Annotated in this window: 46 protein-coding genes (2 of these 46 cut by a window edge); 6 read left to right on the forward strand and 40 right to left on the reverse strand. The window is 32.5% G+C overall.

Annotated features, from left to right (window positions below):
• A protein-coding gene (locus Q0975_RS25855) for a hypothetical protein (protein WP_299442975.1) crosses the window boundary here: on the forward strand, positions 1-1,130 show its 3' portion. Its footprint begins 679 nt before the window's first position; the window shows 1,130 of its 1,809 coding nt (coding positions 680-1,809); the start codon falls outside the window, past its left edge; it ends in the stop codon at positions 1,128-1,130.
• A 7-nt stretch (positions 1,131-1,137) separates the two neighbouring features.
• Positions 1,138-2,934 (forward strand): hypothetical protein, encoded by a 1,797-nt coding sequence (locus Q0975_RS25860; protein ID WP_299442978.1) that lies wholly within the window; start codon positions 1,138-1,140, stop codon positions 2,932-2,934.
• Positions 2,935-3,042: 108 nt separating this feature from the next.
• Here Q0975_RS25860 and Q0975_RS25865 read toward each other — a convergent pair whose 3' ends face one another.
• The 18 genes from Q0975_RS25865 to Q0975_RS25950 form a co-directional block, all read right to left on the reverse strand.
• Positions 3,043-3,759, reverse strand: a complete 717-nt coding sequence (locus Q0975_RS25865; protein ID WP_299442981.1) for a DUF547 domain-containing protein — start codon at positions 3,757-3,759, stop codon at positions 3,043-3,045.
• A gap of 21 nt (positions 3,760-3,780) precedes the next feature.
• Entirely contained in the window at positions 3,781-4,728 is a 948-nt protein-coding gene (locus Q0975_RS25870; RefSeq protein WP_299442984.1) for a transporter, read from the reverse strand.
• A 319-nt stretch (positions 4,729-5,047) separates the two neighbouring features.
• A complete protein-coding gene (locus tag Q0975_RS25875; protein ID WP_299442987.1) occupies positions 5,048-5,557 on the reverse strand; it encodes a hypothetical protein in 510 nt (169 codons plus the stop codon).
• A 120-nt stretch (positions 5,558-5,677) separates the two neighbouring features.
• Positions 5,678-6,766 (reverse strand): hypothetical protein, encoded by a 1,089-nt coding sequence (locus Q0975_RS25880; protein WP_299442990.1) that lies wholly within the window; start codon positions 6,764-6,766, stop codon positions 5,678-5,680.
• 255 nt (positions 6,767-7,021) lie between these two features.
• Positions 7,022-7,390: a hypothetical protein gene (locus Q0975_RS25885; RefSeq protein ID WP_299442993.1), complete on the reverse strand. Its 369-nt coding sequence runs from the start codon at positions 7,388-7,390 to the stop codon at positions 7,022-7,024.
• Between the two features lie 68 nt (positions 7,391-7,458).
• A complete protein-coding gene (locus Q0975_RS25890) occupies positions 7,459-10,239 on the reverse strand; it encodes a hypothetical protein (protein WP_299442996.1) in 2,781 nt (926 codons plus the stop codon).
• Between the two features lie 262 nt (positions 10,240-10,501).
• Positions 10,502-11,047, reverse strand: a complete 546-nt coding sequence (locus tag Q0975_RS25895; protein ID WP_299442999.1) for a hypothetical protein — start codon at positions 11,045-11,047, stop codon at positions 10,502-10,504.
• A gap of 30 nt (positions 11,048-11,077) precedes the next feature.
• Entirely contained in the window at positions 11,078-12,325 is a 1,248-nt protein-coding gene (locus tag Q0975_RS25900) for a Dyp-type peroxidase (RefSeq protein WP_299443002.1), read from the reverse strand.
• Positions 12,326-12,335: 10 nt separating this feature from the next.
• A complete protein-coding gene (locus Q0975_RS25905) occupies positions 12,336-13,607 on the reverse strand; it encodes a hypothetical protein (protein ID WP_299443005.1) in 1,272 nt (423 codons plus the stop codon).
• Positions 13,608-13,609: 2 nt separating this feature from the next.
• Positions 13,610-15,454 (reverse strand): hypothetical protein, encoded by a 1,845-nt coding sequence (locus tag Q0975_RS25910; RefSeq protein WP_299443007.1) that lies wholly within the window; start codon positions 15,452-15,454, stop codon positions 13,610-13,612.
• Between the two features lie 438 nt (positions 15,455-15,892).
• Positions 15,893-16,750, reverse strand: coding sequence for an alpha/beta hydrolase (locus Q0975_RS25915; RefSeq protein ID WP_299443010.1), 858 nt, complete (start codon positions 16,748-16,750; stop codon positions 15,893-15,895).
• Between the two features lie 147 nt (positions 16,751-16,897).
• Complete coding sequence (locus tag Q0975_RS25920; RefSeq protein WP_299443013.1) at positions 16,898-17,332, reverse strand: hypothetical protein; 435 nt, start codon at positions 17,330-17,332, stop codon at positions 16,898-16,900.
• Positions 17,333-17,356: 24 nt separating this feature from the next.
• Positions 17,357-17,875 (reverse strand): hypothetical protein, encoded by a 519-nt coding sequence (locus Q0975_RS25925; RefSeq protein ID WP_299443016.1) that lies wholly within the window; start codon positions 17,873-17,875, stop codon positions 17,357-17,359.
• Between the two features lie 278 nt (positions 17,876-18,153).
• A complete protein-coding gene (locus tag Q0975_RS25930; RefSeq protein ID WP_299443019.1) occupies positions 18,154-18,726 on the reverse strand; it encodes a cysteine hydrolase family protein in 573 nt (190 codons plus the stop codon).
• Between the two features lie 144 nt (positions 18,727-18,870).
• Complete coding sequence (locus tag Q0975_RS25935; RefSeq protein ID WP_299443021.1) at positions 18,871-19,548, reverse strand: DUF2490 domain-containing protein; 678 nt, start codon at positions 19,546-19,548, stop codon at positions 18,871-18,873.
• A 32-nt stretch (positions 19,549-19,580) separates the two neighbouring features.
• Positions 19,581-21,524, reverse strand: a complete 1,944-nt coding sequence (locus Q0975_RS25940) for an alpha/beta fold hydrolase (RefSeq protein WP_299443023.1) — start codon at positions 21,522-21,524, stop codon at positions 19,581-19,583.
• 11 nt (positions 21,525-21,535) lie between these two features.
• Positions 21,536-24,769 (reverse strand): hypothetical protein, encoded by a 3,234-nt coding sequence (locus Q0975_RS25945; protein ID WP_299443026.1) that lies wholly within the window; start codon positions 24,767-24,769, stop codon positions 21,536-21,538.
• A gap of 18 nt (positions 24,770-24,787) precedes the next feature.
• Positions 24,788-25,561 (reverse strand): MBL fold metallo-hydrolase, encoded by a 774-nt coding sequence (locus tag Q0975_RS25950; protein WP_299443029.1) that lies wholly within the window; start codon positions 25,559-25,561, stop codon positions 24,788-24,790.
• A 113-nt stretch (positions 25,562-25,674) separates the two neighbouring features.
• On the opposite strand from Q0975_RS25950, the gene Q0975_RS25955 reads away from it, so the two are divergent.
• Positions 25,675-25,908 carry a hypothetical protein gene (locus Q0975_RS25955; RefSeq protein WP_299443032.1) on the forward strand — a complete coding sequence of 78 codons (234 nt, stop codon included), beginning with the start codon at positions 25,675-25,677 and terminating at the stop codon, positions 25,906-25,908.
• Positions 25,909-25,918: 10 nt separating this feature from the next.
• On the opposite strand, the gene Q0975_RS25960 is transcribed toward Q0975_RS25955, so the two are convergent.
• The gene (locus Q0975_RS25960; RefSeq protein WP_299443037.1) at positions 25,919-26,272 is read right to left on the reverse strand and encodes a hypothetical protein; all 354 of its coding nucleotides are present in this window, start codon (positions 26,270-26,272) and stop codon (positions 25,919-25,921) included.
• A gap of 271 nt (positions 26,273-26,543) precedes the next feature.
• Positions 26,544-27,689, reverse strand: a complete 1,146-nt coding sequence (locus Q0975_RS25965) for a serine hydrolase (RefSeq protein ID WP_299443040.1) — start codon at positions 27,687-27,689, stop codon at positions 26,544-26,546.
• 616 nt (positions 27,690-28,305) lie between these two features.
• Between Q0975_RS25965 and Q0975_RS25970 the strand changes: the two genes are divergently transcribed.
• Positions 28,306-29,841 carry a T9SS type A sorting domain-containing protein gene (locus Q0975_RS25970; protein WP_299443043.1) on the forward strand — a complete coding sequence of 512 codons (1,536 nt, stop codon included), beginning with the start codon at positions 28,306-28,308 and terminating at the stop codon, positions 29,839-29,841.
• A 138-nt stretch (positions 29,842-29,979) separates the two neighbouring features.
• Here Q0975_RS25970 and Q0975_RS25975 read toward each other — a convergent pair whose 3' ends face one another.
• On the reverse strand, positions 29,980-31,449 hold the full coding sequence (locus Q0975_RS25975; RefSeq protein ID WP_299443045.1) for a M28 family peptidase: 1,470 nt from the start codon (positions 31,447-31,449) through the stop codon (positions 29,980-29,982).
• Positions 31,450-31,670: 221 nt separating this feature from the next.
• Here Q0975_RS25975 and Q0975_RS25980 point away from each other — a divergent pair, with 221 nt between their 5' ends.
• A complete protein-coding gene (locus tag Q0975_RS25980; protein WP_299443048.1) occupies positions 31,671-32,801 on the forward strand; it encodes a VWA domain-containing protein in 1,131 nt (376 codons plus the stop codon).
• 38 nt (positions 32,802-32,839) lie between these two features.
• The gene (locus tag Q0975_RS25985) at positions 32,840-34,303 is read left to right on the forward strand and encodes a magnesium chelatase (protein ID WP_299443051.1); all 1,464 of its coding nucleotides are present in this window, start codon (positions 32,840-32,842) and stop codon (positions 34,301-34,303) included.
• A gap of 11 nt (positions 34,304-34,314) precedes the next feature.
• On the opposite strand, the gene Q0975_RS25990 is transcribed toward Q0975_RS25985, so the two are convergent.
• From Q0975_RS25990 to Q0975_RS26080, 19 genes are all read right to left on the reverse strand, one after another.
• Positions 34,315-35,136 carry a DUF1853 family protein gene (locus Q0975_RS25990; protein ID WP_299443054.1) on the reverse strand — a complete coding sequence of 274 codons (822 nt, stop codon included), beginning with the start codon at positions 35,134-35,136 and terminating at the stop codon, positions 34,315-34,317.
• 8 nt (positions 35,137-35,144) lie between these two features.
• Positions 35,145-37,205 (reverse strand): transporter substrate-binding domain-containing protein, encoded by a 2,061-nt coding sequence (locus Q0975_RS25995; RefSeq protein ID WP_299443057.1) that lies wholly within the window; start codon positions 37,203-37,205, stop codon positions 35,145-35,147.
• Positions 37,206-37,208: 3 nt separating this feature from the next.
• Positions 37,209-39,299, reverse strand: a complete 2,091-nt coding sequence (locus Q0975_RS26000; RefSeq protein ID WP_299443060.1) for a transporter substrate-binding domain-containing protein — start codon at positions 39,297-39,299, stop codon at positions 37,209-37,211.
• A gap of 130 nt (positions 39,300-39,429) precedes the next feature.
• Entirely contained in the window at positions 39,430-40,446 is a 1,017-nt protein-coding gene (locus tag Q0975_RS26005; protein WP_299443063.1) for a pirin family protein, read from the reverse strand.
• Between the two features lie 3 nt (positions 40,447-40,449).
• Positions 40,450-41,946 carry a carboxypeptidase gene (locus Q0975_RS26010; RefSeq protein ID WP_299443066.1) on the reverse strand — a complete coding sequence of 499 codons (1,497 nt, stop codon included), beginning with the start codon at positions 41,944-41,946 and terminating at the stop codon, positions 40,450-40,452.
• 29 nt (positions 41,947-41,975) lie between these two features.
• Positions 41,976-42,479: a TlpA disulfide reductase family protein gene (locus Q0975_RS26015; RefSeq protein ID WP_299443068.1), complete on the reverse strand. Its 504-nt coding sequence runs from the start codon at positions 42,477-42,479 to the stop codon at positions 41,976-41,978.
• Positions 42,480-42,538: 59 nt separating this feature from the next.
• A complete protein-coding gene (locus tag Q0975_RS26020) occupies positions 42,539-43,918 on the reverse strand; it encodes an amidohydrolase family protein (protein WP_299443071.1) in 1,380 nt (459 codons plus the stop codon).
• 11 nt (positions 43,919-43,929) lie between these two features.
• Positions 43,930-45,375: an amidohydrolase family protein gene (locus Q0975_RS26025; RefSeq protein WP_299443074.1), complete on the reverse strand. Its 1,446-nt coding sequence runs from the start codon at positions 45,373-45,375 to the stop codon at positions 43,930-43,932.
• Positions 45,347-45,808, reverse strand: coding sequence for a DUF3291 domain-containing protein (locus Q0975_RS26030; protein ID WP_299443077.1), 462 nt, complete (start codon positions 45,806-45,808; stop codon positions 45,347-45,349). Before Q0975_RS26030 ends, Q0975_RS26025 begins: the two co-directional genes overlap by 29 nt.
• A 3-nt stretch (positions 45,809-45,811) precedes the next feature.
• Positions 45,812-46,885 (reverse strand): proline iminopeptidase-family hydrolase, encoded by a 1,074-nt coding sequence (locus Q0975_RS26035; RefSeq protein WP_299443080.1) that lies wholly within the window; start codon positions 46,883-46,885, stop codon positions 45,812-45,814.
• Positions 46,886-46,896: 11 nt separating this feature from the next.
• The gene (locus tag Q0975_RS26040; protein ID WP_299443083.1) at positions 46,897-50,193 is read right to left on the reverse strand and encodes an amidohydrolase family protein; all 3,297 of its coding nucleotides are present in this window, start codon (positions 50,191-50,193) and stop codon (positions 46,897-46,899) included.
• A 110-nt stretch (positions 50,194-50,303) separates the two neighbouring features.
• Positions 50,304-50,882, reverse strand: a complete 579-nt coding sequence (locus Q0975_RS26045) for a YdeI/OmpD-associated family protein (protein ID WP_299443086.1) — start codon at positions 50,880-50,882, stop codon at positions 50,304-50,306.
• A 119-nt stretch (positions 50,883-51,001) separates the two neighbouring features.
• Positions 51,002-51,871, reverse strand: a complete 870-nt coding sequence (locus tag Q0975_RS26050; protein WP_299443089.1) for a hypothetical protein — start codon at positions 51,869-51,871, stop codon at positions 51,002-51,004.
• A gap of 404 nt (positions 51,872-52,275) precedes the next feature.
• Positions 52,276-52,800, reverse strand: coding sequence for a GNAT family N-acetyltransferase (locus tag Q0975_RS26055; RefSeq protein ID WP_299443092.1), 525 nt, complete (start codon positions 52,798-52,800; stop codon positions 52,276-52,278).
• 13 nt (positions 52,801-52,813) lie between these two features.
• On the reverse strand, positions 52,814-53,137 hold the full coding sequence (locus Q0975_RS26060; protein WP_299443094.1) for a hypothetical protein: 324 nt from the start codon (positions 53,135-53,137) through the stop codon (positions 52,814-52,816).
• Positions 53,138-53,175: 38 nt separating this feature from the next.
• Complete coding sequence (locus Q0975_RS26065) at positions 53,176-53,673, reverse strand: SRPBCC family protein (protein ID WP_299443097.1); 498 nt, start codon at positions 53,671-53,673, stop codon at positions 53,176-53,178.
• 43 nt (positions 53,674-53,716) lie between these two features.
• A complete protein-coding gene (locus tag Q0975_RS26070; protein ID WP_299443100.1) occupies positions 53,717-54,355 on the reverse strand; it encodes a class I SAM-dependent methyltransferase in 639 nt (212 codons plus the stop codon).
• A 22-nt stretch (positions 54,356-54,377) separates the two neighbouring features.
• Positions 54,378-55,541, reverse strand: coding sequence for a hypothetical protein (locus tag Q0975_RS26075; protein ID WP_299443103.1), 1,164 nt, complete (start codon positions 55,539-55,541; stop codon positions 54,378-54,380).
• A 248-nt stretch (positions 55,542-55,789) separates the two neighbouring features.
• A protein-coding gene (locus Q0975_RS26080; RefSeq protein WP_299443106.1) for a serine hydrolase crosses the window boundary here: on the reverse strand, positions 55,790-57,671 show its 3' portion. 215 nt of this gene lie beyond the right edge of the window; the window shows 1,882 of its 2,097 coding nt (coding positions 216-2,097); its start codon lies off the right edge, out of view; the stop codon is at positions 55,790-55,792.

A 57,671-nucleotide genomic window follows, 5' to 3' on the forward strand; every position in this document is an offset into this window, starting at 1 on the left:
CTAAGTTACATGTTGGAGGCCCAATCTTGTTTGATGGAACTCCCGCAGCAACAGTTCCAGGAAGTTTATACTACGATAATACAGGTAGCGGAAGCTTTCATTATATAGACAATACTAATACGGATATAACGATCAATACAGGAGCTGTGACATATGCTGGTGGATTATGGAGTATAGAGAATGGAGATGTTGTTATTAGTAATGATGTGATTATCCAAAATAGTCTTGGCCTTGGTATGGATGTATCTGCTGGTGTTGATTTTGGATTTAATACACTTATTCTTGCAGAAAATAACCTAAGAATATTATTTGATGATAGTGACGATATTTCAGGTACATTTCCTGCAAATGATTGGCAAATAGAAATCAATGAAACTTCTAATGGAGGAACTTCTCATTTTGCGATCGTTGATGTTACAGGAGCAACAACTCCTTTTAAAGTTTTTGCCGGCGCAGCAGAGAATTCTTTGTTTGTAGCAGCTAATGGTAATGTTGGAATAGGAACAAATATTCCAACGAATAAATTAGAGGTAGTAGGAACAATTAAAGCGGATTCTTTTGTAGGTGATGGTTCTGGAATTACTGGAATTGCTGCAGGTACCGGTGGAATTACTAATGTAGATGATACAACCATTGCGGCAGATAATGATGCTAATACAGTAGGAGAGATTGCTTTTCAAACGCAAAATACAACTCGAATGACGATTACGAATGCTGGATCTGTGGGTATTGGAATAACAGCTCCAACTGTACCGCTCGAAGTAAATGGAAATGTTAAAGTAGCAAATATGACTTTGGATGGTAATGCATCAATACAACTCCTTTCGATTTCACCTAATGCAGAAACATCGGCAACTACTTTTCCAACTACGTATGATGTAACTGATAAGGGATTTGTAACTCTTGATGGTCAAGCAACATCTACAATACAAGCATTTTCAGGAGGTGTAACAGGACAATCTGTAACTATTGCAGCATTAACGTCTACAGTTACATTTGAACACAATGCAGGAACAGGAGCGCAGAATTTTCAATTGGCAGGAAATGCCAATATTACGTTATCAGTAAATGGAAGTGCAACATTTATATACGATGGAACTAATTGGTATTGTGTAGGACTTAACAACTAATAAGAAGATGAAAAAGTTATTTATAACAGTATGCTTGTTGATTTGTGCTATAAGTACATACGCGCAAGCACCAGAAAAATTTAGTTATCAGGCTATTATACGAGAGGCTTCTGATGTATTGGTCATTAACACCAATGTTTCCATTCGTCTTAGTATTATAGAAGGTAGTGCAACAGGTACTACAGTGTATAGTGAAACTCATAATTCCACGACTAATTTTGCAGGAGTGATAAGTGTGTTGGTGGGAGATGGTACTATCATTTCAGGGTCATTAAGCGGAATTGATTGGGGAAGCAACTCTTACTATATTAGAACAGAAACAGATCCTACTGGCGGAACTAATTATGATATTGTAGGTACAGCTCAATTACTTAGTACTTCTTATGGTTTAAATAGTGTGAATACAGATCAAGCTCTTAGCGTAGATTACAATAATGTAACGAATACACCTGTAACAATTACAACAGAACAATCAGACAAATTAGACCTTTTGAATGTTACCAATTCAGCGAATTTAGATCAGATAAAAACAGAGGTGGCAACCAATACAACAAAGGTTTCTTTTCCTGGATTTGGAACTACTGCAGGAATAGCATTTGATATCATATGGTCAAAAATTGTGAATAATGTATTTTATAATACTGCAAAAGTAGGTATCGGTTTTACTGATGCAACAACTTTTGGTAGTGCTGTATTAGGTGTAAAAGATGGTATGATTTTAAGTAATAATGACGATGTTGTTAATACTATGACAACTCCAGGTTCTTTATTTTATGAAGGAAGTGCCAAAGGATTTATGTTTTACTATGACAATACAGGAACATTAAAATCTTTGGGTACAGGTGATATAACCTTTAATACCAGAAGTAATGTATTTATTGATGAATCTATTGTTAAAAACCGAGTAGCTATAGGAGATGATGTAACAACCGGAATGGATTTTGGAGAAAATGATATGATTATGTCTGACGATACAATAGGTATTTTATTTAGAGATACTAGTACCTCAGCAAGTTTTCCGCCAAACGATTGGTCAATCCAGATTAATGATATAGCTGACAATGGTGAAAATTACTTTGCAGTAAATGATATTGATGGAGGTAGAACTCCTTTTAGAATTATGGCAGGAGCATCTAATCAGTCTTTAGAAATTAATGCGAATGGAAGCATTAATATTGGTAATGTGGTTCCTACTGAGAAAATGGAAATAGCAGGTAATGTTACAGCAACGTCCTTTGCAGGAAGTGGCGCGAATCTTACTAATCTTGCAGGAGCAGGTACTTCCTCTACATCAAATACAGGTAGTACTACAATTATTGCAGATAATGATGCGGATACTAATGGTAGTATTATTTTTGAAACCGAACAAAATACTAAGTTTCGTATTGAAAATGATGGATCGGTAAATAATGGAACCGTAGACGCTTCAAACCTTTTGAGTATTAATGGAGATGCAAAGTTTAATGATTTGACTGCACAAACTCTTTCTGCAGGTGGAGCTGTGCAAACTTCTGTATTTACTGAAACAAATGTGGGTAATTTTACAGGGTATGATTTGACAAATAAATCTATTGTACTTTTAAATAATGGTTCTAGTGTTACTGTTTTTGGGTTTCTCGGAGGTGTAACAGGACAAAAGGTACATTTGATTAATATTCATCCTACTACTGCCATAACGATACTTCCAAGTCAGGTTATTTTACCAGCATCTTTGGGCAATCCTGTCTTGAATCAAAACGAAAGTATAAGTATGATATATAACGGATCTAGTTGGGTAGTTACCGATTTTGTAGCTACTCCTTAGTTTAGATATACTGAATAACAATAATAATAAACCCCTTTATTCACATAATGAATAAAGGGGTTTATTATTAAATACATATAAAAAAAAAGCTCCTAAGTGTAAAAGGATTTATTCTTTTTCATTTAAACTCCAATCATATTCTAAATATTCTATTGTAGATGTATTACTGATTTTTTCTTTAGCATATGTATTGATATAGCTTCTAATATCTCCATTATTAAAGTCTTTTGCATACCACTCAAATACTTTGGATATCCTAGCTTGGTTTTGAGAAATAAGATTTTTGCTGGTATCATTAATATAGTCTATAGTTCTTTCTTCTAAAGCTTGCGTAATATTTCTACCTGTGTATGCTCTATTCCATAATTTTGGTGAGGAAGTGGCAGCGCAGTTTAGTAAGAAGTGAATTCTAGGTTCATTCATTTTTCTTAAAATAGTATGCTCTATATCATCTAGACTATATTGTTCATTATTAATAGTTATTGATTTTTTCTTCCATGGATTTTCTAAATCATTTATAGAATTAACAGGATACTGATCTATGATCATTTTCATTACAATAGCATTATATAAGTTTACCCAATAAGCTAGCTTTTCAGTATCTTCAGAATTGGTAGTGGGATAATTAGTAGATAAAGATTTAAAATATGTGTCAAATAGAAATTTGTCTCTAATAAAACCATTATAATCTACTTTACCATCATTAGATACATTTAGTAATAGGAGCTGATCCCATACCATATGATCAATATGTTTTTGTGCATTAATAGTAGAACCGAAGCTTGATAATACTATAACTGCTAGTAATATATTTATCCTTTTCATTTTATTAACATCATTACTTGGTTAGTTTACTTTATATACCAATCCCAGAGATATGGAGGATGCTCTATTATAATTTCTTCCAGTCATATTAACGGTATATCCTGAAGATACACCAAAATTTTGTTTATATACAGGAATATATACGTCTAGATATAGATTGGTATAATCAACCTCTGTTTCTGGGAGTGCATTAGGTCCACCAGCATCTATAAATTCTTGTGATCCGATATCGAACCCACTCAAGGAATTTTGAACCCCTATTTTAGCATGGGTGTAAAACCATTTGTTATAGTATCCTAGTTTAGCACTATAGACCATCGCATTTGGTATTTCAAAATCAGAATTGTTCCTTAGACTATAAGCAGCTTGGAGTTCAATAAAAAGATTTGAAGAAGTTTTATATTGTAAAAAACCACATCCTTCATATGCTGTAGCTCCATTTCCTATAGAAAGTATTCCGGCTTCTTCATATCCTCCGACTGGTAAGGTAATTCCGGTTGCTCCACCAAGAGATAATTTAGAAGTATTGGATAATTTTTTATCGAATACTTTGGCTTTTAGAAAAAAACTCAAATCCTGTACGCCTTCTACTTGACTTACTCCTAAAACCGGATCTAAGGTTCCTAGTTCATTTTTTGTAGAAACATAAGGTATTGTTACCGTTGTGGATAACCAATCGGAAACACCATATTCTCCATAAATACTGACTATTGATGAAGAGATTCTACCCATATTCATGGGATTAGATTTAGTAAGAGATTCTCCACGGTAAAAGTTATCAAAACTTTTGTAAGAATATGAAGAGGCAATCGTTAGTTCCTTCTTTTTAGGAAAAAAACCATTCAATAATGTTTGGGCTGATAATGATGAAAATGATACAAAGCAAAGTATCCAAATCATCTTTTTAGAAATAGTAATCATATTATCATATAGTATTAGGTTAGTTAGGTAGTCTGTTTGTGTTGACAATAAACAAAACTACGGTTTTACCGTAATGTACAATAATTTAGTTAAAAAACAATATTTCATCGATGAAATGCATTAATTTATTGAATGTTACCAATTTAGACTTATTTATTCTTACTTTTATTTGTGTTCATTTAAATTAAAAACAAGTAAATTTCCCTTGTTTGTACGGTGCTCTTGTCAATGCTAAGAAAATAGGGTAGTGCGGTCGTAGGGAAACTGTATTAAAAAACTTCTCGGCTCTGCTCAGGTTGAAAACTTAGTATGGTAACATTTTAAAGAATGAAGTTGATAATGATCTACATGGTCGTTTATTATCGAACTATTTTAAAACAAAGAAATCATCGGATACAAAAGGACATTCTTCTAACTGTTGGATATTCATAGTCCAAGTAACAGAGGTGATTTTCCAGGAATCATTAACTAACATGAGTGACCAATATTCAGTTCCCCAATTCTTAATTTCTTCATTAACTGCTAGTGTATAATCAAATGATACGGTAGCAAATTCATCTCTAACATCCATATCAATATTATAGAATTTTTCTTCTGAACCATCGGCTAGATTTTTGTAAAATGTTTTATAATCACTAGAAGATAAAATAAAGTCTGGCCTTCTCCTTAGCACCATTTTTTTTGATAGATTTGTAAAAATAGCAGACCACGTAATAGAATCGTGCAAGAACAAGTTAGAGAATTTTTCTAAATCATTATGCTTTATAATAGATACCCTAAAGTCTTCAATAACGTGTTCTAATTTTTCCTTAGAATCTTGGGCTTGTACAAAAACAGAAGTAAATAATACAGCTAAAAATAGTTGTTTATAGTTCATAAGTATGTTTTAAATGATATATACTTACGACGATTCCTGATCCCTTTTGTTACCTAATATACCCTAATAGCGATCTATCAGATTTAATACAAACTGGATATGCTTTTTAGTATAAGATGGTTACATAATTAATTTTATATAAAGAATAATCATTATGATAGCATATACAAGAGGAAACCCATATCTAAAATATTTCTGTAATTTGATCCCATTTTTTTCTTCTTCGACGCCATTGATTCTATGGTTTATAATGACGGCTAATATCCCCAGAAATATAAAAATGTACCCAACTATAATTACATACTCTATAAAGGTGTTATAGGATAATTTAGGAAGGATGGATGCAGAATAAAAATTGAATGCAACCACAGTTAACATTAGGGTAAAACCGACACCTATCTGGGAACTAAATTCTTTTATCCAAAAAATTGAGAATGATGCCATAATGATAATAAGCAGCGGAAACAATACTTGCCATTGATAATATCCGGATAATCTTTTTGCTTTTACCTCAAAAATTACTCTGGAATAGGAATTTTTTTCGGAATTAACATCAGCATCCATATACTTATATTTTTTTGTTGTAAGGCTAACATCGCTACCTGTCAATTCCCAATCTTCACCCAAATAATCATCCGTATCATCCGCTAGGAACAACTTAGGGTTTTTAAAAATAATATGCCGATTACTATAAGAGAAAGGTTCTATCTCCACTAAATATCGCTGTGAATCAAATGGAAACTTGACATAATCCATATCCGAACTAAAGGTGCCAAAGAACCGCTGTTCGTATTCAATTTTTCCATCTGAATATATTTCGATTCTTGTGTTAGGAGTTTCCTCGCTGCCTTGTACATTGATGAGTTCAAAAGCAGGAATCCATAGTTCATTTTGCATCAATTCACTGGCTCTTGCATTTTCATAGATCATGGATTCCTTCAAGGAGTCTTTAGGCTTAAAATGAACATCGGTATCTATCCAGGAATACAATAAATATCCATCTATTTGATAGGTTTCATTTACGGAGTTGATATTGTAAATTTTATTAATACGTAGTGTTACAGAAATTTCTAAAGGACTATTATCAATAGATGTTACTGTATCTTCTTGAAAGCCAGAAAATGAATACAATAGAGGAGCAATTAATAAAAGAAAAAATGGATGAATAGATTTTACAATGGTTCTATTTTCTTTATCTTTTTTTTTCATTTTGTTTAGATACACTGTTGTGATAGTATTTGTTTTTCTTCCAAATCAAGTCACATTCTTTTAATTGTGGTTAATGTGTACGCTTATAATTTGTTACAGAATAATCCGTGAGGATTTTTCCGTCGAAAGCCAGCCGACTGATTTATAAATCAAACTTCGTTTTAACTCGCTGCCATAATAAATTATAGCCATTGTTAGCAACTGTTTTTTTTACTTTTCAACTTTCTATTTGAGCCAAGCAATTCGGAGTATTTGTCAAAAAAAAAGCTTATCTCCATAATCTATTGTATGGTATATGAGGGCTTCATTTTCAAGTTTTATATAAACATCGTTGTGCTCGTCAATTATTAAGTCAGAAATTCTTAAGCTATTGTACTTTGTACTTTTTTTAATTCCCCAATTTAGGTGGGTAACTTCCATTAATTTTTCCGATTCGTCCCACTTGTCAATCCAGTCATTACCAAATCGATATTTTTCTCCATTTTCAAGTTCTAAAACTGTTGAGAAGTAATATGGGTTTCCAAATCCGTTTAAATGTTCTATTCCTTCTCCTTGATCAGAATGAAGAACTTTAATCAGCTTTTTGCCAATCAATTCAGATTTATATTTTTCTAGTTCTTTCATTCAGTTTGGCTATTAGTAGTAGCACCCCGTAAGGTACTATTGCTTATAGGTTTTGTTGGACACAGTTTTTATTTTTTTCCTTCCCAAGTTTTTCTAATATAAATATTTATATAATCATTCTCTAGTTTTGAATCAAAGTTGTTTTTCAAAATTTCATCAAGTTTATTTTTGGTTAATTGATCGTTATAGATTTTTTCAAAATAAAATTTTGTTACGTATTCACTAATCCAATCTTTTTGAAAATCATCGTAATTAAAATTATTCATATCGATTAGCCATTCATAATACTTGTCAAGTAATTTAAATGGTTCAAACTCATTTGTAGTTGTGTCAACTTTAAATTTGAAGCAAAGATTTAATAAAGAGTTTACCCTATCAAATCGATTATCATCAATATCTGAAAACATACCTTTAAAAGAATTGCGCTTGTCATTTGGTAGTGATTCTTCGATAGCCTTTTTTAAAAGTACATTATCTAATTTTATTATATCAAATAATGAAGCGAGATAAAACAGATTAAATGAAAATTTTTCATTAAGTTTTTCTAATATGATATTTTCAATTTCTTTCTTGTAATCAGCATTTTCTATCATTTTCCAAATAGGAATAATTATTGTTTCGCTATGTTTTGCTTTACAGATATTACAATTTTCAAAAGACATTTTTTTGATTGATATAAACTGTGATTTGGATATTTTTATTTTTTCAAATGTGAAATTATCCGATAATAATTCAAAGAATTCTACATTGTGACATGAGGGGTTTTTTAAACCTATAAAGAAAAGTTTTTTGAGTAAATTTCTTTTTATTTGTTTGCCACATCTGTTTATATAATGATTAATATAATCATAGCTTAAATGATTTAGAAAGGTTTCTTTTTCTAAATAGGTAATTAGTTTTTTAGTAAATAAATTATGATAGTTTGAATCTAAATCACAAATCGAAACTAGTGTAAGAATATTTTTAAAAATGGTGTTATAATAGTCCCAAAATCTTCGATTACCTTTTTCACAGTTATTTGTGAAGGCTTCTCTTAATCCTTCATTCGAAAAGAAATTGTCTATTAGATCACCAAAAGAATCTCCACTTACTGAAGTTTTTTCGTAATGAATTTTTTTTAGTTTATATCTCTTATAGAACTTATTAATGGTTGTAGCATCTCCATAGCGCAGAATTTGATTAATTAGCCAGTCATCAAAGTTTTCTAGGCGGCTATTGTGAGATTCATTAATGCTATGTGAAGCAAATAGCCCCTCAATAAAAACCTTAAATATTTCATTAAACTCGCTAAATTTATCATATATGATATAATTTCCATTTAGGAAAGATTCTAATTTTGCATATTCGTTTATCAATATCCATATTTCACGATTAGAACTCCTGCCTCCATTTAATTGACTGTGATAATGATCTATTATTTTAGAAGTCGATATTTGTATTTTATTACGTGCATTGTCATAGAATTTATCATTTTTTAAATAATCTATAAAATCACCAACTTCATTATTTGATAATTTTGTTGCTTGATAATTTAAATTAATTTTTTTTAGTTTTTCTAACAAGACATCGTGAGAATTATCTCCGTAATAATTGTTTCTTACAAATATTGAAAGCTTAGAAGAGTTAAATAAACTTATAAATTTTGATAAATTTTGTTTTTTCTTTGTAAAGAATTCTGTTGCTTTTAATTGTTTATTTGCACTAGTTGTAAAATTCCCAATAAGATAATGTACGTAACCGCTTTCTAAAATATCTTTATCATTATATGTTTCCAAATTTTTGAAAGAATCAATAAATTTAAATTTTCGAAAACTACATTTTGGACATTGGCAATTTGTTTCATTTGAATACCTTATGGATATTCGTTCTCGAGTTTTTTCATTAGATATATTGAATATTAAATTTTTTGTTAAGCCCAATAAAATATTTTTAATTTTATTTTTATAATCTTTAACTCCTTTATAAAAATCGGCATTAGTAATTGTAATTATATTAGCTTCAGAAATATTGACAGAATTAAATAAGTCAAATAACTCTTGATTATCAGATGTTAGGCTAAAAAAAGAATAGTAAGGTTGTGAATTAGCTTTTGCTTTAAAAGGGTATTGATTACTAAATAAACTTAAAGGAAAAAATGAAACTTCTTTTTGTCTAATACTTATGTAATCAAATACTTGGTCAAGAATTGGTTTGGATTTGTCAATTAATACTTTGTCTTCAATTTCTAACTCATTTGTATTATCTACATTGGGAGGTAACATACTAATGGGTAATTCTTGTTTTAGTGAGTTAATAGCTCTACCTATATCAGCAAAATATGATACCTTGATATTTGAAAAACCTTCAATTATTTCAGGATGTATTTCTAACTCTATATTGTTTGGAGCACCAAATTCGTTTTTGTTTGCCGATATGAAAAGAAATTCTTGATTTTCTTCCTTAAAGTGCTCAATAGTAGAAAAAATTATGTAAGCATCTTTTGTGCTATCTAATTTATTGTGAAAAGGTGCTTTTTTTGATATTGTTCTATCGCTACATAAAATTTTTATATTATTCGGGACACTTAAAATTTTCGAATTAGCTAATAAATTATCAATTATTTCGATTTGTTCATCTATATTCTGAATATTTGGTTCTAACTTTTCAGGAATAGTTAATTTCTCTTTTTTTACTACTTCTAACGTGTGTTTATATTTTGTGTTTAATGAGTCTGAAAATCTTTTTTTTTGTTTTACCTTATGTTTGTTCCACTCCTCAATAATTATTTCATGACTGATTATATTTATACATTCATTGCTTTCCCAAAATTCTAAATGAGGTAAAAGGTTATTAGTATCTTCTGTTAACAAATCAATCCAGCTACAGGTGTCAATAAGAATATTCTTCATTTACGTTTGATTTGTTGTTTTCTAAATTGCTTCAAATGAACGCGAACGCTTCATATATGTGTCGTAGCAGGGCAAAACGTTACCTTGCTTTTTGATTTTTCTGCACATTGATTGCTAACTTTTACTTTCTGCAAACATTGCGTCTTACCAAAAACACAAAGACCTTTCGTTTAAAACTCTAACTGCTTACTAGGATCACATATTTTGTGTTGTAACACGTTTTTCATTCAATAAATTGTGCCCTAATTCGATCAATTAATTGATCCTTATATTGCCAAAGGATTAGATAGTTCGGAGAGTTAATTCCTCCCAAAATGTTTATTTCGTTTCGCAAAAAGTCCGTCAATTCTGGAATACTAACCGAATCATCGGGGTCAGTTGTATATTTTAAATATGCAGGAATATGAATTCCAAAAACTCTGTCAGTAACCAGGTAGTTTATATCTCTTATGATTCCAAAGAATAGCGTATTATCACCTATTAGTCCTTGATTACGTGAAAGATTTAAAGCCAGATTCGCTTTATTGATTTCCGTCACATATCGTTCCAATTGATCAATCATACTTGCTTTTGCCTCTACACTATATCTTTTGTCATCGATTTCAACTATTTGATTTTCCAAATCGTCAATTTGAACGCTTACGTTTTCCAACTCTTGAACAAATTGAATTCTTTCTAGTTCATTGGTCCAAATATCAATCCTTAATTGTAAATCGTTTGCAATTCTTTTTGCTTCAATAAGTTCCCTTAACAACTCTAGTTCATTCATTTTTGGAATTTTTTGTTTTGTTCAAATGTGTTATACATTGTTAGCTACCGTTTCTTCCTCAAATAGTTCATAACCAGGAATTTTACCAAATAAATTCATGGGAGGTATTAGATATACACCACCTGAAACAACTTCGAGTAAGTTTTTTAAATTGCCTTGTTCATTTTCATAACCTCCAAAATTGATATTTCCAAGCCATGATGGTTGAGTCAACATTCTTGTTACCCTTTCAGGGGTGTCTTGAAAACTAATAAAATTTAGACCTGCTGAATATCCTGGAGATTTTTCATTTGCTTCTAAAAACTCATAACCTTGCCTAAAAATTCTTAATGAATTTCTATCTGAAACAGGACCTCTATGTTGATTTGCTCTTTGCACGTGGCTAACTTTTACTGTTTCATCAGTGGTAATTGGAGGTTCAAAAAAATCATTATTTATAATTTCTCCATTTGAATCTCTATCAACTATTGATGAAGATCCCGATAAGGGACAACCATTTTCTACATGGGGCTTACCATTTTCTATTTTATCGATAGGACAGCCAGAACCTTTTTTTCTTCCAACCAATAATTCTTGCTTATCTAAAGGTATTGTATTCCATTTTTCTATATCAACGTTTATTCTTAGAAAAAACATATAAGTACCATTTTCAACCCATCCATCTTGACTAATTCCGGGTTTAATAGAAACAACATCCTTTCTTTCAGAACCACTTTTTAAGTTTGAAATTCCGTCATGGAAGCCAATCCAACTTCTTGAATCTTCTCTATGAAATCCAGTATAGAATTTAGATACTGAAGAAATGGAGTCATATTCCTCTTTATTCATCTCGTTTATAGAATATACGATCGCTCGATTTACAGCTAAAACTGAATTTGCCGTAAACTGCACCATTATATCTTCTGTAGCATTATTTTTAGTTACGTTTTCTGCATACGAGAGCCCAGATCCCCTCAAAATTTTGCCGCCTCCTGAAGCTTTTGGAGATCTTAATTTTCCATTACTTAACAATCCTTGAGGAGCATCTTTAAGTAATGAAAATTTGTCAAAAATGTTTTTGCCATATCCTATCGTACAAGTCAAACCACTTGCGGGTATAGGCACATTAGGCACATACGGATCTATACCAGATTTTAGTTTTTCATATAGATCCCAAAGATTTGAAAGTATATTGTAAACTTTATCTACTTTGGCTTCATCATCTAGTTTAATAAACATTATTCCTAGATGTTGTCCCGGTTTAACACCATTTTGCCAAAAAATTCCTTCTTGAAGCATAATCTAAATTTTATTCTATTTTTCTGAATGACTTCTTTATACTAAGTAATCTTTCCCTGTGATATTCATTTTCAAGACTATTAATTCGGTCACAAATGGAAGCTTCATTGCATTTTATTTCCGAGTCTGAAGCTTTTACTTCCACATATTCGTCTTCCTGAATTTCAGTTTGGTCTCCTATTAGAACAAATGGTCCAACTTCAATTAATTGTGCTATTTGGAATCCACCTGTTAACTTAACATCTTCTCCATTTTCTTCAACTTTTAAATCATCGAGATAAATATCTTCAGAATCTGAAGGACCAAACTCTAATCTTTGTTTGCCTCTACTATACTTTACCCATTCATTAGGTATTTGTTCATCATTATAACTAAAGGCATTTTGTTTAAATGTTTGAATATACATACCTATTGGGTCAGCAAAACCAACGGGTTTACCTTCATAAACATTATCATAAGCACCTATTGCAGCTGCTGGATCAGCATGTCTACAGGCTAAATGCTCAACACCATATTCTCTAAATATTTGTTCTTCTTTCGCCTTTACAAACTCTCCATCTTTCTTTGTTCTGTAGGGATGTGCCCCAAACATTAATATGTATAGTAAATCGTCTAACCCATTGATTGGATGAGTCATAAACAAAGCATTTTTGGTATTTAATTCTCCGATGGGTTGATCTGGTACACCCATATTCTTCAGCTCAGAATCTTTGCCACTTCCCGCTGTCTGTTTTGCAAAATGAAAACGCCTCATTTTTTCTGTCAAAAGAAATGGGTTGTCTATCCCATATAGATCTTGCCAACTAGGCTCAAATCCCAGAATGGAGGTTGCTATATTTTTTAATCGAAAAGGGGAATGAATCGCTAGAAAAAGCCAATACTCTCTGAGTTCGGTTGTAAACTGTACTCTTTTTGGTCGCAAAGTTCCAGTTTTATCAGTTCTCATGATTATTGAATATTCGCAATATTCATTATGAAGATTGTGCCTGCCTTTCACTCCCCAGTCAGATAGTCTTTTTGCAACAGATATATCTTTACAGAATGTTGGTTCGGCTGGATCTGCAAACCAAGTCACTGATGCGCCATTCTGATTAGGGAATTTTGAAAAATCCAATTCAAAAAATCTAGACTGTAGGTAGTCTAAATTGTCATATTGCGATTTAATTTCCTCGTTCCATAATTTTAATAGTCTCTCAACCTCTTTTTTATCTTTTGGTTTTGTGTCTAGATATTCGAAAGTTAGATTATCTACTCTACCTGGTGAGTTGTACTTTATTTCCATATTTAAATATTTAGATTTTTTAAAATTAAATCCGGTTTGTGATTTAGTATTCGTTCAATTCCTTCTTGGGTTAAATTAGCATTGTAAAGCGTAATTTTTTTTAATTCATTAAAGTGGTTTAAAACTGTTACTTCTTTATCTGTAATTGCCGATGCTTCGTAAATTACTAATTCTTCTAGCTTTTTGAGTTTGCTAAGCAGTTTAAGTTGATTACTGGATATGGCTGAATAAACAGATACTTCCCTGAGAAGTTTAACAGAAGACAAATGATCAATGCTTTCATTAGTTATCATTTTATTGTCGAAATATATGGATTGAAGGTTTTCAAACCGTTCAATATTTTTTAGTCCACTGTCTGTTATAGCAGTGCCCTGAATACTTAAGCAATGAAGATTGTTTAAATTATCTAATTTAGAAAATCCTTGATCACCAATTTTCGTGTAGGCAATTTCAAGCGTATGTAGATTTATTAGTCCATTTAATACATTAACAGATAAGTCAGAAATGTCATGACAATAATCTAATGATAAGTATTCAAGATTAATGCAGTTAGAAAACTTCTTTAACCCAAGATCTGAAGTGGCAGTGTTTAGAAGAAAAAGAGACTTTAATTCGTTTAACTGAATAGAAAGTCTATCACTTTCAAAGCTGACGTTTGACGAACTAAGGTCCAGTTTTACTAAAGTCTTTAGATCATTTACAAAAACAATATTTTCATTTGAAAACGCTTGATCCCAAATGGATAATTGCTTAAGATTATTTAAATCTGAAAGTGAGTTAAAAAAAGATATTGATGTGTTGTTATTTTGAATGCTTAAATTCTCCAAAACAGTAAGTTTAGATAAGTTTAAATCAGGACTCGCTACCCTTTCAATTCTTAAGTTTAAATTTTTAAGTGTTTTTATTTCAGAAATACTATTAATCATTTTTTGATCAGCGTATTCAAGTCTAATGTCTAGTGTCTCTAGATTAAGTTTTACAAACTGCTTTATAAAAGAGCTTGATTTAATCGAAGTACTCAGAGTTAGTCTTTTTAAGCTTGTTATTTGATATAGTTTGTCAGAGATAATAGACGTATATAATTCTTGTAATTCATCAAATTTTGCCAGTTTTAATATAGCTTGACTAGATACTTGTGTATTTCTGATATCCAAGAAAACTAATTTATCTAGATCCAATATATTTTCTAATCCATCATCAGTAATCAAAGTATTATCGATTCTAATCTGTTTTAGGTTTTTGCATTTACTCAAAAAGGATAAGTCTTCATCTCTAATATCGCTCCCACCAAGGTCAATCTCTAATAGATTAACTAAGCTCGATTCATGAAACAATTGAGTAACAGAGAAGTTTGGATAGTATAATTTGAGACTGGTTAAATTTTCTTTATCAATATACTTCCAAAATTCTGTAGAAATAGTAGGCTGTGGAAAGAGGTGTCCAAATAAGTTCCATTCATCGAAACGATATTGACCGAGCGAAATATCAACAATTGCATTACTTCTTATAATTGATTCTAGCTGAACTTTGGTATAAGGAATACCTTGCAATCCAATCGCTTTCAAACTAATTAATTTGTTTAAAGAACTAACGTAATTATTATCTAACAAAGAGCCATTTAAATGAATTTTTTTTAACCCTTTCAATTGAATAATTTGATTAAACACCTCGTTTGTTAATATGCTTGAATTAAAGTATCTAGCGCTGAGATTAATTTCACACAGTTCTGAATTTTTATATAATGAACTTAACTGTGCAGGAGTTATAGCAGTATCTTTCAATACAATTTCTGAGATATTCCCATCATTATCGATGGCTTTTACACCTGTTTGAATTAATTCATCCATTATTTTTAGTTTTTTCTTAATGGTAGCTAACAACTATATATAGTTACCTACTAAACTATATTTCTGTTATAACAGAAATAAAAACCACCATAGATTCCCTAGTTTTCTTTACGGAAAACCATAATCGTTTTATTACTGTTTATTTGTTTAATAGGGGGTAAAAAGTGATGTAAGAGACTAATCTAGGGAATTTTTCTTTAAGTTAAAAATGATGTTGCTAATGATTATAGTGGGATTATTCCCGTTTTTGTTATCAAAACCCTTGTAGATACTAGAAAAATGATCAAGAAATGATTCAGTCAAATTTTATAAAAATAGTTTTTTTATCAACTTAAGGACTCCAAAAAGGATAACCCTAAATGTTTGCCTTAATTAATAAATGTTAATGGTTAATTCATCTCATTTCTCTAGTAAGATTCCGGCTTTATTGATAAGAAATCAATTGATATATCCGTGTTTTTCCAGAAACTGATCCATTTCTTCCTGAGCCATAAGGCGTATCTTTTTGTCTGGATTTGGCCAACCGTCATCAGGTTCGGTTGCTGGAGTAAATAGATGTCCAACTCCATCGTAGACTATTAGTTTACATTCATTACCATATTTATCCATATTGCTTTGGTATAGTTTAGAACCTTCTAAAGGTGTTACTGTATCAGTACGACCCATTACGATGATTGTAGGCGGAGTATTTTCTGAAACATGTTCCGCTGGTGAAAGTTTCGCAACGGTAATTTTATCAAGCAGTCTTTTTTGAAAGTTAGAATAAGATAGTAAAGAAAGCGCTGGTGATTTTAAGGCAAGTAGGTTAGGAGCACTTGATATTTTTTCATCAGGCCTATCCAAGTTTTTAAATATAGCGGCACATGCAGCAAGATGTGCACCTGCAGACCAACCGTAAGAGGCTATTTTGTTTTTATCGATAGAGAATTTGGTTGCATTTTTTCTGACCCATCGTATGGCAGTTTGCGCATCAAGAACTGATTCATAAGGAGTGATTCCGTTTTCTAAATCCTGGAGTCTATATTGAACAGAGAATGCTACCATACCTTTACTCGCATAATGTTTCGCATTACTAAAACCCCAAGATGCTTCTCCAATAGACCAACCACCTCCGTGAAATATTACAATTGCAGGATACTCCTTTTTAGGAGTGTAATTTTCCGGACGAACACAATATATTTTTAACTTATGTTCTGTGTCATAGGTATATTCCTCTATGGCTAAAGAATCTGATGTTACCTGCGCATTTGTAAAAAAGGTTGCCAGAAAACTAATTGCAAGAATAACGAATTTCATAGTGAGTGTGTTTATAGTATAGATTCATTTAAACAAAAAATGTTACAGTAAGTAGATTAAATTTTAGCAAACAAGATATCGATGTTTTTATAGTATTCCGAATGTTTTGTTATATGGTGTTGTACAATGTTTTTGTATTTATCCAATTTATTCAGCAATCCCCCAAATCGCACTATTTTCAGCACCTATAAGCCAGCTTTTCTTTTTCCCTCTAATTATAGTGTCCTTTACTGAATAAATTAAACTAAGGCTAACATTTTTTCGCGGATCTTCTTCGGGAACAATTCTTAAATTTTGTCCAACTTCAAAATTTCGTTCTTCGCATCTTGAAAGAACTGTCACAATATTTGGTAACGAGGTATTATTAGTTTTTCCAATTAGAATAGCATATGGTACACCTTCAGTAAAACAATAAAAATTATTTTCATGAAATTCGGTTAATTCTAAATTAAATGGCTGTGCAACTTCCAGGAAGTTAAACTCCATTTTTCCATTCTCAGAATTTTCAATGATTACAATTTTTGATTTACAACTGAAAAGTAGTAGCACCGCTATAATTAATATTTGGTTGTTTTTTTTCATATGTTGTAGGTAGGCTTTTATTTTTCAAATTTCGTTTCTATTTTTTTCAGCATATTTGCGATATAAATCCCTCATTGGGCCATCTGGATAATCTGAAAATTCACTATCAAGTTTATCCATTAATTTTTCAGAATTTTCGTCTGAACTTTCATAAAACCAACTTCTGTTTTTAGGTAATAAATCAATAGCTTGTTTTATTATTTCCGAAGACTTAATTGCTCCAATCTCATTTAGTGATTTTATTATTTGTTCTTCCTTGTCAGGAAACCATTCTTGTAAAAAGGTTAGTATACTATCCGCTTGACCTGCATTTTCCAAGTGCATACTTAGAAATAAATTCAATTGGATTGGGTTTAGAGAATTCGGGTTTTTATCATTTCTATTTACAAGTATCTCATGTAATGCAATGGAAAAATCAGAATTGTCATTTAATGAAAATAAACCTTCTATATCTTCATCATTTACAATTTTATCTCGTTTACGCATTTCATATTTCATTTCGTCTGTCATCCATGAAAAACTACAAAAAGAGTCTTTTTCCATAATTAGTGAACTTATATATTTCTGTTTTTTAGCTTACCTACAACAATGATATATAGTTACGAATATATGTGTTTTGAAAAGAGCTATCACAAAACGTATTGACTTTTTGTATAGAAAAACCACAATGTATTAAAGCATAAAATATTGATTTTATATGATGATTTCCATTGGTGAAAACCTTCGATTAATTAATGCATTGTAATAAAAAGTATTTGTTATAGTTAGTATGGAAAATAAATATAAATTGATAATTAATTTGGCTAGCGATTAAGAGGCGCTCAATTAAAAATCTTTAGCATATCTTCGGTTTGCACGATCGTAGCAAACTCATCTTTAAGGCTGGCTATCGCCGTATCGTGGATTAATTGCGCACTGTATTTTTGCCCATTAGCTCCAACCTTGTTAAAAGTTGCAACAGCATCTTCTACTAAATATGTATTAAAGCCAAAATTACCTGCCATTCTGGTCGTTGTAGAGACACAATGATCGGTAGTAAGACCAACTATAACTACTGTGTTTATATTTTTGCTTCGTAGTTGTTCTTGTAGATCGGTATCAATAAATGCACTATTTACATTTTTTTCTACAATCGATTCACTGGTTTTAGGAACGATGAAATCTTTAAAGTCATTACCAGGATTTCCTTTCGCGAGTGGAGAAACAGGATTGGTAGAACAATGTTTGATATGAAAAACAGGTAGGTCGTTTTTTCTCCAGGTATTCAGCAATTCTGCGATATTATTTTCGGCATCCAGATTGTTGCGCTCTCCGCCCCAATAATCAATATCTTTAAATCCTTCTTGCACATCAATAAGAAGTAGTGCAGGAGTATCTTTTTTGGTCAATGTCATAGTATTTTTTAAAATAGCCCATCTAAAAAGGATAAAAATTCTAATGCTGTCACATGGAGCGCAGTCGAAATGTTCTGAAATTCAGAATGTATTATTTCTCGACTCCGCTCAACATGACAGTCATGGTGACTTTTTAGATTGACTTTATTTAGTTTTCCTAAAGTCGGTATTATAGATGATACCTAACTGTAATCTGTCAAAGTTTCGTCCGGTAAAATGGTTTTTTAGATATCCCAGTTGAATACTAAAATTGGATTTTACATTATATCCTACAGCACCGTACAATCTGTTTTGCCCAAAAATAGGTTCTTGTAGATTGATAAATACTTCATCATATACATTCAGAAACCATTTGTCATTAAAAGGGTAGGTGAGTTGCAGTCGATATCTTGCCCGATGCTCCGTAAAATCATCAAACTGTGTGCTGATAAAACGCTGCTCTAATCGATATCGATGCTCGAACTTTACTTTGCCTACTTCATTCTTAAGGATAAACTGTTCGAATATTCTGTGCTCCTTACTATTTTCCTCACCCGGAATATCTTCAAAAGTTCCATCTGTACTGATATATCCATATCCAATGGTAGCAATGGCATTCTCATTAAGGTGATAATTTAAACCTGTTCTCAGTAATAATTGATTAAAAGTACCTGCGACTTCATAGAATCTAAACTGTGCTTCAGAATGAATACTCAGTTTATCAGTTATTCGATTTGTACCAAAATACATATACCAAGCGCCCCATTCATCTTCTCCGGTGTCTTGTGCGCTGGTATGTGCAATAGTCGCTAGGATTGCTATTGCTAAAATTATTTTTCTCATAAATATATTCAGTGATTATTAGATTTTTAAGATTATGGGTTTACTGTTTTTGTTTCGGCTTTTCCGTCATTGATGACTTCTGATCCAGATTCTTTTAGGTAGGTGTCCAGAAATTTTAGAATTCTACCATAGGCTTCAATCTGATTCTCCTTTTTCACAAAACCATGTCCTTCATCTTCAAATAAAACATATTCTACAGGAACACCATTTTTCTTAACGCCTGCTACAATTTCATCGGATTCTACTTTCAATACTCTTGGATCTTTAGCTCCTTGTAATACAATCAATGGTTTGGTAACTTTTTCTGTATGAAATAATGGAGAAATCTGACGTAGCCTCACTGAATCAGCAGTATTAGGATCACCCATTTCTGTATACAATGCTTCTTTAAAAGATTCCCACCATGGTGGAATACTTTTTAATGTTCTTAACCAGTTGGTTACTCCAAATATATTTACTCCTACTTTAAATTCTTCAGGTGTGTAGGTAAGTGCTGCCATCGTCATATATCCACCATAAGAACCACCGATAATTCCGATTTTATTTGGGTCAATAATATCTTGCTGTGCTAACCAATCTTTTCCGGCTACACAATCTTTTAAATCTTTATCTCCGTGGTTTTGATCATCCATTTTATAGAATGTTTTTCCGTAACCACTACTACCTCGATTATTGACTGCTAAGATCGCATATCCGTGATTCACATAATACTGAATTTGAGAACTAAATCCTTGTCTGGATTGCCCTCCAGGACCACCGTGTACCCATACCAATGCTGGAACTTTATTATCTGCTGTTGCTTGTTTCGGTTTATAATAAATAGCAGGAATTTCTAATCCATCAAAGGATTTAAAGCGAACCACTTCTGAAGCTACCAAATGGTCTTCATTAATATCTTTATTCAGTACATCCGTAAGTTGATGATGCTCTTTTGATGCTAAATCATAAGCATATACATTTCTTGGAGTGCTTGATCCCGAAACATTTAAGAATGCCATAGACTCATCTCTGGAAAAACTCGCACTAGAGATTTCTTTATTTTCGAATGAAGGAAATTCTACCGATTTCCTAGTAGCAACCTCTTTTACATCCATTACAGTTTTAGCATCTTCATTGGTAAACATCACCTGATATTTTCCGTTTCTGGTGAAATAAAATGAATTGATGTCCCAGTTTTTTTCTGCTACTTTTTCTTTAGTACCATCCGCCAGATTGTATTTCATTAAATAACTAAACTCTGCATTGTCATCTGTGGTATAGTAGAATGAAGCATTATCCGGAGAAAAATCCTGAGGTCTATTACCACTAGTATTCTCATTGATTTTAGTTTTTTCCTTGGTTTCTGTATTCATGATATACAGATCGATATCATTAGTAGTGATTGCTTTGGTAAGCGCAATATACTTTCTGTCTTCAGACATTCCGCCAAAATCCATTCCGTCATTGTTCTGATAGATTACCTTAGAGGTGAAATCAGCAATATTCATTTCGTAATGATCCATATACTTAGGATCCCTCTCATTACTACCGTAGAAGAAGCTTTTACCATCTTTAGACCAACCTCTAAATAAAGCTCTTACATCTTTCTCTGGAGTCAGACGTTTTATACCAGAACTGTCTTTTAGGAAAATTTTGAATATTTCATCACCGTTTCCATCCATTCTAAATAGAATTCTATTATCCTCCGGAAAATACGAAATACCGAAAACAGAAGAACTATCCGATTTTGTAACCGGAATCAATTCTCCACCTTTAACCGAAGTTGTATACATATTATAGATACCGGAACGATTACTAGTCATCAATACTTTGGATTTATCATTAGAAAACCCATTAGCAAATGCGTTTTCATTATCCATAAATTGTTCAATTGAATATTCTTCAATTGCAATCGGTTTTGCAACCTCTTCTTTCTTTTCTTTTTTACAGGAGTGGAGTAGTAGTACTCCAATTCCTAAAATGATAAGTTTTTTCATGTGTGAAAGTTTTATTTGATTGTGAAGCTTTTTATTTCTTTAAAAGGAGATGTTTCTAATTTCTCCATATTCTCTTGATACGGTTTCCAATCATTAGTAAAGAACATATTCGTCTTATCTAATGCATCTGATAATGCATTTTTAGCATGTTTTATCAGAGTGTTCTCTGTGGCAGTCAAACCATTCTGGCGACTACCGCTATACCATCCTGCAGTACCAAGACGCTGCATTACCGTAACTTCAGGATTACGAGTAATTCCCTGTCTTTTGTCTTCTTTACCTATATATATAGCAATCGTAGAGTCGATTTTTTTAATAATATTTTTAGATGCTTTAATCTGATCTTTAAACTTCTTTTTATCTAGTTTTTTAAGTTCTTTCTGATATTTTGAAGCTACTTCTTTACTCTCTACTAATTGCTTAACGGCATCAGCAGCAGTTTGCCTCATTGCTTCCAGATTTTTAGAAGCATTGTATACTTCGTTTATGTTTTGTTGTGAAACTTGTAATCTTGGATCAGATTTAACTTGGATACTGGTTTCGGATTTTTGATCTCCATATTTCATTACCATTTTATAAGTTCCTGGTTTCACACCAACGCCACCTGGCTCTCTTTTAGATTTCTCAATTTTTCTGGATGGACGATCAACACCTTTTTCATCCATAAACCAACGCATTTTATGAATTCCAGTAGAATCTGGAGTTTTTTGCTTAAGCGTTCTGATCAATCGATCTCCATCATAAATTGTAAGATGAATAGAATCCCATTTCACCTTTGTTTCTTCTTTTTCATCATCTGCAGTATCTTCTTCCTCTTCATCATTTTCTTTGTCTGTCTCTTCACCGTCTTCCTTCTTTTTAGACGCTTCTTTTTCCGCTACGGTTACAAAATAAGAAATGTGAGCTCCAAAATCACGATTTTCGCCATTAAACAAAGCATCTCCGCCAAAACGACTTCCGGTAGGTTGCTGGTAAGCCGCTTGATACGCTACAGGAGGATCAAATACTTGTAGTTTTTGATTTAGAATAGTTTTATTCTTTGCCAAAGCACGTAATGGTCTGATATCATCTAATACCCAAGCAGCTCTACCAAAGGTTCCGATTACCAAGTCATGTTCTCTAGGCTGGATTACTAAATCTTTTACAGAAACTGTTGGGAAACCAGCTGTCCATTTTGTCCATTTGTTTCCAGCGTTCAGAGAAATATATAAACCATCATCTGTTCCTAAGAAAAGTAAGTTTTTTTCTATTGGATCTTCAACGATACTTAGCGTATAGCTTTTTACATCGTTTCCGTCTACAATACGCTGCCATGTTTTACCATAATCTACAGTTCTGTATGCATACGGAGTATAATTAAATCTTCTATAATCATTAGCTACTAAAAGGGCTTCTCCTTTTTTCTTATTAGATGCTTTGATCTGAACGATCCAACTTCCGGCAGGTAATCCTTTAATATTTTTAGATACATCAGTCCAGTTTGCTCCTCCATTTTGAGTAACATGGACACGTCCGTCATCGGTTGCTGCCCATAGCATATTTTGTTCTAAAGAAGATGGTTCTATGACTAAAACGGTACAATGATTCTCTGCTCCGGTAGCATCCATTGTTAATCCACCACTTTCTGCTTGTTTTAGCTTTTCAGGGTTATTGGTAGATAGGTCTGGAGAAATAACCTCCCAAGTCAATCCTTTGTCCTTGCTCTTATGTACAAATTGACTTCCGAAATATAGTGTACTATTATCAAAAGGATCGATATTGATAGCTGCATTCCAGTTAAAACGTAGTTTTACTTCAGGATCCGCATGGGTTGGTTTAACGGTATAGTTGTTACCCGTCATCCAATCATAACGGCTTACAAATCCTTGTTGACTCATAGACCAACCATATCGAGAATCGTCTTTATCCGGAACAACATCAAATCCATCTCCAAAAGAAATTTCCTGCCAGTATGAATTTCTAATTCCCTGAGCTTTCCAAACATATGCAGGTCCGCGCCAGCTACCATTATCTTGCATACCTCCATAAACGTTATATGGATACTCATTATCCACATTGATATGATAGAACTGAGCAACAGGTAGGTTTCCAATAAACCTCCAGGTTTTTCCTCCATCTCTGGTGATATTTAATCCTCCGTCATTACCGTCAATCATAAAATCACCATCTTGTGGATGTATCCACCAAGCGTGATGATCAGGATGTACGCCATTATCCACTCCGTAGGCAGGCATGAGTTGCTTAAAATTCTTACCTCCATCTTCGGATACATTTACATAGGTAAATACAGAATACACTCTATTTTCATTCTGGGGATCAACATAAATCTCAGAATAATAGAAGGGACGATTACCGATGTCATTTTTGTCATTTATTTTTTTCCAGTTAAATCCACCATCTTCAGATTTGTATAAAGCATTCTTTTTAGCTTCAACTAAGGCATATATAATGTTTGGTTTATTCCGAGAGATAGCAATACCGATACGCCCTAAATCTCCTTTTGGTAAACCATCTTTATCGGTCTTTTCTTCCCAGGTCTTTCCTCCATCGTGTGTTATATATAATCCAGATCCTTCACCTCCAGATTTAAAAAACCAGGGATCACGTTTGTGTTCCCATAGCGCAGCAATCAATTTATTAGGATTGGTAGGATCCATTACCAGATCAGCAGCTCCTGTTTTATTATTTGCAAAGAGTACTTTATTCCAAGTTTTTCCACCATCTGTGGTTTTAAAAACTCCTCTTTCTGGATGTTCTCCCCAAGGTGATCCTATAGCCGCTACATATACGGTATTAGGATCTGTAGGATCTATTATTACTCTATGGATATGACGGGTTTTTTCTAGCCCCATTAATTTCCAGTTTTTACCGCCATCTAGAGATTTATAAATTCCATATCCTCCATTAAGACTATTTCTTGGATTACCTTCTCCTGTTCCCGCCCAAATTACCGAAGGGTTGGATTGTTGGATAGCTACTGCTCCAATGGATGCGGTAACTTCTTTATCAAAAACTGGGTTCCATTTAATTCCTCCAGAAGTGGATTTCCACAATCCTCCGGAAGCTGTTCCGGCATACATAATATCTGGATCGGAGGTAACAACATCAATAGACGTTACACGTCCACTCATTCCACCAGGACCAATATTACGTGGATTCATTTTTTTTACGTGATCCATCGAAAACTCCTGTGCAGAAACAATAGATGTTAGTATCAAGGATATTAGAAATAATAATCTTTTCATTTTGAAATAGTGAGTTAATTATAGTTGTATTTGTTCTTCTAGTGTTGTTAGGAAATGTATATCTGGATACTTTTTTTTCATATCCTGTAATTCTTGTTTCTTAATTCTTGGCGAAATGTGCGTAGCAATGATTCGCTTAGGGTTGATATGTTTTTTAATCAATACGGTTGCGTTGTCTTCTAATAGCATCCAGTATGGTAGAATTGCAATGTCTATAGTTTCTTTTACTAAATCCAATTGATCAAATAAACTGATCTTTTCCATCCAATTGGTGTCTCCGACATGCAGGATTTTTTTAGAACCAAAATCTATTATATACCCTACATTTTTAACGGATACGTGTCTTTTGCCAGCATGATTTATTTTTAGTCCGGTAATTTTAAGATCTTTAACTTGGAAGGTCTGTTTGCTATAATCGGTGGTAGTTATTGTAAATAATCGGTCTTTAGAATTTTTAATTTCTTTGGTGATTTGATCAGATCCAAACAAAACCGCTTTTTTATTGCTGTCTAAATATTTGTTAGAAAGAGATGCGCTAAAATGATCTCCATGATAGTGTGTAAAAAGAATAGCATCTGGCTGTAATGTGGTATGTATGGTAGCTACTAATTGTGATGTAGGAAAAAGGTAATCCTCACCATATTCTGTATGTAGTCCATCAATTAATACAGAAGATTGTTCATTGGATATATAAACCCCCATATTTCCTGTATAGATTAGAGATAGTTTCTTTTGCGAAAAGCCAGAAATACCAAGAAGAATAATGGTTAAAAGGAAAAATCTTTTTAACATTTTTTGATTGATTACCTAATTGTGTGGTTAAAGTTAAGAAAATGAAAATGCGAAACTCTTAAAGGGGTGTTAAGGTGAAAAAGAGGTAAATTTGAGTATTTTAAAATCATACTATGAAATTTATAGAACTCACATTAAAGAATCACACCATTGTTCATGGGTTTGATGCCAGAAATCAAGAAATTATTGAAGAGGTAACCGTAGCATCCCCTTCCAAAAAACTAGTAGCTGTAGATAGAATATTATCGGTTAGTCAGAAGTTTATATTAATCAAGTATGCATATGACAGAGTCATATACTGGGAATATCTTGAAGAATATGAAAGTGTAAAAAAAATGATTACTTAAAAAATAGCGATTAAGGATTCATGATTTTAGACTTTTTACTGTTTCTAGCTGATATTAACTTAAAGTCTTTATTAACTTTTACGATGATCATATTTCCCGTGTGGAGATTAATCATTTTCCATCTAAAACCATAAGAGGTTTCGAAGATTGCCGACCTGGCCATTTTCCTTAAATCGATCTCGTCTATTTTTTCAATAACTTCTGCAGCTAAAATATCAAGTCCTCTTTTTTGAACTTCTTCATCCGAAAGTTTACGATCTGTTGGATTTTGAATAATATCAAACTTTGTTAGCTCAATAGAAAAGTCGTTAGGGTATAGTACACCGAAAGAGAATAATAATAAGTATAGTATATATTGTTTCATATTTTGTTATTTAATAGAACTATATACTATGCTTATCACATATGATATAGTTACTAGATTATTACTATTGTAACCATACTGTTGTTGTTATTTGTACTAAAATTTGACATTCTTAAATAAAGGGGACAATAAAATTAATTTATTAAAAGTCTTTTTAAGATATTATTTTGTTAAAAAAAGATTAATAAATCATAAAATATGGAATTTTGGACCGGATTTATAGGCTTTTTTTGAAGAATTATTAAAGAAAACTATTTTATTAAGGTAAATCTTATTTTGTACGTAGCTTTTCCAGATCATAAATTTTCCTTCCTAATTCTGCTAGAAACGGAATTCCAATAGTATCATATTCGTAGTTGTCATCATTAAAAATTCCATTTTCGTTTACATGTATTGTAGCAGATAAGATGAATTCGATATTATTCTTAGTGTCTTTAATGTAAGCACAATCAGTAAGATAACCGTAAGCATATCCAACTTTATTATAAATTTCTATATGTTCCGGAATATCTTCTTTTGTATCACCAAACATGAAAAACTTCACATATCCATCGTAATATTCTTTTTTATCATATCCCGCTGTAGCTGGTACTATTTTCATCGCTTGGAGGACAAATTCACGATCTTCATTAGTAATGTCAAAACGTTCTTTTTGTTTATACAATTCAGGGAATTGTATTCGTTTCATCATTTCGTGTAAAGACTTTAGTGGGAGATAATTTTTTTCTGAAAAATCTTTCGGACGCTCAATCAGCGTATCATTGTAAATATATCCATTACCTTTTAATAGTTTTTGTAGAGATAATTTTGGAATAGGTGAGTTGTCCGTACTTTCTTGTTGAAACACAAGGATGCTATCTTCTATGTTCTCTTTAAAAAAGATGGATTGTGTTTTCAAATTATGGGAATGGAAAGCTGATAAACGATGCAAAATGCTCCCATTTATATCTTTGGTCTGTATTTTTTTATTGATATAGTCCTGACCAAGAAATTCAAATAAACGATTGTATGCCTGGTTATCACTTACTGCGAAAATCTTTAAGATCTCTTTCTCTATAGTAGTGTAGAGTGTATCCCGCTCTAATATGAAGTTTGTTTTTCTGTTAATAGAAACTCCATTTTCCTGTAGTTCTTTTAATCTCTCCAAAGCAACAAGTGCTATTGGAAATTTAACAGAGCTAGCAGGATAAAAATAAGTGCTATCCGAAACATTGAATTCATAATCAGTAAAAGTTACTTCTTCGTTTTCATCACGATCTATCTGGCTATATAAAATCTGAACTTCATGTTTTTCAATATTTTGCATAACCTGCTTAATCTGTTCTGCATCCGAATCCAAAACTTTTTCTAAAGGATTTTTCTGCTTACAGGACATGAGGGAAAAGCACATCATACTCATATATATAATATATCTCATAAAAAACGAAAATTAGCTAGTAGAAAAATAACAATTTACTTTTTACTATACAATTTTTTACCTGCTGCATAATATTTATCACCTTCCACCCAAAAAGGAGTTTCAGGTGTATTAGCAATATTTCTGTAACCCAATACTTACGACTGAAAGAATTTTAAAAGATAGTCATCGTCTAATGTATCAGGATTATGATTATAAGTGACCTGATAATAATCTTTTTGTTATTTCTTCACCAAAGAGGATGAATTCTATATTGATAGTAGAATTATCATTTATTTTTAATGCCATTAGATTCAGTTGTCCTTTCTGATCTTATTATGGTCAGGTATTAGTGCCTATGTTTATAAATCTCCGTAGCGCTAATGATTTCCGTTTATTTCATAAATATAATTCTTTCTTTAGTTCATAAGAATAGCTATTACTTATCTATATAGTTATGGTTTTAACAGATTGTTTGAAAAAATAAAAAATAAAAATGAGGGTAAGAATATTTTTGTTTTATAACACTATAGCAGAAATACAAATTAATGTGTTTTTTAAATTTTCTTGCAAGAAAGGACATAAACTGTGGTGTCTATAAATAATTGCGGTCATAAATCTTTTAAAACAAACTATAATGAAAAAAACTATTAAATTGTTACTATTGGTTATGCTATGCGTTCATATAACTAATGCACAGGAAAAAAATGAAATGCAATTGATTACTGATGCACTTCATAAAACTGTAGCATATTATGTTGATCAAAATCTTGATATTAAAATCCCTGAGATTGAAAGACAAAAGATTATTAATGATGCTAAATTAGAGGGCCTAAATCAAAAATCGATAGATCAAGTATTATTAAATTATAAGAAACAATATTTAAGACATCAATTTTATAAAAACAATCCATCTTTAGAGAAACAATTGAAGGAAGAGAGTAGAGGAATTACAAGTTCTAAAGGACTGGTTCCAACGCCAAGTCCTAGATGTATTTCAGAAGGTTTTGAAGGAACTATTAATGGTTTTGGATTAACAATAGGCAGGACTGAAGTTAGTTGCGGAGCGAACTCATTAAATAGTAGGGGTTTCATTAATCTTGACCCGAATAATATTCCTGTTAATGCGAATGCGACGATTGTAGGTAGTGGTAATGATCCTATAGTCGCTTCTGCTGGGCATACACTAACTCAAGTAAAAAGTGGTCTAAGATCTTTAAGAATAAATCAAAATGTTATTATTGGAACAGAAAATGACGAAGTTGATGTTGTAAGCAAATCAATATTGATTGAAGAAGATGAACTTACATTCGATTTCGCAAGTGTATTAGAATTACCTACTAATACGCATACAAACAGTTTGCCTTATTTTAAGTATTCTATTGTTAAAAAAGGAGTTACATTAATTTCGGATTGTTATATGTCTAACGATTCACGATTAAATAATACAATTTTTAATACTCAGGGCGAGAGGTTTGTTTTTAATCAATGGGAAAGTGTATCTGTAGATGTAAGTAATTATGTAGGTCAAATTGTTAGAATAGTTCTAGAAACTGCAGACTGTGGTCAAGGTGCACATGGAGGTTATACATATATTGATAATATAAGGAATTGTACACCAACACCACCATGTCCCACTCCTAACGATATTCATTTTATTAATGAAGGCGGTGGAGGACTATGTACTACTGGACAGGCTAGCCTTAGCGGTATAAATAATAGTTTGGTAGATCAGGTAGATTGGACTTGGGCATTAGGAGGTCATAGTGGAACTGGAGCTAGTACAGGAACTACTTCTCCTATTTATTATCCAAGCGGTGATTGGACAAATTATTATATTTCTATTTGTGCAACAGTAACGTATACGGATGGTAGTACTTGTACTAAAGTTTGTAAAAGCTTTTTATTAGATTGTGGCGATGGTGTGGGAGATCCAATAGGGCGAACTAGCGTGTATCCTAATCCTACCAATGATTTATTTTCTCTAGAGACTAATAGTAAATTGAAGGTTCAGAGGGTTGTTATTAAGGATTTACAAGGGACAATTGTTAAATCTGTTATTCAAAAAACATATGATAATATCCAATTAGCTGGAGAACGGAAAGGGATCTATATCGTTGAGATTACATATGAAGATGGTTCATTAGAAAGAAAAAAAGTGGTTTTGCAATAAATAACTAAAAGAATATTAAACCCTAAGATATAAATATACCTTAGGGTTTATATTAGTTAGATTCCAAAATATAGTTTATGGTAAAGTAGGAATAGAAAAGCGTTTTGTTTACAACAATTTGAAGTTGTAAATGGTTTACTATTTTTTATAAAGGTTTTTACCGGCATTGTAATATTTATCGCCTTCTACCCAAAAAGGAGTTTTAGGGTTGTTTGCAATATTTCTACAAGCCAATACATATGACTGAAAGAATTTTAGCAAATAATCATAGTCTAATGTGTCAGGATTATCAGTAACCTGATGATAATATTTTGTTATCTCCTCATCAAAAGCGGTGAACCCCATACTGAATGTAGGAGCAGGAATTCCTTTTGCAGCAAAATGGACATTATCAGATCGATCAAATAATCCTTGCTCAGGAGCTGGATCATCAATAGCTTTTAGGCCAAAAGGAGTTGTTGCTTTTTTTATATCTTCTGCTGCGGTTGTTCTTTCTAAACCAACAATTGTTGCTATACTAGTATCATTATAGCCTCCATTATCACTATTAAAACAATATACCATTTGGTTTAATGGAATCATCGGATGATTGACATACCATTTACTACCTAATAATCCTTTTTCTTCTCCAGTAAACAGAATAAATAAAGCGGATCTTTTAGTAGGGTATTTAGCAATGTTTTCTGCTGCAGATAATACGGTTACCGTTCCCACTGCATTATCTCTAGCTCCATTATAAATAGAGTCATTGTTTACAGGAGCACCTATACCTACATGATCGTAATGAGCAGAATAAATAATATATTCATCTTTTAGTTTAGGATCTGTACCTTCTACCATTCCAACCACATTTTGCGATATTACAGTGCCTTCCTTAATGCCTTCAATAGTTACGGTTGCATTAATTTCGTTTTTAGTATCAAAGAATTTGCTGATTTCTTCCTTTTGATCATTAATCCATAAATAGGTGAAATCATTAGTTTTTTCTTCTTTTTCTTCAGGAACCTGCATTTTTTCTCCGTTGAAGCTATGTTCTAATTGTGACCAGGTTCTGTCATTAATACTGTTAACTTCTATAATTCCTAAAGCACCTTTTTCTTTAGCTAAGGCTGTTTTTTCTTGTATTTTAGAAAATGCAAACCTAAGATTGCTATTGTCTTTTGTTCCCGAATAGGTTACAACCATCTTACCTTTTACATCTAGATTTTTGTAATCTTCGGCTAATCCATAATTAGCAAATACTAACGATCCTGAAAAGGAAGTGTTTATTTTTTTTAGAGTCACTATTTCCGAAGTAGTAAAATCGCCAATCTTTAAGACTGCATTTTCAAATGGAGAGGTTGTGTTTAGCGTAACTTTCTGAAAGTAATTATTAGTATCCGCTACAGGTTTTACTCCATATCCGCGAAGCATATTTCCTAGGTATTGTGCCGCTATTTTGTTTTCTGGTGAACCGGTTTGTCTTCCTTTTAGTTCATCAGATGCTAAAAAGTAAATGTGACCTTCAATTTCACTTTTAGAAACTGTAGATTTTACCTTTTCTATATCATCTTGAGCAAAATTTATAAGTGGAAAAGCCAAAAGCAATAATAAGATTGGATTCTTCATAAGCGAATTAAAATAATTTGTTGTTATTGAATATATATAATCTGAGAAAAGATATTAAAAAACATACCTGATTTTTCAAAGATAAGAATTGTAAAGGGTTTATTGGATTAGTACAAAAAAGTGTTAGAGTGTAAAGTCAATTCTCCAAAACATATGTTAATTCTCCATTATTAGCATCCAGTTCAGTCGGTATCTTTTATAAAATGTGCTAAATTTATATAATGAAAGAGAATAAGGGAATTTTCAAAAAAGGGTTTGCTTTTAAAAAGTATGAAGCTCCTGAGCAATCTCCATTCGATAAGCTTTTTGATATTTTTCAGGAGATTATCACACATACTTCAGGAGACTTAGATGAAGCTTTAGATTGGTTGAAAGAGCTGGATAAGGAATATGAACTTACCAGTGAAGAATATACTATGGATGATTTCATTGAGGATCTTAAGAAGAAAGGATACATTCGAGAAGAAATTCGGCCAGACGGAAAAGGAGGAATGTCTATTACTTCTAAAACGGAACGCGCCATTAGGCAAAGAGCACTAGATCAAATTTTTGGAAACTTGAAGCGCAGTGGATCTGGAAATCACAGAACAAAGCACACAGGAAGAGGTGATGAACATGCTGGCGAATATCGAAACTACCAATACGGAGATGCGTTAGAGCGTATATCCATTACCGAAAGTTTAAAGAATGCACAGATTAATCATGGGATAGGAGAACTCAATCTTACCGAAGATGATCTTGTGGTAGAAGAGACGCAGTTCAAAGCTCAAATGAGTACAGTATTGATGATCGACATCAGTCACAGTATGATTTTATACGGAGAAGATCGCATCACTCCTGCAAAAAAAGTGGCTATGGCGTTAGCAGAACTTATTACAACGAGATACCCTAAAGATACGCTGGATATCTTGGTGTTTGGAAATGATGCGTGGCCAATAGCAATTAAAGATTTACCGTATCTTCAGGTTGGACCGTATCATACCAATACCGTGGCAGGATTGCAATTAGCAATGGATATGCTGAGAAGAAAACGTAATACGAACAAACAAATTTTTATGATTACGGATGGTAAACCTAGTTGCCTTAGGCTACCGGATGGACAATATTATAAGAATAGTAATGGATTAGATCGCCAAATTGTAAATAAGTGTTATATGATGGCGCAACAAGCTAGGAAACTTCATATACCTATTACGACCTTTATGATTGCACAGGATCCATATCTGATGCAGTTTGTAAGAGAATTTACCCATGCTAATCAGGGTAAGGCTTTTTATACAGGGTTAAAAGGATTAGGAGAGATGATTTTTGAAGATTACGAAACCAATAGAAAAAAAAGAATTAAAGGATAAACGATAGTACAAATCTAGAATTTTGCTGAAAAGAAAATATGAATACAAATACGATAACGACATTTGGAAAATTAAAAGAATCAGGATACAAAAGTAAAAGTATCAAAGATGAACTTAGAGATAATTTAAGAACTAAAATTGGCAATAAGGAAGCTACTTTTACTGGAATCCATGGATATGAGAACACCGTTATTCCTGAGTTGGAACGGGCAATCTTATCCAGACACAATATTAATTTATTAGGGTTGAGAGGTCAGGCAAAAACACGTTTGGCCAGGCAGATGATCAATTTATTAGATGAGTGGATTCCCGTAATAGAAGGTTCTGAGATTAATGATGATCCCTTTAGCCCAATATCTAGATATGCGGTTAATTTAATTAAAGAAAAGGGTGATGATACTCCTATTTCCTGGATACATAGAAATGATCGTTTTGCCGAGAAATTGGCAACACCAGATGTGACTGTGGCAGATATTATTGGAGATGTGGATCCTATTAAAGCGGCAAATCTAAAATTGAGTTATGCAGATGACAGGGTAATTCATTTTGGGATGATCCCAAGAGCAAATCGTTGTATTTTCGTGATTAATGAGTTACCTGATTTGCAAGCACGTATTCAGGTAGCATTGTTTAATATTTTACAAGAAGGTGATATTCAGATAAGAGGATTTAAGCTGCGACTTCCATTAGATATGCAGTTTGTATTTACGGCTAATCCAGAGGATTATACAAATAGAGGTAGTATTGTTACTCCTCTTAAAGATAGAATCGGTTCTCAGATTCTTACGCATTACCCAGAAACCATTGAAATTGCTAAAACAATCACTCAGCAAGAAGCGCAATTGGATTCTAGACAAAGTAATCTGGTTCATGTGCCGAGTTTGGCTAAGGATTTGTTGGAACAAATTAGTTTTGAAGCAAGAGATAGTGAGTTTGTTGATTCTAAAAGCGGAGTAAGCGCCAGAATGAGTATTACGGCATATGAGAATTTATTAAGTGCCGCAGAATATAGAGCACTTAAATCTGGAGATGAGCACACATTATTGAGATTGAGCGACTTTATGGGGGTGGTTCCTGCAATTACTGGTAAAATAGAGTTGGTGTACGAAGGTGAGCAAGAAGGTGCAGCATCCGTAGCACATACGTTAATCTCGGATTCCATTAAAACATTATTTCCTGAGTATTTTCCTAAAATTGAAAGATTAGAAAAAGAGAGTGAGAAAAGCCCATATCAAGAACTGATTGATTGGTTCTTCGAACAAAGTGGTTTCGAGCTTTTGGACGAAATTCCGGAAGCAGAATACATAAAAAAGCTGGACGAAATAAAACCATTAAATGATCTTATTAAAAACTATCAAGAAGATATAGATCAAAAAGATAGTTATTTTATGAAGGAATTCCTGTTATGGGGACTGGTAGAACATAAAAAACTGAGTAAGTATAGACTTTCTGAAGGTTTTAGGTTTAAAGATTTATATGGAAGTTATATCAGTGATTTATAGTTAGTTAAAAATCACCACCAGACTATAAAACATTTAGAAAAAGAATCTTCACTACTTTTTATCCAAAGTAGTGGAGATTTTTTTTTGGAGAGTTGTATTTTCAATTGCTCAAATATGGAAGCATATGAGTACCAAGTTTTATTATGTTTTGGATGTGTTATCCAATCTTTTTTTTCAGGTAAAAAATAATGTTGAGAACTATATTTTTCCGATTTAAAATCTTTTTCATGAATCCAAAAACCGATAACACAATCATTGTTAAGGTACGATACCAACTTGTTTTGATATGATATAGGGACGAATAAATTTCCAAAGAAACATACTTTTTGTATGATTTCGTTAGGTTTGATATTCAATTCTTGTAATGCAGTAATAGTTTCTGTATGATAGAGTAGTGGTAATTGTTTTTCTTTTAACTTGGTTACTTTCTCTAATAAGCTATCGTTACGATTAGGGCCAATCCATTTTTCTAAAGCTATCTCACTTTTTTTGGGATCATAGAGATAAAATTTATAAATTAATTCTATATGCAGAATTTCTTTTTGTTCCAAGTCTTCTACTAAGAAATCTAATTCACCAATGGTTATTTTATCTTTGAATATCTGAAGATTTTTTAGGATAAGCGTATGCTTTTTGCTGTTATTAATATAGTATTCAAAAAAATGCTCTATCCTTTTACCTAATACTTCGTTTTCAGGGATTTTAATTGGTAATGCCTGAGTGGCAACATCAATAGAAACCTGAAAATCAAATTGAGGGAGTTCAAAAAGAGAAGTGTCATCCCATAACAATTTGCTGTGTAAAAAACCAGCATATTGATGTTCTATAGACATTATAGTTATTATTTATTTCTAAATATAGAAATATATTTATCTAGGATAGGTCTTAATATTTTTCGATCCACTGGTTTAGCAAGGAAATCATCACAACCAGCTGCTAAGGCTCTTTCAATATCTTCTTCTGTGGAATAGGCCGTTTGTGCTATGACAGGTAGATCAGGTCTCATTTTTTTGATCCGTTTTGTAGCATCATATCCATCCATAACAGGCATTTTGATATCCATTAGTACCAAATCGATTTTTCCATTCTCTTCGCATATTTCAACCGCTTCTTTACCGTTCTTAGCGCGATAGATAACAAACTCAAAATCGATCATTTTGGTTAAAACCGTTTTTAAAAACAAAAAGTTTATTTCTCCATCTTCTGCAATAAGCACAACATGTTTTTCTGGTAATATTTCTTCATTTTTATTAGTAGATAGTTCTGCGTTATTGTGCATTGGGGTATAAGGAATTTTTAATACGAAGGTACTGCCTTCATTTTCTTTACTTACAAAGGAAATTTTTCCTCCGATTAAATCCGTGTATTCTTTAGCAATAGCGAGTCCTAAACCAAGGCCTCCAAAATTTTTAGAAATCTCTTTTTCTGATTGAGAGAAACTCTTAAAAATAATATTTTGATCTTTTTGTTTAATTCCGATCCCCGTATCTTTAATAGATATAGCAACAGAATCTTCCACAATATAAGAAAAGATTGTTATAGAACCAGTATTGGAGAATTTAATACTATTATCAACTAGATTACCCAGTATTTTATGCAGCTTTGATTTATCAGAAACAATTATATTTTTTTCTTCCGGAATTTCGTTTTCTAAATGTAGAACAAGCTTTTTTTCAGTTGCTTTATCATTATATTCAGATACTAATTCCTGAAGTAGTTCTCTTAAGTTAATTTCTGTGAATCGTATTTTACTCTGCTTGGTTTCTAGTATAGAAATTTCTAAAATGTTATCCATTGAAGTAATTAGATCTTTACCACTATCAATTATAATCTCTGTGTATTCCTTTCTTTCTTCAGGTGTTAATGAACCTGATTTAAGCAATTCTGAAAATCCCATGATTCCATTCATTGGAGTTCTAATCTCGTGAGATATATTCTGAATAAAATTAGTCTTTATTCTATTACTTTCTTCCGCATTATCCTTTGCAATTCGAAGCTCTTTAGTTTTTTGTTTGATGATAAACTTTAAATAGAAATATATAAGAATGATACCTGCCAAAGCGGAGAAAAAAATAATTGACGATATGATCCAGAATTTAGGTTTTTTATAAAATGGTTTAACTACGTTGAATAGCCAGTTGTCTATAATCACCTGCTTTTCTTTAATAGTTATACTATTAGCTGCTTTAGCTATAATTCTATTAAGTATTTTGTTTTCTTTATGAACAGCGACACTAGGAATATAACTATGATTTATTTTGGATAGAACTTTTAACTGAGTAAGCCCTTCTGATTTTATTAAATAATTTACAAATGCTTGTCCACCAATATATGCATCTGATTCTCCTGATTGTACTTTTCGAAGACACGTAATATCGTCGGGATAATAGTTTATCTCCAAGTTAGGGTAATTTTCTTTTAGATAGTCATCTATTGAATATCCTTTAGGTACTGCAATTTTTTTATTTTGAAAATCCTTAAACTTTAATCCAGAATCTACCTCTTTTCTGGCAACTAAAACAAAAGGGGTTTTAAAAAATTCGGTATAGAAATTTAGATGTTTTTTTCTTTCTGCTGTCTTTTGCATCTCAAGGACAACATCTATTTTTTTATTTTCGATATCTTTTAATAGTTGTGTCCAATTTGTATAATATTTTTTGTGAAAGGTATAATTGATTTTATTTTCTATTAAACGAAAATGATCTACTAAAATACCATCAATACTATCTTTTTTATTTATAAATTGATAGGGAGGATAATATGGATATACAGCAACATAAAGAGTGTCCTGTTGTTGAAGCCAATTTTTTTCAGATGTATTTAGGATATCATCGTTAGAACAAGATAATACTCCTATAAATAGGCATATGAAAATGAAAATATATGATATCTTGTTTTGCATATGTTACTTCGAGTTGGTAGTCATATTTTTATTTTTGAAAACGCGAAAATATTTATTCAGAATTGGTTTAAGTACTTTTCTGTCTACAGGTTTCGAAACAAAATCATCACAACCAGCATCCAATGCCTTTTGTACGTCTTCTTCAATAGAATACGCCGTTTGAGCTATCACAGGTAAATTAGGTCTCATTTTTTTGATATAAGAAGTAGCATCATAACCATCCATGATTGGCATTTTAATGTCCATAAGTACTAAATCAATGTTTTCGTTTTCTTGACAAATTGTTACTGCTTCTTGACCATTTTTTGCTCTATAGATTGTGAAATCATAATCATTCATTTTGGTCAGAATTGTTTTTAGAAACAAGAAGTTAGTTTCCCCATCTTCTGCAATTAGAATAATATGTTTTTCTTTTTTTGAATAGCTTTTGTCTTTATTTGATATATTACCTGTTTTGGCTATTGATGCCGTAGGGTTGTAAGGTACTTTTAAAGTAAAAGTGCTTCCTTCATTTTTTTCACTTGTAAGTGTAATTTGACCTCCTATAAAATCTGAATTTTTTTTGGCTATGGTTAACCCTAAACCCATTCCTTCATATTCCCCGATTGTGTTTTTCCAATCAGATGCTAAACTCTTTTTGATTTTATTTTTATTTTTTTCATTAATACCAATACCAGTATCTTTTATAGAAATAAATAGGAAATCACCTATTACTTTGCATAAAATATCTATGGATCCATGATTGGTATATTTAACAGCATTATCAACTAAGGCATTCAGAATTTTATTTAGCTTAGGTCGATCCATTAATACTAAATTCTCTGTATGCGTTAAATTGTTTTTGATATAAAATTTTGTGTTCTTTTCTTCAGCTTTCGCATCATAATATGAAACCAATGTTCGGAATACATCCTTAAGATTAATTTCTACTAATCGAAGTGTAAATCTTTTAGTTTGTAATTGAGAAATTTCTAGAATATTATCGATAATGGATAATAATTCTTTACTATTTCCAATGATCATTTGAGTATATTTTTGTCTTTCTTCAGAACTTAAATTTTCGTCGTCCAAAAACTCTGAAAGACCAACAATACCATTCATTGGAGTCCGTATCTCTTGCGGTATATTATTTATAAAGTTTGTTTTTAACCGATTGCTTTCTTCCGCAATATCTCTGGCTATTATTAGTTCTTCTGCTTTCTGTTTTATCTTAAATTTTAGATAAGAATTGAAAGATACTACAACGATAAATAGTAATAAGATGATTAAAGATATGAGTATCCAGAACTTGGGAGTTTGATAAAAAGGAATAACATTGCTGTAGTACCAGCTATTTAGGATCGACTCTTTTTCTTTTTTTGTTATGCTAGAAAGTGCTTTAGAAAGAATTCCATCAAGAACAGTATTCGTTTTATTTACGGCTAATCCTGGTTTATAATCTAAACCAATGCCAGAGTTCATTTTCAGGTTATCTAGTCTTTTTAACCTAACATAATAACTGACTAAAGCTTTAGGGCCTATATAAGCGTCATATTCACCAGAATTTAGTTTTGATAAACAAGTTAATTCATCTTTATCAGTCACAATATTAAAATCGGGATACGTATTTTTTAAGTTTTCGGTTATAGCATAATCTTCAGGAAGTACAATTGTTTTGTCATTTAGACTTTTTATGTCATTTCCAAAGCTAGCTTCATTTCTAGTAACAATTACATGTGGAGATATAAATAAGGGAGTATAGAATTTTAAATAGGATTTTCGTCCTTCGGTCTTCTGAATTTCCAGAATACATTGAACTTTGTTATCCTTTACATCCTTTAGTAATTTTGGCCAATCTTCGTATCGCTTTGTCTTAAATTTATAACCAATTTTCTGTTCTATGAGTTTTAAGTAATCTATAAAAATACCATCAATTTCATTTTGTTCATTTACAAATTGATAAGGCGGGTAATAAGGATATATGGCGACTGTAATACTATCATTTTGTTGTAGTAATTTTTCTTCTAAATCACTTAAGGTTAAAGATTTTGAGCAAGAGCATACTACTGAAAGTAGAAGAAAGAATGGGAATAAACACAGTAGTTTTTTTAGCATAGATGTAGGTCGTTTAAACACTTAACTTTTTTATTCCCTTAAATAAAGATAGTATTTTAATAGTAGTTTTGAAAGAGAAATAGATCAAAATCTACAAGTAAAATAGGCTATAGTATTCTATACTACACAGTTAAGTGCTTTTATTAATTTTAGTTCCATCTGGATATAAAGCAAAACGTCCTTTAGATTTTGCGTGAACGTGATCATAACTAGGCCAAGGCCATCCACCAAATTCTGTTTTCTGATACTCTTGAATAGCATTTCGAATTTCTGATTGACTATTCATAACAAATGGTCCTTGTTTCACTATAGGTTCATTGATAGGTTTCCCTTGTAGTAATAAGAAATGAGATTCCGTATTACCGTTTTTAATGGTTAAATCTTTATGGGCTTGTGTAATGATTTGGTGATTTACGGGAATGGTATATCCTTCACTTTCAATTTCATTTCCTTTAAAAAAATAAATAGAACGATTAATTTCTTCAGAAGCACTTGGAAAAGTGTATTCGGAGTTAGGAGCCATTTTTATTGTCCAGATATTAATTTCATTTTTTGGGCTGGCAGCCCAAGAATCAGGAGCTGGATCTATAGCGGTTTTTCCTTCTGAATTTCCAGCAATTATGGTTATTTCTGTGGTATTTCCTTTTTTATCTTTTACAATCACTTTTGGTATCTCTTCATTCCAAAGCATTTTGAAATGTGGAGCTACCATTTTCTTATCTCTGGGAAGGTTAAGCCAAATTTGGAATAATAAAAATGGATTTTCTTCTTCTCTATTTAAAAGAGGAAACATTTCGGAATGCTGTACGCCTTTGCCAGCTGTCATCCATTGAACATCTCCATTCCCAAAACGTCCAGCTGCACCTAGTGAATCAGAATGATCTACCAAGCCTTTTTGAACTATAGTGACGGTTTCGAAACCGCGATGTGGATGTGCAGGAAAACCTGGAACTGTACTGCCATGGTACATCCTCCATCCATCTTTTAGTATAAAATCTTGACCAATATTTCTTCCTGCTAACGAAGCATCGGGACCTAGTTTTTCATTTCCTTTAGGGTACTGATCTTCGTGATATGCACAAAATAAAAATGGATCACTGGTTTCCCAGGTAAAGCCTAATGGTTTGATCTTAATAATAGCGTCCATAACTTAGTATTTGGATCCTTTAGCAATATTTGAAGAAGATTTCGTAATAAAAGACCTGATATCTTCATTTGCTTTAATGAGGTCTTCATTTCTTAAGTACATCATATGACCGCTACGATACCCTTTAAAACTTAATCGATCTGAAAGTTTTCCATTAGTATTAAGCTGCCACATTACATATTTTGCATTAAAATACGTTGTGGCTCCATCATAATAACCTGATTGAATCATTGTATGCAGGTTAGCATTCATTGTCATAGCTTTTCTTAGGTTTTCTCCTGTATTATTGCCTTTAGTTCTATCCCATGGCCTTACAGGGCCAAACATATTATATTTTAAATCTGTTTTAAAATTTAATTCTTGACCGATATAATAATTAATAGCAGGTGTAAATGCATGTAACCAAGCAGTTAATTCACTATTGTAATCTGGATTATCTCCAGATTCTTTAATATCCATCCCTTTATATCTGGAATCCAATCTACCGATGGTTAGTCCTTCTTTTTCTCTAAGAAGATCTTTCCAGAAATAACTTTTTGGAACTTCTAGATTATTTTGACGAATTGTTTTTTTCGATAATCCAGAATAGTAAGCCATTTTAGTAATAGCCTCTTCTTTTTTCGCAGTATCTAAATATCCTCCCTTTACTATCGCAGGAAGGAGCTGATTAATAGTATAGTCTTCTGCCTCAGCTAGTACTTCTAACAGATCTTTATTTTGTAATTCTGAAGGTAACATTTTATGATACCAGGCGGCGGCTGCGAAATAAGGAAGGCGATTGGCTACTTCTACTGGACCGTCGAATTTAAAACCTATCTCAGTAGGTGATACAAGAATAACGCCGTTTAGATACATCCAATGATTGTTTTGTAATGCTAAAGCTAGACCAGAAACTCTTGTGGTTCCGTAGCTTTCTCCTATTAGATATTTTGGTGAACGCCAGCGATTGTTTCGTGTTACAAAGGTATTGATCCACTCTGCTAGATATGTGATATCTTCATTAACTCCAAAAAATAGTTTCTTATCCGGAAGTTTCCCTTCTTTATCTTCAATCATTCTGGAGTATCCAGTATTTACAGGATTTACAAATACGATGTCTGCAACATCTAATATTGAATTGGGATTTGCTTTAATTCCGTATGGTTGAATAGGAAACCCTTCATCATCGATCTTTAGTATTCTAGGTCCTGTGTACGCTACATGCATCCATACAGATGCTGATCCAGGACCACCGTTAAAAGAGATTAATAGAGGTCTGTTTTCATCATTTTTAATATCACTTCTCTTGTAGTAAGTATAAAATAGAGATGCAACAGGCTCTCTCATTTCATTCCAAACAGGTTGAAATCCTGTAGTCGCTTTATAAGGAATTGTTTTTCCTTTTATAGTTGTGGTATGATTTGTCACTACAATAGTGTCAACGGGTACTTTTACCTTCTGGGCTTCTGTCTGAAGCGAAAAAAATAATAGGAAGAGTGTTAGATTAATAATTTTTTTCATCATTAAGATTTTGGAAAGGTTCTCATTCTTTATAAATATTGATCTATTAAAGCTTCTAAATGTCCGCTGGATGGTGCTGGGCATTGTTTGTTAAGAATTTCCCCTTCTTTATTTACAAGAAAAAAGCGAGGTATTGCCCAACTTGTTGCTTTTCTGCCATCATCTAAGGCAACGGTTTCAGTAATTAAATTCATTAGAGGACTATCTGAAGATACCCAATATTGATGTCCCGTTTTTTTCTTTTTAATAAGATATTTTTTCCAAGGGGTTTCACTCGTATCAGCCGAAATAGATATAACATTTAGTTTTCCGTTATATTTTTTTTCAATTTCTTCAAGATATGGCATTTCTTCAATACAAGGTTTACACCAAGTAGCCCAATAATCAATTATGGTTAATTTATCAATAGCATCGATGATTTTTACTTTTTCACCTTTTGGATTCGTTACTTCTACGTTTGGAATAGTATTTTCTTGAGCAATCGTATTATAAGAACATACTAATACAGTCAATAGGAAGAGAATTTTTTTCATAGGTTTTTATTTTATAAAGATTCCGTTTGTTTATGTTGGCAGATAGGTTTTTTCTAAAGTTAATTATTTGCAGCGTTTCTAGCGATTTCTTCTAGTTTTTTATCAATTGTTTCTTTAGAAAGCCAGGTTCCTTTTACCATAACTCCAGAGATTTGTTGTAATGATTTGATATTTTCTAAAGGGTTAGCATCCAAAATAACTAAATCTGCATCCAATCCTTCTTTTATTTGCCCAAAAGTCTCTTTTTGATTAAAAAACGTAGCAGGGTTTATGGTTCCAGATTGCAATATTTGTAAAGGAGTTAAACCGGCTTGTTTCATTCCGTCGATTTCATGATGAATTGAGAATCCCGGTACATTAAATAATTGAGGAGCATCAGATCCTAATAACATGCCATGACCCTGATCTTGTAAGGCTTTGATTAACTTTCTTCTAATCCTATTAAATTCTATCCATTGCTCTTCATTAAAATTAGGGTTATCCTCGGTGTATTGCCCTTTTCTCTGTTTCCAATTGGCTAATGTAGAAGCAGGCATATACTTCATTTCTGCGTCTTTTAATAATACATCAGCGGTTACCGGAGCAAACCATCGCTCAAATAAACTCTGTGTGGGAACAATCCAAACTTGATTTTTTTTAGAAAGTTTTACAAGCTCATCGATTTTAGAATCATCGGCTAATGGAGTGAAATTATACCCAAAAAAACCATTGTCAGAAGGATTTACATTTTTGGATTCTGGAACTAAACCTTCCAGAAAACCATCCACGTGATCAATTGCGGCAAATTGGCTTTTTAGGGCATGTCTAACACCTACATCGACTGGTACATGTCCTGCAAAAGAGATATTTACCTCTTTGGCGGTTTTTACCATTTGGTTAAAAACATCTAATTTGATTCCCGGATGGATTTTTAAGAAATCATATCCTTCTTTTTGATACGCTGTTACTTTAGCAATCGCTTCCTCTTTTGTTGTAATTGAGTTTCCGTTAAGAGAAGGACTGGCAGTAAAAATTCTTGGACTCAGTATTTCACCAGACGAGGCTTTTTCTCTTAATTCTATATGTGATGGATGACCTAACATTCCTCTAATTGTAGTAATACCATTAGAAATATAAAGGAATAATACTTCTTCAATTCGTTCTTTGCTAGTGGAAGGCTGTGGAATATGAGCATGCATTTCTGCTAATCCAGGAATCATATATTTTCCTTCGGCATTAATCTTTGTACCATAGAGATCAGAGTTTTCAACTGTATTAGAAATACTCTTGATCTTTCCAGAATCGATAATAACCTGTTTCTTTTTTAGTACATCACCATTACTAACATTGATGATATTGACATCTGAGATAAGAATAGCGGTCTTACTTACTTGTTTTTGTTTTGTCTGGGAACACGCTATTAACGAGATAGCAATGAGCAGAAGAAGATGTTTTTTCATGACGGTAACATTTAGTTTTTAAAGGTAAAGCACTCTAAACAATCATATTTTTCAGTGATTTTTTTAGGATCATAGATTTGATCTCCTTTGATTACTCTATAAATATCTTGAGTGTTTTTAATGTTTTGTATTGGATTGCTATTCAGGATTACCAGATCTGAGTTTTTTCCAATTGCTATGGTGCCGGATATCGTATCTTTTTTAAGAAACCTTGATCCGTTGTATGCTGAGGTTTGTATAGCTTCAATTGGCGATAACCCTGCCAAAACCATAGCTTCTAATTCTTGATGCAATGAAATACCAGCATATGTATAAGAGTTGTATGCTCCGCTATCGGATCCGGCCAGAAGTTTTACGTCTGCATCTTGTAAGGATTTTGTTAAGTTTTTAAAAAAGGTATTTAGCTCTTTTCTTGACTTCTTAGCTTCTTCTGATGAATTTAAAGCTCTTTTGATGCGACCTTCGTAGGTTTTAATGATTCCTTTTCCAATAATTTTCAGATAAGGATCAGCTGTATGATCAACTTCATCCAGATAGCTTAATATATTACCAATATGTAATGTCGGAACTACATATGTATTAGTATTTTTTAGGTTACGAAATGTCTTCTGAGCAGTTGAATCTTCATAACTCAGAATCAGATCATCCATTGCATTCCAGAAACCAAGTTCCTTATTGATTATTGCCTGTGTAATTTCAGATTCTTTGGCAGAACATCCTTTCAGAATATAATACAAATGTTCGATCGCTCCAATTCCAGAATCTAATGCTTCATCAAGCTTCACGGTAAATGGCATGTGACCTGAAGAGATTATTTTTCTATCTGTAGCCTGTTTTAATATAGCTAGGTAGTTTTCTCTGGAAATTCGGCTATCATATATTTTTACAAAATCAGAAGGGATTTTTTCTAAAGAATCAAGTGCATTAGTAATATCTTCTGGAGATTCTATTGATAAGGAACCTGCCCAAGTTGCATTTGCTCCATCAAGTTTAGGTCCTGAGGTATATATAGTTGGGCCAATTAACGTTTTGTTTTTGATTTCTTTCTTCCATTTTAAAATCTCTAAGGTTAGATCTCCTCCAGCATCTCGTACAGTCGTTATTCCATTAGCAATAAAAAGAGGGAGTAGGTTACGGTTTTCTTCTATTAAGGAACTTCCTCCTCTCAAATGAATGTGATTATCCCAGAAACCAGGAAGAAGATATTTGCCTGTGCCATCTATTTTGTTTTTTGCATCATATGCGTCGACGCTATCTATTGCTTCGAGTTTTACAATTTTTCCATTATTGATATATAATGTTTTTGTTGCAATATCTCCATTTTCAATCTGAATCAAATTGATATTAGAAATAACCGTGTCATATTGCTCCTTTTGTTTTTCAGAACAACTCAAAATACTTAATAGTATAAGGGTAAGTAATAGTATTTTATAGTTTCTGATAATTGATAGCATCATCTGTGGTAAATTTACTTTTAAAGGTGAATGCATAAGGAGTTTCTCCATACTCTTGTAGATAGTATAATCGTTCCTTTGCTTCTTCTGGAGACGGTTCATGACCATTTTCTACATACCAGAAAGCCATATGCATTCTTGGCATTTTATGAAACCATTCTTTTTTACGTTTTAATATATCAGAATGAGCAGTTTTATACACGAAATCAAATAATGTTTCTATACTTTCCCAAACGGACATATTGATAATTAAAAAAAGATTGTCAAATACGGTAATTGCTGTTGCATTTCCTTCATCTCCTTTAAGTCTCCAAACGAAACCATCGCTTTGTTCTGCCAATTCATTAATACGATCTAGGTTATTTACAAAATCTTCCATTATTGGATCATTAATGGGGGCTAACATTTCGGCAATATTTACTTGTGCTAATTGCATATATTATTTGGTGTTAAATGTTCCATTATCCACATCTTTGATAAACTTTATCAAACCATTGAAGAAGTTTTTTTGATCATCAAATTGTGATAAATGACTCCCGTTTGGACAATGTAGATATCGGCCGTGTTGCACTTCATTGGCAATCCATTCCATTTCTTTAGGATCCATAGTGTCATATTTTGCGCCAATAGCTAAGGTTGGAACTATTATTTTAGACAATTCATTTTTCACATCCCAGTTTTTAAGGGTAGCATCACCTTTGATCCCAAACTCACTAGGACCTTGCATCGTAACATATACATCAGGATTAAGATGTTTAAAAGATCTATTGATAGGTTCCGGCCATTTGTCTACAGGCATTCTTATGATATGTTTTGTGTAGTAATGTTGTACTATAAGATCTAAGTATCGTTCGTTAGCATAATCTTCCTTTTCTTCATAACTCATAATTTCCTTTAATACCGCTGGATCTAACCGAGGAGCTAACACTTCATCAGAATACTTTTGGTATTCAGGAATAGAAGCGACCATATTAGAAATTATAAGCCCCTTCAAATTCTTTTGATATTTTAATGCATATTGCATTCCTAAAATCCCTCCCCAAGACTGTCCATAGAGATAAAAGTTATCTTTATTTAATCCTAAAGCAATACGTACCTGTTCCACTTCTTCTACAAATCGATCTAGATCCCATAGACTTTTATCTTTAGGCTGATCACTATAGTAAGACCCTAGTTGATCATAATAGTAGTATTCTATACCTTCCTGAGGAAAAAAACCATCAAAACATTCATAGATTTCATGTGTCATTCCTGGACCTCCATGGAGCAATAGCACTTTGATTTTTGGGTTATTACCTACTCGTTTTGTCCAGACTTTAAATTCTCCTTTAGGAGTAGTAATAGGTATCATTTTAATACCTCCCATAAATTGATCATCTCGATTGGTGTAATCAAAGTAATTGATTGTTTCTTCTTGTACTTTTTCAACTATGACTTTTTCTTCGGTCTTAATTTCAGTACAGCTTTGAACTAGTATTGTAACGAGTATAAAAAAAGAAATTAGGTTTCTCATCATCTTATATTTTAATTATGTCCTAAGTGACATCCACAGCCAGGTTTCATAAAACTTTGTGATGCTTCATGCCAAGGAAATGCTGTGTTAGATTTGGTATTCTCCCACCAAAACTTGGTTCTTTCTTTAGAAGTATTACCAATTTCATTCATAGTATCCGTATCATATAATCGACCATTAACCATCGTATACTTTACCGTTTCTGTATTTCTTATATTATCTAATGGATTTTTATCAAGTACAATCAAGTCTGCTAATTTTCCTTCTTTAAGAGAGCCAATATCGTTTCCGGCTCCAATATAATTTGCACCATTTATTGTAGCTGCTTGTAATGCCTGCATATTGGTCATACCACCTTGATGTAACATCCATAACTCCCAATGAGCACCAAGACCTTGCAATTGACCGTGTGCTCCAAGATTCACTTTAACGCCTTCATTGGTTAATTTTGTGGCAGTTTTAGAAACCAAAATATGTCCATTCTCATATTCTTCATCAGGAACCATGGTTCTATGACGTGAACGTGCATCCACAATACTTCTAGGAGTGTATTTTAGTAATTTTTCATTTTCCCAAACATTATCTTTTTGGTAGAAAAAATATTCGCCATTCATCCCTCCATAGTTTACAATTAGCGTAGGAGTGTACCCTGTTTTACTAGTTTTCCATAATTCATATACATCTTTATACACTGGAGCCACAGGAATATTATGTTCAACTCCTGTATGTCCATCCATAATCATAGACATGTTATGATAAAAAGTGGAACCACCTTCAGGAACTACATTAATTTCTAATTCTCGGGCAGCTTGCATTACCTGTTGTCTTTGATCTCTTCGAGGTTGATTATAGCTTTTTACAGATTTTGCACCAAAGGCTTTTGTTCTCCGAATAGAAGATCTGGCATCTTCCAGGTTATTTACTACAGCTTTAAAATCTCCATCAGCTCCGTATAATATAAAACCAGTAGAGTAGAGGCGTGGCCCAACCATTTTTCCGCTTTTTATTAGTTCTGAAATACTAAATACGGTTTCAGTATTAGCGGATGGATCATGTGCTGTGGTAACTCCGAATGCTAGATTGGCATACAATTGCCAATGTTTCTGAGTCGTTAATCCATATCTGAATGCTCCTACGTGTGCGTGTGCATCAACAATACCAGGCATAATTGTTTTTCCTTTTACATCGAATACTTTTACATCGCTAGAAATGCTTATTTCACTTGTTTTTCCTATTTTTTCAATAGTATTTCCATTAATAATGATCGTTCCCTCTTCAATAACTTGATCACCTTCCATGGTTATAATACGTGCATTTGTAAAAGCAATTTTTCCTGATGGAGCATCGGTTTTTACAACTAAATCAATAGAAACACCTTTAGAAACAACTTCTCCTACTTTTTCAGGAGAGTTGGGTAAGAAAGTGAATCTGTCTTTGATTTCATTCGAAAAATATTCATCACCTAATGTCCAGAATACTTTTTTACTATCCTTAGACCAGTGTAGATTAATCCCAGCATCTTTGGATATCTGGGACACAGGAATAAATGTAGATTTATTATCCAGATCGATTTCTTTTCCGTTGATAACTAACGGAGCGATATAGGCTTTATGCAGATGAGTAAAAGCAATCCATTGATTATCTGGGCTTGGCACTAATCTATTTGCGTATTTTGATTTTACATGTGTTTTTTTGTCCTTTCCATTAAGGTCAACAGATTTTAACTCTTTAGTAAGGTTACCAAAATAAGTTCCTCCTGTTTGATAAAAGATACGTTTTCCATCTTTAGTAAAAGTAGGATATGCTCCTTCTTGTGAAATCAATTTTGCATTCGCTCCTGAAGCAGACATTGTATAAATCCCGGTTTTTTTACCGAAACTTCTTCCCTGATCATTATTTCCTCCTTCTTTTCTGTAGGTAATTAGACTACTAGAAGAATTGTATGCCGGAGTTCTATAGATTCCTTTTTCTGAAGTCAATATAGTAGGAGTTCCACCTATAGCGGGTATTTTACAAACAGCCCCTAGTTTTTCATCATTCCAGGTAACATATACTATATGTTGACCGTCTGGAGAGAAGTTTGGCTCGAACTCAAAATCAGATTTTTGTGTGGTTAGACGTTGAGGTTTTCCTTTTGGTAATTTTTTACTCCAAAGATGTCCAAGAGCACTAAAAACTATCGTTTTTCCATCAGGAGAAGTAACTGCATGACGAATTACTTTAGAAGTAAATTCTTTTGGAGCTACAGCTGAATCAAAATGAACGGTTTCTGCAATTTTTAAAGTAGCATCAACATTAAAAGGGATATTGGTTACCTGAGAATTTTCAACATTAATTTTATGGATCTTTCCTGCTGACCAGAATACGATTTCTTGATTATTAGGCATCCAACTAAAATTTGGATATACCCCAAAGATTGCCCAAGCTTCTTGTTGATCCTTATTTAACTGATCATAGATCGGCCATTCTTCGCCTGTTTCCAGATCGTGGATATATAAGACGGTTTTGGTTCGTATTCTTTTTACAAAGGCTAGTTTTTTACCATCTCTGGATACTTGTGGTCTTGCAGCTCCTCCAGGTCCTCCGGTAATAGTTGTGTTTTTTCCTGTTTCGAAATCATATCTTTTAATAACATAGATTTGTTTATTAGGATCCTTATTGTATTGAAAGAATCCTCCTGAATACATATCCTCACTATAGTACATATATTTTCCGTCGGGAGAGATACTAGGTTCGTTTACATCTTGTTGATCATTTTTTCTTTTGGTGAGTTGTAATCCAGAACCTCCTGTAATATGAAATTGCCACATTTCTCCTGCTCCCAATGAACGCTGAGATGTGAAATGTTTTCTGGCAATTAAATAATTACTATCTGGCATCCAGGCTGCATTATTAAGTAACCTGAATTTTTCTTTGGTAATTTGTTTGGCGTCAGTACCATTAGTATTCATAACCCAAATATTATCTCCACCACCAGCATCACTGGTAAAAGATATTTTACTGCCATCAGGACTAAAACGAGGTTGTACTTCAAATGGGATTCCAGTGCGTAAAACTTTTGCTTTTCCTCCAGAAATAGGAATGCTGTAAATATCTCCCATAAGATCGAAAACTATTGTTTTTCCATCGGGGCTGACATCCAGATTCATCCAGGTACCTTCGTCGGTAGTGAATGTGTGATCTTTATAATTAAATGCTCCTTTAGGATTAGAAACATCCCATTTCTCTTCTTTTTTGTCTTTCTGTGCTTGGGAATTGAATACTAGGAATACTCCTAGGAATAGGGTAGTGATAATGTGTTTGTGCATGATATTCGATTTATCTAAACCGAAAATACTGAATTCGAGAACAAAATATCTTAAAGTGTTGTTAATGGAAACTTATAACGGATGTAACAAGTAATAATTTATAATAGATTTTACCTACCACCATCTCTAGTCTTGATATTAGCTTTACATAATCGTATGATTTCTATAATTCTTTTATCTCTTGTTTCTTGTCGCTTGGCTTGATTAAGCCAGTAAAGATAATTTTTCCGATAACTTGGACTAAATCCTTGATAGTTGGTAAAGGCTTCTTTATTAGTATCAAAAGCTTTCTGTAGATCCTCAGGAATCACACCATTCTCTACATTGTCTAAAGCGGTCCATGACCCATTTTCTTTTGCAATGTCAATTGATTTTAATCCGTTTTGATGCATTAAATCATCTTTAATAAGATCAATGATATATGTTTTATTTAGTTTACTCCACACGCTTTTGGGCTTGCGTGGACAGAAATATTGCCTCCTTCGTTCGCTATCTAGCTTTTTTACAGTAGAATCAATCCATCCATAACAAAGTGCCACTTTAACTGCTTCTTCCCAACGCATACTTGGTTGTTTGCTTTCTACTTTATAAAAAATTAAATAGATACCATCACTAACTGAGTGATTTTCGTGAAGCCAAAGACGCCATTCTTTATCGTTCTTGAAATATAATTCGGGTTTAGTGGTCATGCAAATAGTTTGAATACGTATTGAATGATCAAGGTACTAATTTTTAGTAAAATAAATGACCCGTTATACCTTCCTAAGAATATATAACGGGTTTCAATTATTTTGTGTAATATGGTTTACTAGTAGAATCTAGTGTAGGCTCTAAAAGAACCACTGTTTGTTGGTCTTGTTCTTTTTACTTGTCGTTCTGTATTGGTAGATGTATAGTAGTAGTAGTACCAGTATCCATTTGGTAAGTCAACCTGATATTTTAGTACCCATTTCCAATCACTAAAAGGCCAGGAAGCTGTATTCTCCCACGCATAGAACTGTAATCTGGTTAATCCACATACTACATTTGTACGGGTATAGGTATCATCAAGTTCTTTCCAATCTCCACCATAAATAGAGCTTCTTGTTAAAGAATACCATAATCCGTTATCACAATAACGAATATCTGTAGGAGTAGATACAACAGGAACGCCACCACAGTATATATTTCTGAAGTCAGTAGAACCGATATCGTAACAAGCTTTTTCAGTTGAAATATCCGTATAATTTGGATCTTTGATTTCTAATAAAACATCACTTTTTTCAACATTCCTGCCAGATTGCTGTAACTCAGAATCTTTGGCTGTTTTTGAAATGCGTTCAGGAATGGATACAGAAGATGCTGTCAAAGAAACAAACAAGTTGAATGGTGATTGATCTATGCTATGTAGACTTTCTTCAGCATTTTTAGCAGCATCTCCATATAACGTTTCTGCTACAATCATCTCTTCTTCATCACCTACTGCTATAAAATGATATTCATGCCCATCTTTTTGAATTTTTGCAACTTCGAAAGAAGTTTGATTTAGTTCATTCACATATTTAGCATTTTTAGTTGGAGTTTCTTGTAACTCTTGTAGCTGTTCATCTGGTAGCTCTTCTTCATGGGTATCACATGCTACAAATACTACTCCAAGAGTCATAGCGATGGCCAGTGTTTTAAAAATTGATTTTTTCATAATTAAAAGGTTTTAAAAGTATGTAATTAATTTAATTTAGGTATTCCGGAATTACCTTTCTGGGAACAAAAATATCATGTAATGCACTGTTAATCAATAAGTAAAAAACGGTTTCTGTATAGGTTTACAACCGATAATAGTAGGGGCTTTTTCCCTTATCTAATCGTTTCGTGTAGTGTAATAGTTATAATCTGAGTTCGATGTAAGAAAATGACCCCAATTGGATTTGTCATAGAAATCGAATTGACGTTTTTTTTAACATTTTAGCTTTGTTCGAATTCAGGTTTATATGGAGGTGAAAGATTTTTTGATTGATTCTTGTCTCAAGGAATGGATTTTAAATTAGTTAACGTGACTCATTTAAGCTATAAGAAGAGTGAAAATGTTTCCTGGATGTATTGATATTATAACATTAATCTAAAGCCATAAACAGAAAGTTCTGCTTGCTTGAAATCCAAATCTTCTGATCTTTTGAACCCTAATTTTTCATACATTTTCCAAGCTATTTGCATAGCTTTAGTAGAATGAATTATTACTTGGTTTTGCTTTTCATTTTTTGCGAATTCAATACATGTTTTTGTTAGAAGTCTACCTATACCTTTTCCTCTTGCCGCTGGGGCGACAGCCAATAACCTAAAACCAGCTGCATTTTTTTCTTGGGGAGCAGTTCCTCCAGAGCCATAATATTGCATATCACTAAAATAAACTACACCACCGCCAATTTCACCACCCTCAGAAATAGCAATCAATAATCGGGTATTTGGTTTCTCAGTTAAACTTCCAATATTAGCAAGAGTTTTATAATAATTGGGTTGTTCTTCTTGATTAGGAAATCCATCTAGCTGAGAATAGACTTTTACCATAAGCTCACCAATTTTGGTAAACTCATCCGGATTTGCATCTCTTACAATATATTGAGAGTTCATCATATATTAGATACTATTATTTTGGTTCCAAAGACATTACATAATCATAGCTTTTATCTAGATAATTGGCCAGAGTATCTAAGTCATCCCACATGCTTTCTGGAATCAGAATATAACCTTTCATCACAGCGCCATATGATTTATAAATAGTGGTAGGAAATTCAGCTATATATTTTTGTTGTACTTCTTTAGAAAATCGAATTCCAATTTCACAATCTTTATTAAACAAGGAAAACATATATCCATTAGCAGAAGTATAAGGCATCGTTTTTCCTTTTCTTTGGAATCGGGAGCACTTACTCACTAATTGATCATAGATTTTTAATTTTTCTTCCCACATGACTAACTTGTATTTATGAATTGAGTACTATTATTCTTTTATTGTTTCTCTACAAGAGTTTTAAAATTATTCATCCATTTTTCTGCGGGTTTTCGATAAGCACTGGGAAACAGAATCGCCATAAGCTTTGGCATAAACCAATTAATTCTGGTATACTCAAATTCATATTCATATCTGGTTTTATGATCATCCAGAGCAATAAAGGAACATTTCATTGTGTTGTCCATATGAATGTGATGATAATGTGCTTCAAACGTATCAGGAAGACGATTTGCCGTAATCGTTTCTGTCAATTCCATATCATGTTTACCGTGTTTATAGTACATTTTAGAAATGGTGCCATCTTGACCTTCTATTCCGCTAACTAGTTCTTTTCGTATAAATCCTTCCTGAAATTCACCAAGGTATTTAGGATCGGCAAATATTTCTATCACTTTTGATCTAGGTTTATCAATATCTTTAAATCCTTTGAATTTCATGGTGATTTGTATTAAAAGGTTTTTTAAGTCGTCATCTTTAATTACCAATATACTCATTATTCTTTTATTCAGATTGTAAGAATAATCATATTACTATTTGCTATCTTATACTTAGTTTGGCAATAATAATTGTGTGTGTATCCACTGTTCCATCTTTTTTAGGATACTGTTTATGTAGTGTATTGATTATGGAGAATTGATGTTCGACCAGTTGCTTTTTTAGGAAATCCAGATCATGATAATAGAAATATATTTGATCGCCTGTGCTACCAGTTTGATAGCCAGAATCATCATAGTCACCTTCCACAAAACTTATATATAGAATCCCCTGATTATTTAATAATCTAATACAATCTTTTATAAAGCTGAAACAATCTGATTTAGATAAATATGGTATATAAAAACCGGTAATAATGCCATCGAATGTAGATTTTAGAGTACCGATGTTCCTTCCATCCATTACTTTGAAACTAGCTGAAGGGTTATTTTTTTTGGCTAATGCTATCATATTTGGAGCAATATCGATTCCAAGAATTTTACTATCAGGTCTTTTGGATAGTATCTGTTTAGTTATATTTCCAGGACCACAACCAAGTTCAAGAATAGATGGATTTTCCTTAATAAGTTCCTTACAAAATAGAGCATACGTATCATTATACAAATCTAAATCCATAAATACCTCCTCATAAATAGAGGCTATTTTGTTCCAGGTTTCAAAAGTTGTTTTGTAACGACTCATTAATGGATGGATTTAATAATTTTTATTTCTCTCCTTTACTCGTTTTTAGATGTTCTAGATATCTATCTTTAAGTACTTCGTGTTCTGGTTTAAAGTCAGTTCTAAATAGCTCATTATATTTTCCAAAAATAGTGGTATCGTTTTTCAGCATATATGCGTATGCTTCATAACCAGTAATTGTATCCAGTATTTTGATATTGTTTATGTTGATTTTTATTTCATTTTTAGTTAGTGCTGTTTTTTCAGCATTATTTTCGTCTTTAGCCTTTTTATACATTACTAAATTAAGGTATATTTTGATCATCTGTGGAGTACCATAATTATGCAATAGTTCTATAGATCGATTACAAGCGAGGTTTACACCATCAGCATATATTTTGTTATGAGAACTATTATATAAATTTAGATTTGCCAAGGCAATATCGGACCAGGTATTTGCTGAAATTTGCAATTTGCTATCATATTCATTAGCTAGTATATTAACAGATGAATAATCGAGTTTATCATATGCGATTCCAATAATTTTCCCAAAAATATTAGTCTGCTTTTTAGCATCTTTTATTTGTTCAAGGCTTTTATCAATAATAGATTTTAAGTTTTCTTTGGAATAATTAGATTGTAATTCATTGATCTCGTCCTGAATATCTTTAGTCTCCTCAAGCGCAGCAATTCTACGTTCTGTATCCATATTCTCCATGAAAATGCGTTCTAAAAGAATTCTACTCCACAAATAGCTGATAAAAAAACCACCGAAAAAGTAAAAAATAAGCGTTGAGGCAATGATTGCATATCCTAAGGGCGCATTAGCAAACCCTGATGATAGTTTTTCAGCTAGGCCGCCAATTAACTCAAAAACTTCTTTAGATTCTACTAATCCAACACCAACAATTATTTTTGTTAACCAATCTGATAGTTGTTCTAGATTACTATTGGATTTTACACCTTCTGTAATGTTTTCTTGTAATGTTCTCGGGATTCCAAAGATGAATCCAATTAAGGCTCCCACAGAAAAACTGGCTAGCATAACCATGGATAATGTGGAGAGTACTTTGGTCCAATGTGGTTCTGAAACTATAGAATAGAGTACTAAGAGTATAAAACCAAAAATGAGTAGTGTGCCTGGAATTATAAAACTCCATTTAGCTTCTAATTTTTTTTGTCCAGTTAGTTTTGTTGGCCCCTTCATAATATTACTATTTTATGTGTAAATATTAAGCATCACATATTTTCATAGTGGCAAGCACTAGTATAGTGACATTTATTATTTAGTGTTAAATAATAAAGGGAAGTTAACCTACGGGTTTTTAAATATAAGAAATTTTTCTCAAAGAAATTGTGGTTAAATGTTTGCTTTAGTGTTGTTTATGTGTTAAAATAACAGGGGAGAACATAAACAACACTATAAATTGTAAACCTAAAAAAGAGATGTTATATTTATTCTTTCTCGATCTTACCGCTTATTAAGAACTCAATGAGTCCGTTATATAGCTGGTCACCATTATTACTATTGGTAAATACTACAAAACCCATATCAAGGTCTTGATACATCCTAGCTAAACATTTAAAATCTCCATTATTACCACCATGTCCAAAAGTGGCTCCAAATGGTGTTTTTTCCATATGGATGCTAAGTCCAAAATACTCATCCCAGCCTGGTCTATTTTCACCTTTATCCTTTGGAACTTCAGTTTGTATACTAAACATCTGTTTGTAGGTTTCTGGTTTTAATCCTTTTTTATCAGATAGTCCTAATAAGAAGTTGGTAAACGTTTTGGCTTCTGTGTGCATACTCCAGGCCATGCCCGCTCGATCCGGCAACTGTGTTCTTGTAGCCATATTATCAAAATGACCGTTGGCTACTACCTTTTGCAGATATTCATTTTTTTCGAAATATGTATGCTCCAATCCTAGTGGTGTTAGTACTTCTTCTTTTAGTAAGACATTGATATCTTTCTTTGTAATATGAGCTACCACTCGTTTTAGGTATTCAAAACCTTCTCCTGAGTAGTTATAATCTGTTCCCGGAGTAAATTTAATATCTAGTTTTCCATCATCGTTCATCCATGCCCAGTTTGGAAAACCAGTTTTATGTGTAAGCACATGTCTAGCAGTAATCAATTTATAACGTTCATCGTGGGCAATAACTTCAAAAGGGAGGTATTGATATAAAGGTTTATCTAAGTCAATCTCGCCTCGTTCTGCTAATCGCATTACCGCAAATCCAAATACTGGTTTGGTGATGGATGCAGCTTCAAATAAAGTGGTTGTGTCTACTTTTTCTTCAGTATATGTGTTTTTTACTCCATATGTTTGATGATATGCTAGTTTTCCGTCTTTGATCAATGCTAGTGATACTCCTGGAATTTCATAATATTCCTGATACGCTTTGATAAATTGATCCACTTTTGAGGCGTTTTTAGAATCAAAATTATGTAATATTCCTTTTTCCGGAATTAGATCTAATTCTGGAGTAATTGATAATATAAGTGTTGGAACTTTGATTGTGTTACCTGCTTTTACAGTAACTTCTGTGTGAGCGCCTGTAGCATCAATTCTATGGGCTTCATTATCGCGCAGATAAAAACTATAAGTATTAGTAATCGTATAAGCTCCTTCTGGAAGATCAACCATATAGGCACCTGTAGAATCTACTGCGGTCTGAGTCCAGCGAGTGGAGTTCGTTTTAGAGGTTAACCGAATACTATTAGGAAAGCCCTTTATGGTTTTGTCTTCCCATTTTATTTGCCCAGAAATAGTTCCTGTAGTTTCTTGGGTTTTCATAAGAATTATATCTCCTAACCTAGATGATGATTGGCTTTTACCTCCTCCTTTTCCCCAAGAAATAAAAGTATTTGTACTAGCATCATCATCTTTGTCTTTATCAATGATTACGTGATCAATTCCAATTGTTTTTCCTTCTACTAATTGATCATTTAATTTTACTTTGCATTCATAAATAGTTGTATTTCCTTTTCGATTGAACTTAATTTCTATTAGTTCCCAACTATGATTTTTGGTAGTTGGATCCCAACTGGTGGCCGGATCCATCATTTCTTTATAGTTTTCTCCGAATTGGTATAAATCTAAACCAGATCCTTTAGGAGAATGTTGACCATCTATGTAGAGATTATAAGTGTCTTGTGTATTCCAATCAGCTTTTTCTGAAGTATCTGTGATATGCGAATCATCTGTCACAGTTACCAAAATATACAAGGATTGTTCGGATACGTTATATCCTACTTGAAAATATGCAGCAAAATCGTCTTTACTTTTTGGTTTGTCTCCAAAAGGAATATCTTCTATTTTAAATTTGGCA

Source organism: uncultured Aquimarina sp. (assembly GCF_947500065.1).
Classification (GTDB): Bacteria; Bacteroidota; Bacteroidia; order Flavobacteriales; family Flavobacteriaceae; genus Aquimarina.

Coding starts and splice junctions, on each gene's coding strand:
- Q0975_RS25905 (WP_299443005.1), bottom strand. CDS start 13,607: ATGGAAATAAAGTACAACTCACCAGGTAGAGTAGATAATCTAACTTTC.
- Q0975_RS26000 (WP_299443060.1), bottom strand. CDS start 39,299: ATGCTAAAAAAACTACTGTGTTTATTCCCATTCTTTCTTCTACTTTCA.
- Q0975_RS26035 (WP_299443080.1), bottom strand. CDS start 46,885: ATGAGAAACCTAATTTCTTTTTTTATACTCGTTACAATACTAGTTCAA.
- Q0975_RS25955 (WP_299443032.1), top strand. CDS start 25,675: ATGAAATTTATAGAACTCACATTAAAGAATCACACCATTGTTCATGGG.
- Q0975_RS25925 (WP_299443016.1), bottom strand. CDS start 17,875: ATGGAAAAAGACTCTTTTTGTAGTTTTTCATGGATGACAGACGAAATG.
- Q0975_RS25865 (WP_299442981.1), bottom strand. CDS start 3,759: ATGAAAAGGATAAATATATTACTAGCAGTTATAGTATTATCAAGCTTC.
- Q0975_RS25860 (WP_299442978.1), top strand. CDS start 1,138: ATGAAAAAGTTATTTATAACAGTATGCTTGTTGATTTGTGCTATAAGT.
- Q0975_RS26020 (WP_299443071.1), bottom strand. CDS start 43,918: ATGAAAAAACATCTTCTTCTGCTCATTGCTATCTCGTTAATAGCGTGT.
- Q0975_RS25965 (WP_299443040.1), bottom strand. CDS start 27,689: ATGAGATATATTATATATATGAGTATGATGTGCTTTTCCCTCATGTCC.
- Q0975_RS25875 (WP_299442987.1), bottom strand. CDS start 5,557: ATGAACTATAAACAACTATTTTTAGCTGTATTATTTACTTCTGTTTTT.
- Q0975_RS25935 (WP_299443021.1), bottom strand. CDS start 19,548: ATGAGAAAAATAATTTTAGCAATAGCAATCCTAGCGACTATTGCACAT.
- Q0975_RS26055 (WP_299443092.1), bottom strand. CDS start 52,800: ATGATGAACTCTCAATATATTGTAAGAGATGCAAATCCGGATGAGTTT.
- Q0975_RS25915 (WP_299443010.1), bottom strand. CDS start 16,750: ATGAAATTCGTTATTCTTGCAATTAGTTTTCTGGCAACCTTTTTTACA.
- Q0975_RS26030 (WP_299443077.1), bottom strand. CDS start 45,808: ATGCAATTAGCACAAGTAAATATTGCCGAAATGTTAGCCCCCATTAAT.
- Q0975_RS25950 (WP_299443029.1), bottom strand. CDS start 25,561: ATGTTAAAAAGATTTTTCCTTTTAACCATTATTCTTCTTGGTATTTCT.
- Q0975_RS26065 (WP_299443097.1), bottom strand. CDS start 53,673: ATGAGTATATTGGTAATTAAAGATGACGACTTAAAAAACCTTTTAATA.
- Q0975_RS25885 (WP_299442993.1), bottom strand. CDS start 7,390: ATGAAAGAACTAGAAAAATATAAATCTGAATTGATTGGCAAAAAGCTG.
- Q0975_RS25920 (WP_299443013.1), bottom strand. CDS start 17,332: ATGAAAAAAAACAACCAAATATTAATTATAGCGGTGCTACTACTTTTC.
- Q0975_RS25970 (WP_299443043.1), top strand. CDS start 28,306: ATGAAAAAAACTATTAAATTGTTACTATTGGTTATGCTATGCGTTCAT.
- Q0975_RS25910 (WP_299443007.1), bottom strand. CDS start 15,454: ATGGATGAATTAATTCAAACAGGTGTAAAAGCCATCGATAATGATGGG.
- Q0975_RS26015 (WP_299443068.1), bottom strand. CDS start 42,479: ATGAAAAAAATTCTCTTCCTATTGACTGTATTAGTATGTTCTTATAAT.
- Q0975_RS26045 (WP_299443086.1), bottom strand. CDS start 50,882: ATGACCACTAAACCCGAATTATATTTCAAGAACGATAAAGAATGGCGT.
- Q0975_RS26060 (WP_299443094.1), bottom strand. CDS start 53,137: ATGTGGGAAGAAAAATTAAAAATCTATGATCAATTAGTGAGTAAGTGC.
- Q0975_RS26050 (WP_299443089.1), bottom strand. CDS start 51,871: ATGAAAAAATCAATTTTTAAAACACTGGCCATCGCTATGACTCTTGGA.
- Q0975_RS26040 (WP_299443083.1), bottom strand. CDS start 50,193: ATGCACAAACACATTATCACTACCCTATTCCTAGGAGTATTCCTAGTA.
- Q0975_RS26025 (WP_299443074.1), bottom strand. CDS start 45,375: ATGATGCTATCAATTATCAGAAACTATAAAATACTATTACTTACCCTT.
- Q0975_RS25980 (WP_299443048.1), top strand. CDS start 31,671: ATGAAAGAGAATAAGGGAATTTTCAAAAAAGGGTTTGCTTTTAAAAAG.
- Q0975_RS25995 (WP_299443057.1), bottom strand. CDS start 37,205: ATGCAAAACAAGATATCATATATTTTCATTTTCATATGCCTATTTATA.
- Q0975_RS26070 (WP_299443100.1), bottom strand. CDS start 54,355: ATGAGTCGTTACAAAACAACTTTTGAAACCTGGAACAAAATAGCCTCT.
- Q0975_RS25960 (WP_299443037.1), bottom strand. CDS start 26,272: ATGAAACAATATATACTATACTTATTATTATTCTCTTTCGGTGTACTA.
- Q0975_RS25975 (WP_299443045.1), bottom strand. CDS start 31,449: ATGAAGAATCCAATCTTATTATTGCTTTTGGCTTTTCCACTTATAAAT.
- Q0975_RS25990 (WP_299443054.1), bottom strand. CDS start 35,136: ATGTCTATAGAACATCAATATGCTGGTTTTTTACACAGCAAATTGTTA.
- Q0975_RS25880 (WP_299442990.1), bottom strand. CDS start 6,766: ATGAAAAAAAAAGATAAAGAAAATAGAACCATTGTAAAATCTATTCAT.
- Q0975_RS25945 (WP_299443026.1), bottom strand. CDS start 24,769: ATGAAAAGATTATTATTTCTAATATCCTTGATACTAACATCTATTGTT.
- Q0975_RS26010 (WP_299443066.1), bottom strand. CDS start 41,946: ATGAAAAAAATTATTAATCTAACACTCTTCCTATTATTTTTTTCGCTT.
- Q0975_RS25930 (WP_299443019.1), bottom strand. CDS start 18,726: ATGACATTGACCAAAAAAGATACTCCTGCACTACTTCTTATTGATGTG.
- Q0975_RS25985 (WP_299443051.1), top strand. CDS start 32,840: ATGAATACAAATACGATAACGACATTTGGAAAATTAAAAGAATCAGGA.
- Q0975_RS26075 (WP_299443103.1), bottom strand. CDS start 55,541: ATGAAGGGGCCAACAAAACTAACTGGACAAAAAAAATTAGAAGCTAAA.
- Q0975_RS26005 (WP_299443063.1), bottom strand. CDS start 40,446: ATGGACGCTATTATTAAGATCAAACCATTAGGCTTTACCTGGGAAACC.
- Q0975_RS25900 (WP_299443002.1), bottom strand. CDS start 12,325: ATGCTTCAAGAAGGAATTTTTTGGCAAAATGGTGTTAAACCGGGACAA.
- Q0975_RS25895 (WP_299442999.1), bottom strand. CDS start 11,047: ATGAATGAACTAGAGTTGTTAAGGGAACTTATTGAAGCAAAAAGAATT.
- Q0975_RS25940 (WP_299443023.1), bottom strand. CDS start 21,524: ATGAAAAAACTTATCATTTTAGGAATTGGAGTACTACTACTCCACTCC.